The sequence below is a fragment of the Paraburkholderia caffeinilytica genome, from assembly GCF_046030355.1.
In the GTDB taxonomy this organism is placed as follows: Bacteria; Pseudomonadota; Gammaproteobacteria; order Burkholderiales; family Burkholderiaceae; genus Paraburkholderia; species Paraburkholderia caffeinilytica_B.
This window is the reverse complement of record NZ_JAQQCQ010000001.1, coordinates 287212-344882: the sequence shown is the minus strand read 5'-3', so window position 1 is coordinate 344882 and position 57671 is coordinate 287212. Positions and strand designations below refer to the sequence as shown.

The following is a 57671-nucleotide window of genomic DNA, read 5'->3' as shown; positions in this document are numbered from 1 at the left end:
CTGCTTCGCCTTTTTTCATCGGGTTGCCTTTCTATTACGGCTCGCAAGTCAGTCTGCATTCCAATCGGATATGGAAAGACCACGGCCTTTCCGTTTTGCAGAACGCGCTCGTGTGAGCTTGGTTTTAAGTCATTCCAGAGCTTGATGCCAAAACGCAATGTCTTCTGGACGACAAGGAGCAAGCCGTTGTCGTCAAGGCTGAGAAGCCTAGGTGCTTCCTCGAGGTCAAAGACGATATAGTTGAGGCACTTTGATTGCGGCGCAAGGATGTATGCGCCCTCTCCAGCGGTCACCGCGGCTATTTTCGTGCTGAGCGCCATCGACTTCACCTGCGAGCGGATAAAGCTGGCGAAGATTTTACCCGTCTCGAACTCAGCAGATTGGAGCATCCGCTCCGCGACAAGCTCCTGAGCGGCATCTTGGCAAATGTATAAGTATTTCACGCACTAAGCTCCAATCCCGATGGTCTGCAATGACTTCCTGACATCCGCCACATCGTTGTCGCGCACGCCGATGCGTGAGAACAGCAAAGCGAAGTTTTGCATCAGATGCTCTATCCAAGGGGAAGTTAATTTCGCCACTGGGAGAGCATAGTCATCAGTTCCGGTGAATCTTGGACAAACGACGTTCTTATTCTGCGCTACGTCCCACTGGTCCTTCGAGATGCCATTAGTGATGCTTTTAGCGACGCTACTTGGAATGTGATGGACCTCGCGCAGCAACGCTACAAAGTCCTGCGCCTCACCAGAGTCGAGCGCTTCCAACCCTCTGAGAAGGTAATAGCCTGAGAGCCTATGTCCTGCCAATTCTTTTACCACCGAGTCGACATGTGACTTGCAAACTGTCAAATGCGCCCTTAGTCGCTCTCGACTAGTTTTGTCTGTCTGAAGTGCCCGCGTTTCTGCAACTTGAGCGATGACATTTCTAAGCTTTTCGCACTGAGCCTTTCTGGCCTTCTCGTTCTCAATTTTTTTGTAGTGTGCATCGTAGATTGCGGCTAGCGAGTGGGTCGAGAGCAGCGATTCTGATAGACCATCCTTCTCTAGTCGGTCAGAGATTGTGTTCATGTAGTCGGCTTCGGCGCGGTCAAGAACCGTAGAAGCGCCGTCAACATAAATCCAGGAACTTAACGGAATCACAGGTACGTATGTGAACGCCGATACTTTCGCCTGCGCGGCGTCGCAGCGCGCCGTAATAATCAGGCCGTAGACCGATTCATCCTGGTAATTTTCCGCGTAGGCGCAAGAAAACACTGTTCCCTGCGTAAATTCATTCGCACGAGGTGCGTCGAACATCTTGTTCCCCGGAAGTCTCTTATATTTTGTGCCAAATTATCATACAGCACTCGAAGTACAGTGCGGCTGGTCCGCAAATAATTTTGATGCTACCACCCGCTTCGCCAACCGCGGACGGCGCGAGTGAGTGCGCTGCGATTGCGAAAAACTAAAGGTTTTCAACAAATGGCCGTTATGCCCTTTATCGTGGGGAGCACCTACCGAAAATGAATGCGAGACAACTAATGCTGGCATCCGCGCTTGTCGCGGCCGCAATGACCGCTGCTTGCAGCGACAAACAGGACACAGCAAGCGACAACGCGGCGTCCATGCCCGCTACACAAGCTGCCGCGCTGACCAGCACGCCGGAGACTCAGGCTGCGTCGCCTGCCCCTTACGCTCCTGCTCAAGCCGAGCAGGCGAACCAGCAACAGTCGGTAGCCGCGCAGAGCCCCACGCCGGACCCAGATGGCCTGACGCGTGTACATTTTGACGATGTATTTGCGGTGACCGCTGACGGTAACCTCTCGCCCAAGGTGCCTGTGGACATCAACGGCGTCAAGATGACTCCTGGCGTCGTCTTCGGTGGCGGCGTTCAGTTCGGCGGATTCGCCATGAGCCAGGCAGCCGGCCACGACCTTGGCGTTCGTCGACTCCCGAATGGCTTCGTGCAACTGGTCAAGTACTACAGCTGATAGCCCGCGACAGCGGCATTGAGCGAGCGCGAGTCGAAAGTCAAAGCACTGAATACAGACTCGCCTCCGAGCACTCGACCGCAGCAGCTATAGCCCCTTTGTCATGCAAACGGCGCTTGCTGGACATAGCTCCGCAAACTGCGTACTGGCCTGCACTTCTGCGGACGCCGCACCTCGTTCAGCGTCCGCGTATCCCGCGCGTCTGAAGAACCCGGCCGCCGTCGTTGTAAGCAGCCACAAATCGAAAACGTCGGATGCTCGCGCCATTAGCTCGACATGGGCCAGCAGTCTCTTGCCGAGCCCGTTCTTTCGGACCGTCCCGGCGCTAACCAGTGACCGCAGCAACGCGCTGCGACCAAAACGCTCAAGACCCACACTGCCAACAATCTTACCGTCCACGTCTTCCGCGACCAGGAAGTCCACGAGCAAAGCTAAATTGATATCGGCAACCGGCAGTTCATTTTCTGCGAGCAATGCTTTGATGGCATCAAGGTCTTCGCTTCGTGCGGCACGTATGTTCATAGGAGGTTTTCTCTCTGACGATTTCGGAAGCTATGTCAGGCGGCCGTAGGTGCCGTATGACGGCTAACCCGAACCGCCGCAAAGAACGCGATTGCTGACAGAATCGAGACGAGAAACACGGTCCATTCAACAGCTGCGTAACCGTGCGTGACGCTCCAGATGCTGGCCGCGGCAATCGGTGCTATTCCCTTGGCGATATTCGAAGGGAACGAAAGCATGCCGCTGACTGCACCGTAGCCTTCGGTCCACATCAGGTCCTGCACGATGGTGCCGCGGAGGATGGTCATCATGCCATTCGCAGCCCCGTAGCAAAGCGCGAATAGCCAAAGCATTGCAGCCGAATGACCTGCGCCTATCAGAATAACGGTCGAGAGCGGGAATAGCGTCACGATGATGATGCCCACGGTACTAACATGAACCGTGCGACCGAAGGTGAACCAGACGGCCCGTGCGGCTACCTGCGCGGGTCCGATGAGCGCCATGGTCGTTACCAGCACGGCGTTCGACACGCCGCGCTCGACCATGAGCGGCACCAGATGAAATGTGAGTGCCGCGAACGTCGCGTAGTAGGCAGTGAAGCAGACAGCGAGCGCCCAGAAAATTGGCGAACGAAGCGCGTGTCGGGTAGCGGCATCGTTCGCCAATTTGACCTCGCCACTTGTCGGCCGTACTCCCGCGTCAGCCTTCGACGAACGGATTGCAAGCACGTGGATAGGAAGGCAGACGAGGAGGTTCAGTGCAGCCAGAACAACAAGCGACGTGCGCCACCCGACTGAGCCGACGAGGAACTGGGTCAACGGAATGAAGACCGTGCTGGCGAACCCGGCCACCAGCGTGATGAGCGTGATTTTGCTTCGGAAGCTTCGTGGATACCGGTGCGTCACAACGGCGAAGACAGGGTCGTAGAAGGTGGCTGCCATCGAAATCCCGAGGCCTATCCATACAACGAAGAGGACCGTCAGCGAATGCGCGCCTGCCCAGAGCAGCAGCATGGCCGCGGCGATGACCGACCCGACGGCCATGATGCGGCGCCCCAGTCCATGGTCAATCCAGCGCCCGATGGGATAGGCCGCGAACCCTGAAACCAGTAACCCTGCGGAGAGCGCGGCGTTCATCGCCGTCCGACTCCAGCCCATGGTTTGCTCCATGGGAACGACCAGCAGGGAAAAGGAATAATAGACGGAGCCCCAGGACACCAGTTGTGCCAGCGCCAAGGCCCAAGTCACAAGCCTGTCCTGACTGTCCGTTGGTGCGGTCTCACCACTCGCGCTCTCGTCCCGATTCGACATTGTGCTCAATTTCTTCAGCCTCTCATCTGGCTGAGTGTGTTAGCGGCGGCTGCGCCGGTGCGAAAGGCATCGCAGCAAAAGAATGTGGTCGAAGCTAGTCTGTGGGCGATGACGGTGCCGACCCGCTCATGGAGGAAGCAACTATTGCGCGTCTTCGCCATCGGCGGGGCTGTTTGTACAGCGCCGAGAAAGCCGATTCCCTCCCGTTCGCAATACCGCCGAACGCGTAGCGCGACGAGTCGTTCTTTCAGGCGTGCGGACGCCCCAATGACACCACTTCTCCCATGCTGCGTGCTCAAGGCGACAAAAAACTTCGCCCCTTCGTCGGCGAGGCGATTGCGGGCGCGCAGCAACGGAGTCTTCCAGTCACACCGCGGCCAGAAACGGCTCAGGACTTTCGCATCCATTACCAGCACAGCAGCCGACGAGCCGCCTGCAGCGAGGAATCGCGCAAGCTCGAGCTTCTCGTCGACCGCCGCTGTCAGTGCCATCGCCGAGGTCTCGTATCCGGTTCGCGACTCAAACGCCCCTGCTACGACTGTTGGAAGCGACTCCCACCATGACCCCGTCGTCGCGCGACCGTCGGCACAACGTATCGCCACGTTGGCGGTTCGCCGGCCTGCCTTCAGCACGATGAATCCCTGCATGGAGCCGCAATTCCACCCTCCCGACATGGGCAGGGGTAGTCCAGTCGATACGAGGTTTTCGCGGTCCATAGCCGCCTCCAAAGATTTCACATTTCCAGAATACCGGAAATGTCGTAGAATGCAAGTAACGAAGTGATGAAGGTCGTGTTCCGCAGGCGCAGCAAAGCGCCTTGAATCGACTGAACGCCTCCATATAATTGGAAATGTCAAATGGCAGGGTAATGAGATGACCGTTCATGCAATCAATGGCGACCAAGGCTTCCCGGCCGCCAGGACAGATTTTTTCGACACGGATATTGCAGCGCGCCTTGGCATGGAGGGGCAGCCGCCGGTCAGGTTTCTGCTGCTCTACGGCTCGCTGCGTGAGCGGTCGTATTCGCGGTTGCTTGTCGAAGAAGCCGCTCGCCTGTTGCAGACGTTCGGCGCGGAAACGCGGATTTTCGACCCGCGCGGTCTGCCGCACGCAGACGACGTCGACGTGAAGAACCACCCGAAAGTGAAGGAACTGCTTGAGCTGTCGCTGTGGTCCGAGGGACACGTCTGGTGCAGCCCGGAGCGGCACGGCACCATCACCGGTCTGATAAAGACGCAGATTGACCACCTGCCGCTGGTCAGCGGCGGCATCCGGCCGACGCAGGGACGCACGCTGGCCGTCATGCAAGTCAGTGGCGGTTCGCAGTCGTTCAACTCCGTCAATCAGCTTCGTCAGCTCGGACGATGGATGCGTATGTTCACCATCCCCAACCAGTCGTCTGTTGCCAAGGCCTTTGAAGAATTCGAAGACGACGGCCGGATGAAATCGTCCTCGTACTACGACCGGCTGGTCGACGTGATGGAGGAACTCGTCAAATTCACGCTGCTACTTCGCGGTCGTGCCGACTATCTCGTCGACCGCTACAGCGAGCGCGTGAAGGAAGAACGGCCGTTAGACCCCGCCGCAGACCTGGCCTCCCAGGCAATCGCCGACCATTCCCGCAAGGAAGCGCAGGCGAGTAACCAATAAAGGACAGTGATGGCAACCCTGGATTCGAAGTTAGCGGTCAAGGCGCTCGCAGCGCTCGCGCACGAGACGCGTCTTGCGGTGTTCCGCCTTCTGGTGACAGCCGGACGCTCGGGTATGAGTCCTGGCGCCATCGCTGAAAAGCTGGGGCTCCCGGCGCCCACGCTGTCATTCCACCTGAAAGAGCTTGCACACGCAGAGCTCATCGAAGGCAAGAGTCAGGGCCGGTTCATCATCTACTGCGCCAGCTATGACCACATGAGGACGCTTATGGATTTCCTGATGGAAAACTGCTGCGCAGCGGAGCAAGCAGAACAATGCAACTGCGCGCCCAACGAAACGGAGGCGTAAATGAAGCGATTTCACGTGCACGTTGTTGTCCCAAAGCTTGACGAAAGCGTGCGTTTCTATAGCAGCATGTTCGGAGCGGAACCTTCGGTCCTCAAAGACGATTACGCGAAATGGATGCTGGAAGACCCGCGCATGAACTTCGCCATTTCGGCGCGTGGCGGTGAGGCAGGTGTAAACCACTTAGGCTTTCAGGTCGATAGCGACGAGGAGCTGACAGCTCTTCGCGAGCAGGTCGTCGCCGGCAGCGTCTCAGTACAGGACCAACCCGGTGCGCAGTGCTGCTACGCAAGTTCGAACAAATACTGGACGCAGGACCCGGCCGGCGTGCCGTGGGAAACCTATCACACGCTCGGCGGCATCCCGATGTTCGGAGCGGACAGCCGAGGAGAGGCTGCGCTCGAAGCGGGCGGGGCCTGCTGTGCACCCGCGACCTCGATTCCGGCTGTGATTGAGAAAAAAGTCGGCTGCTGCTGAATGCGTGGTGTCCAACACGGCGGCCGCCCATAGGCGGCCGTTCCGTTTGATGCTGATACAGTTAGCGGTTCCCGGACCTGGAGTTATGCGCTCTAGCGCATGTTCATGCGGCCACAGGCTTGCACTTCACCTTCTTGGCGGGCTTACACGCAGCGGAGTCCACTCCCTGACAGCAGTTCTCGGTCAGAAACGCGACCAGCTCGTTCATGTGGTCAATTTCGGGCCCGTAATAAACGAAGCGACCTTCCTGGCGTGACGTCACCAAGCCTGCATGCGTCAGTTCCTTAAGATGGAAGGAGAGCGTCGCGCTGGCTAGTTCCAGATGCTCCTGAATGACGCCGACGTTCAGGCCATCCGGCCCAGCCGTAACGAGCAGGCGAAAAATAGCCAGGCGCGTCGGCTGTGCGAGCGCGGCCAAAGCTTTTATGGCGTCTTTTTCCTTCATACCCGTCTGTCTTCCAAGTTATTGACCAATTCTAACGCGACGTCACCAATGGCGGGTAGAACCCCGGCTACCTGATATCGCGGCTGTACGGGGCGGACGAGCCACGGCACCCCTCGCTTGCCGCTCCACAACATTTCCATTATATTGGAGATATAGAGCTATAAATTCAATCGCGTCGAAACGTCGTCAGGAGAAGCCCATGACTGAACACCGAAAATACAACGTGTTATTCCTTTGCACGCACAATTCTGCGCGCTCAATTCTCGCGGAAGCGGCGCTTAATGAGCTCGCGGGCGACCGTTTCATCGGCTACAGCGCTGGCAGTCACCCGGGAACAGCACCGAACCCTTTCGCACTAGACCTCCTGCGCTCGCAAGGCATTTCGACCGACGGTCTGCGCAGCAAGAGCTGGGACGAATTCGCCGAAGAAGGTGCGCCGCAAATTGATTTCATTTTCACCGTCTGCGACAACGCTGCCGGGGAAGTTTGTCCAATATGGCCGGGGCACCCCGCAAAAGCACACTGGGGCGTGCCTGACCCGTCGACGGCCGAAGGCTCGGACGAAGAAAAGCGCAAGGCTTTTCTGCAGGCGTATGTGCAAATGAAGAAGCGCATTGAGCTTTTCACTAACCTGCCGTTCGAAAAGCTTGACCGGGTTGCGGTACAGCGGGAAACGCAGAACATCGGCACGTCGTTGCGCGAACAGGAACAGCGATAGGGTGCGGCATCAACCGCACGAAAAGCCCTCGGCATGGACTTCGTCGTGCCTTTGATGTCGCTTCGGCGATACACGCACGCGTCGATTTAGCCCGCTGACTGGCCGGGCGGCCGCGACTAAAAAAAGGAAGCTGTTAATGCTCATCGCTGTACTGATATTTATCGCCACCATCGTGTTTGTCATCTGGCAACCAAAGGGTCTCGGCATCGGTTGGAGCGCTGCCGCTGGCGCCGTCATAGCGCTGCTGGCCGGAGTGATTCACGTATCAGACATTCCCGTGGTCTGGCACATCGTCTGGAACGCGACCCTTACGTTTATCGCTGTGATTATCATCAGCTTGCTCCTTGATGAAGCAGGCTTTTTCGAGTGGGCCGCACTGCATGTAGCGCGCTGGGGAAATGGCAGCGGCCGCAAGCTGTTCGCGTTTCTTGTCTTGCTTGGCGCAGCTGTTGCGGCGTTGTTTGCAAATGACGGTGCCGCACTTATTTTGACGCCTATCGTCATGGCGATGCTGCTCGCACTCCGGTTCAGTCCAGCTGCGACGCTCGCGTTCGTCATGGCTGCGGGGTTCATCGCAGATACGGCAAGTTTGCCGTTGGTCGTTTCGAACCTCGTCAACATTGTGTCGGCCGACTTCTTCAAGATTGGGTTTGCCGAGTATGCAAGCGTCATGATTCCGGTCGACATCGTCGCTGTCGCGATGACCCTCGCCATGCTGCTGTTCTACTTTCGACGCGACATCCCCGCAGCGTATAACGTGGCGGAGTTGAAGCAGCCCGGCGAGGCCATCCGCGACGCCTCGACTTTCAAGGCAGGCTGGTGGGTTCTGGCGTTGCTGCTGATTGGATTTTTTGGTCTCGACCGCGTTGGCGTCCCCATCAGCGCGGTCGCCGCTTTCGGCGCCGTTGTTTTGCTAATTGTTGCAGGACGAGGCCACATTATTTCCACAAGGAAAGTACTGAAGGAAGCCCCGTGGCAAGTCGTCATCTTTTCGCTCGGCATGTACCTCGTCGTGTACGGGTTGCGTAACCAGGGACTCACAGGCTATGTCGCGCAGATTCTTAACTACCTGGCATCTCACGGTGTCTGGGCGGCAGCGCTTGGCACCGGACTTCTTACGGCGTTTCTGTCGTCGGTCATGAACAATATGCCGACTGTGCTTGTTGGCGCGTTGTCTATCGATGCAAGCAACGCCAGTGGAATCGTCAGGGAGGCAATGGTCTTCGCCAACGTGATTGGGAGCGACCTCGGCCCGAAGATTACGCCCATCGGGTCTCTTGCAACCTTGCTCTGGTTGCACGTGCTGGCTCGCAAGAACGTAACCGTCACCTGGGGTTACTACTTCAGGACGGGTATCGTGCTAACGCTTCCCATCCTGGTTGTCACGCTGGCTGCGCTTGCTGTGCGACTGCAGGGGTGATAAAAAACACCGCGCGCGGTCCTAGGTGCGCTCAGGACAAGTCGTGTTCTCCCGGATGAGCGCCTCGGGTACTGTTCGATTGTGCAAAACACAGCGACCGTCTTTCTCCAACGACGGCCGCTTTGTTTTACGGGTTCGATGATTCCTGCCCGGCAATCCGATGACGCCGCATGCGTTCCCATAAACTCTTGCGTGAGATGCCGAGCGCGGAAGCCGTTTCCGCAATGCGCCCGTGGTGCTGAACTAGCGCATTGTTGATGTACAGCGTCTCGCACCGTTCCATGTAGGCAGACAGGCTCGGCGTGTCCGTTGACTCGACGTCTCCGTAAGCGGCGTGGTCGCTGAAGACATCCGCCGGCATCAGGAGCTTGCCCGCTGACATCAGACACGCCCTCTCCAGGCGGTTGCGCAGCTCCCGCACGTTTCCTGGCCAGCCGAACCCGACGAGCGCTGCCTCAGCGGCCGGATGAAGCGACTTCACCGGTTCGTCGTTCGATTCAGCATAGGAAGACAGAAATCGGCGTGCAATCCACAAGACATCATCGTTGCGCTCACGCAAAGGCGGCACGCGCAGCGTGACGACGTTCAGGCGATAGAACAGGTCTTCCCGAAACTGCCCTCCTGAAACTAGCGACTGCAGGTCCCTGTGCGTCGCGCACACGAGGCGGAAATTGCATTCCACGTCCCGCTCGGCGCCTACTCGGCGAACACGCTTTTCTTGAACGACGCGCAGCAGCTTTACCTGCATTGCAAGCGGCAGTTCACCAATCTCGTCGAGAAACAGAGTGCCGGCGTGGGCGAGTTCAAAGAAGCCCTTTTTCTGTCGGTCTGCGCCAGTGAACGCGCCCCGTTCGTAGCCGAAGAACTCTGACTCCATCAGCGTCTCGGGCACGGCACCACAATTCACGGCAATGAATGGCTCAGTCTGCCCACAGGCGGCGACATCGTGGATATATCTTGCAAGCACTTCCTTGCCTGAACCGGACTCGCCATTGATGAGGATGGAGGATGCGCGTCTTGCGATTTTTGGGACCATGTCCGCGAGCTTTCGCATCGCCATGGATACACCGAGCGGGCTATGCGCAGGCATTGCCTCTTCGGGAATGTCTGACGTCGCGAGCGCGCGAATTTTCTGTATCAGTTCCGCGATGTCGAAGGGTTTCGTCACGTAGTCGGCCACACCTGCCTTCAGCATGGACACGGCCTTATCAATCGAAGCGTACGCAGTCACGAGCATGAATGGTGGAACCTTCGCCATCGTTGAACTCAGTCGTGTGTACAACTCGTCGCCGGGAAAGTCCGGTAGGCGCACGTCGCTCACAACGACTGCATAGCTTTTACGCAAAATCGCTTCGAACGCCGCAGCCGCGCCGGTGTGCCAGTCGACTCCGAACCCCTCGAGCCGGAAGCGCTCCACCATGGATTCACCCATGATAGGGTCGTCTTCGACCAGGCATATCAATGATTCACTCATGACAGGTCTCCATACTTTTGATTGGTAGTACGGCTTCGAATGTCGTCTCGCCGGGCACGCTGCTGACCGAGATTGTCCCCCCGAGCTGTGTGGCAATCTGATAACTCACCCAGAGTCCGAGCCCGTAACTACGTAGGCCGAGCGTTTTCTGGCTCGGCCAGTAAGGCTCAAATAGTTGACCCACGAGGTCGGCTGGTATGTGCTCGCCCGAGTTCACCACGGTCACCCGCAACTCGGATGCATTCATCGTGGCACGACATCCAACGCTCCCGCCGGATTCGGCTGCCTTGATGGCATTAAGCAGCAGGTTCAGTACGAGCTGACGAACCAGATGGGACGGAATCGGGACTTCGTCAGTTGGCATCGACCACTCAAGAGCTATCTGCCTGGTGGCCAATTGCGGCTGTATCAGAATGTTCAGGTCGTCCCAGTCTGCCGGCCGCATCGCGGGCGAATCCAGCCTGGCCTCAAAGAGAAGCGCTCCGACTGTCGCTCGAATCTGGGCAAGCCCGCGCTTAAGCAGTGCGAGCGTACGGGTGGTCAGTCCATCGGGGTTGCCGTGCGTGACAAGCGTGTCAACAGCGTTAATCATGCCGCCAAGCGGATTATTGATTTCGTGCACGATGCCCGCAGCCACACGCCCAACTGCAGCAAGCCGCTCGGACACAACCATGTCGCGCTCCAGTTGCTGTTTCTCCGCCAGGTCGTCCAGCATTTCACGGAAGCTCGTGGACAAACGGCCGATTTCGTCACTGCCCTTGGCCGAGACCTCCTGCTTGAGCGCCTCAGGGTCTTCCTTGTGCACACGTGCCATCGCATTGCTGAGCGTATGCAACGGATTCGCCATCCGATTGCCCCACCACCAGCCAATAGGCAAAAGTATCAGAAGGCTCGCGAGGTTAATCAGGACCATGCGCTCAACGAGCGTGTTCACGCTGTCGCGAAGTTTCTGCGGGTCGTATGTGATGGTGACATAGCCGAGCGGGCTTCCGTCTTCGGCCGTCACAGCTTGCGCAGCAACTATGTCGTCCGCTCCCAGCAAGCTCGGAAAACTGAAATAGAAATTGCGTGGCTGCGCCTTCACGGAGCTAATTGCATGACTGATGGCGTAGCCCAATCTGGTCGCTTCCGTCAGCGTCGCGTAGTACCTGGGGTCGGTCGCTGCGTACACGCGTCCATTCGCGTCGAAGACAATCAGCTCTTTCAACGGGTTTGCAGGCTCCTTCGCGGCGACAGGCGCACGAAGGACCTCGAATACGTGAAACAGGTCATCTCGTACGATTGAATCCCGGACCGAGAGTGCCGTTACATTGGCAAGGTTGCGAGCCCCACTCTCCACGTTGCGGCGGGCGTCTGAAAGCATGAAAGAAATCAGCACCGCTGTGACAGCGACCTCCGTGAGCACGATGGCCAACGTCAGCGCGGCTGGAATCTTGTATCGGTAGCTGACGTTCTCCAGCATAGTCGTCTCACACAGGCATGGTGTCGGACAGCTTGACCAGATTGCGGATGTCGTCAAAAAGCGCATCTGGCCCGATAACAAACCGGTCGAGGTTCAGGCGATTTAACAGGTCGCGCCCCACCGTGTCTTCTGTCATGCCAAGCAGTGCCGCTTGCAACGGCGCGAACGTGTCAACGCTGAGGCTTCGCCGTGCAACGATAGGAGGAAATCCATAGAGCGGTGACTTCCACGCTACCCGTACTCCGGTCACCGCATCCGGTACCTGTTTGGCGAGCGTGTCAAATACGTAGCCGTCAATTTCGCCGGCGGAAGCGAGACCGCTGCTAACGGCCTCTACGACCTTGCGATGAGCGAACGTGAAGAATGTCTTGCTGAAGAAGCGTCGCGGGTCAATCCCATCCCGGATAAGTTCTGTCCGAGGCACCAGGTAACCCGAGTTCGACTGCGGGTCGCTGTATGCGAAAACCCGGTTTCCGAGCGACACAATGTTCGTCGTAGATGTATCCGAAGCGGGGACCAGCAAATAGGACCGGTATAGAGGCTTTCCCTGGTATTGCGGCACAACCAGCAGCTTCATCCGGTCGGCGTGTGTGACGTACGGGTATCCGCACACCCACGCAACGTCCAACTGGTCCGCAAGTAGCATCTCGGTGATTTCACCATAGCTACCGCGCTGGACGAAATGAACCTCCATGCCCAGTTGCTCTTCGAGACGCGCGCGCCACTTGCCGAGCAGGCGCACCTGGTTGTCGAGGAAAACCGCAGTGGTTCCAAACAGGATTTTTCGCGGCGATGCAGCATCGCTAGCACGCGCAGGTCTCCACGCCGCAACCAGCCCTGCGCCAGCGGCGCAAAGCACCTTGCGTCTCCCGTTACTGAACGGTAACCCTGACATGACCCCGTCCCCTCCAGCCGTTACCGGTCCGAAACTCATTCCGACGTCTCTAGCGACGTCGAATCGTCGGTTGCCGCACCAGACGGCGTTCTGGTCGTTTTGGCATAGAGCTTGCCCTTGTCATCAAATAGTAACGGTTGCCCATATGGGTATCAAGGAGCAGGCATGTCCAAAGAAACACTTAGTCGGCGCACCTTTCTTAAGGTGAGCGGGACGAGCGTCGCAGCGACAGCTGCGGTGATAGTCAAGCCTGCTTGCGCCGCCGCTGCGGCGCCGGCCGCTGCGCCGCAAACGAGTCACACGTTGCTGCCGTACGTACCGAAGTCGGTAGCCAGCGCTAGCCAAATGACGCAGGGTCAGCCGCTAGTTTTCAGCTATCCGGACGCCGCCTCTCCGTGCGTCGCGGTAAAGCTTGGTGTCGCAGCGCCGGGAGGCGTTGGCCCCAATCAGGACATCGTTGCGTACAGCATGATGTGCACGCACATGGGTTGCCCCGTTGCGTTCGACTCGGGGACCAACACGTTCAAGTGCGGTTGCCACTACAGCATGTTTGACGCGGAGAAGTCTGGCCAGATGATTGCCGGACAAGCCACCGAGAATCTGCCGCGCATCAGGCTTAGCTACGACGAGAAGACGGGGCGGATATCGGCTACAGGCATCGATGGCATGTTGTATGGCCGTCAGGCCAACGTACTCTAACTAGGGGAGCGACATGGACAACCAGAGCGACCGCATCACGTTGCCGCCGGTGAACGCACAACGCACGAACATGACGTGCCACTTCTGCATCGTCGGTTGCGGATACAACGTGTTCAAGTGGCCAGAGAACGTTGAAGGCGGGCGTGCACCTTCCCAGAACGCGCTCGGGCTCGACTACAACAAACAGCTCCCGCCATTGGCGGTGACGTTAACGCCGGCAATGACAAACGTCGTGACAGACCGCGACGGAAGCCGACACCGCATCATGATTGTTCCCGACCGTCAGTGCGTCGTGAACAGCGGCCTCAGTTCGACGCGCGGCGGCAAGATGGCGACTTACATGTACAACGCCGATGGCCTCACGCGTGAACGGCTGAAAAATCCGCGTCTCTATGCCGGCGACCAGTGGGTCGATACCGACTGGGACCATGCGATGGCCATCTACGCCGGCCTGCTCAAACGCACACTGGATAAAGATGGTCCGAGCGGTATTGTCTTCTCGGCCTTTGACCATGGCGGAGCCGGCGGCGGATTCGAAAACACGTGGGCCACCGGCAAGCTGATGTTTACCGCGCTGCAGACGCCGATGGTCCGCATTCACAACCGTCCTGCGTACAACTCTGAGTGCCACGCCACGCGCGAGATGGGTATCGGCGAGTTGAACAACTCCTACGAGGACGCTGAACTGGCCGACGTCATCATGGCTATCGGCAACAACGCCTACGAAACTCAGACCAATTATTTCCTGAATCACTGGGTGCCCAATTTGCAGGGCGGGACCGCCGACAAGAAAAAACAACGGTTTTCCGGCGAGGCCACGCCAGCAACACGGATTATCTTCGTAGACCCACGACGCACTCCCACGATAGCCATCGCCGAGCAGGTCGCCGGTGCCAGCAACCTTCTACATCTCGACATCCTGCCAGGCACCGACGTCGCTCTGTTCAATGGTCTCTTCACTCATGTCGTCGAACAGGGATGGATTGACCGTGACTTCATCAATCAGCATACGAACGGCTTCGACGACGCGGTGAAGACCAACAGGATGTCGCTGGAAGATGCTAGCAAGGCCACGGGCATTCCTGTGGAAAAACTGCGCACCGCGGCCGAATGGGCTTACAAGCCTAAGGCGTCCGGTCAAATGCCCCGCACGATGCATGCGTACGAGAAAGGAATCATCTGGGGCAACGACAACTATCTGATTCAGTCGTCGCTGGTCGACCTCGTACTGGCGACCCATAACGTAGGGCGCAGAGGTACGGGCGTCGTGCGCATGGGCGGTCACCAGGAGGGCTATACGCGCCCACCTTATCCGGGCGACTCAAAAATCTATATCGACCAGCAGCTCATCCAGGGAAAGGGGCGGATGATGACCTGGTGGGGCAGCAATAACTTCCAGACGAGCAACAACGCCGAGGCCCTCCGCGAAGCCGTGTTGCGTCGGTCGCAAATCGTCAAGGAAGCCATGCAGAAGGCAAAGGGCGCGACCGACGCCCAGTTGGTCGATGTCATTTTTGACGCGACCAGTAAAGGCGGCCTGTTCGTTACATCCGTGAATCTTTATCCGACGAAGCTCGCGGAGGCCGCCCACCTGATGCTGCCAGCGGCTCATCCAGGCGAGGCGAACCTGACCTCGATGAACGGTGAGCGGCGTATGCGGCTGTCGCAGAAATTCATGGATGCGCCCGGGAGCGCGATGCCGGATTCACTCATTGCTGCTCGCATCGCCAACTCATTGAAGGCGATGTACCAAGCCGACGGTAACGCGACCATGGCCGCGCGCTTCAATGGCTTCGACTGGAAGACAGAGGAAGACGCTTTCAATGATGGCTTCCGGCAGGTTGGTCAGCCTGGCGTCGCGAAGATTGATAGTCAGGGTGGTCCTACGGGCAATCTCGTCACATATGAGCGGCTCCGGGCCGCTGGCAACAACGGTGTGCAACTTCCTGTGCAGTCGTATACAGGTGGGAACCTGGTCGGCACCGAGATGCTTTACACCGATTCAAAGTTCGACACCCCAGACGGCAAGGCTCAGTTTAAGCCGGCGCCGTGGAACGGCTTGCCGAAAACTGTCGCCCAGCAGAAGGAGAAGTACCGTTTCTGGATTAACAACGGGCGGAACAATGAGGTCTGGCAAACGGCTTATCACGACCAGTACAACGAGTTCATACGTGCACGCTACCCGATGGCATACATCGAGGTAAATCCGGAGGACGCGAAAGAATTGAATCTCGCGGCTGGGGACATCGTAGAGGTGTTCAACGATTTTGGCTCGACCTACGCGATGGCCTACCCGACCAAGGAAATCAAACCGAACCAGACCTTCATGATGTTTGGCTACGTCAATGGCATTCAGGGCGATGTGACCACTGACTGGACCGACCGCAACATCATTCCTTACTACAAGGGCACCTGGGCGAACCTTCGCCGCGTCGGCAGCATGGATGACTATAAGCGAACCGTGAGTTTCAAGAGCCGGCGCTTCGCCTGATTTCCATCGACCGCGAGACAGCGACTCGTGGTCTCTTTTATTTGCATAGGACGGGAAGATGAATCGACTGCTCATCGCCAGCCTGACGATGTTTGCCGCCACCCACGCTTTCGCCGATGTCGATGCGGCCAAGGCGCAGGGAATTGCCAGCAAGAATATGTGCTTCAGCTGTCATGCCGTCGACCACAAGGTCGTCGGGCCCGCATATCACGATGTCGGGGAAAAATACAAAGGAGATGCCGCAGCCATGGCCACGCTCATGAAGAAGGTTAAGGGCGGTGGGTCGGGCGTGTGGGGTGCGGTCCCGATGCCGCCCAATCCGAGCATCAGCGACGCCGACCTGAAGGTGGTCCTGACGTGGGTGCTGGCCGGTGCCCCGAAACAGTAATAAGGGAACAACCGCCATGTCACTGAAAGCACGTCGGGTCATCCCCATTCACGTGACACCGCGACTGCCCGTCGCGGTTCGGCGAGCATTGGACGAAGGGAAGACGCTCGACAGGCTTGGACGACCTTTACGCGACCTACGCATTTCGCTAACCGACCGGTGCAATTTCCGCTGCACTTACTGCATGCCGAAGGACGTGTTCAACAGGGATTATCAGTACCTTGCCCGAGAGCAGATTCTGTCGTTCGAAGAAATCGAGCGGCTGGCACGTGCCGCGGTATCACTCGGTGTTGAAAAGATACGTCTTACGGGTGGCGAGCCGCTCCTGCGCAAGGGCATTGAGGTGCTCGTCGGCCAACTGTCGCAGCTTCGTACGCCGGATGGCGGCCCGGTGGATGTGACGATGACGACGAACGGCTCGTTGCTCGCCAGAAAAGCAGCCGCCCTGCGCGATGCCGGGATGACCCGAATCACCGTGAGCCTTGACGCTCTCGACCAGCACACGTTCAGCGCAATGAGCGGCAGTGATAGCAAGATAGAGGCGGTGCTTGATGGAATCGAAACGGCGCGACAACTCGGCTTCTCGCCGGTCAAGGTGAACACGGTTGTCAGGCGGGGCGTCAACGAGGACCAGATTATCCCGATTGTCCAACGATTCAAAGGCACGGGAGTAACGCCGCGCTTCATCGAGTTCATGGACGTAGGAAGCACCAATCATTGGGAACTGCGTGAAGTTATTCCTTCAGCAGAGCTGGTCCGGCGGATTGGCCAGGTGTTTCCTTTGGCGCCATCGGGCGCGCGTCCCGGGCGGTCGACCTCGCGAACGTTCGATTTTCTCGACGGCTCTGGCCGCATTGGCTTCATCTCGAGCGTGACCGAACCGTTTTGCGCCGATTGCAGCCGGCTAAGACTCACCGCTGATGGGAGGCTCTTCACGTGCCTTTTTGGCACGGAAGCCCTCGACGTACGCACGGCGCTTCGTAACGGTGGCGATGACATCGCCGGGATATTACGCAGCGTCTGGCACGAGAGGACAGACCGCTATTCCGAGTTACGCGGCGAATCTGGCGCACCGGGTACGGAGCGCCATGCCGAAATGTCATTGCTCGGCGGTTAAGCGCGCCCTATCGCACGCGTTTGCCAGTCTCGTCGACGACAACCTCACCATCTTCTTTCACGAATGGCACTGTGCTGGCTTCGGGCAGAATGTCGAGAATCACCTCAGACGGACGACATAGCCGCACGCCGTGGTCGGTCACCACAAGCGGTCGATTGATGAGAATGGGGTGCTCCAGCATTGCGTCAATGAGCTGGTCGTCGCTGACCAGTGGGTCATCGAGCCCCAAGTCCACATACGGGGTGCCCTTCTGGCGCACTACATCACGCACGCTAAGTCCCGACCGCTCGATAAGGTCTACAAGCGTCTCGCGCGATGGAGGCGTTATCAGATACTCAATAACTGTCGGCTCGATGCCGGCGTTGCGAATCATCGCAAGGGTGTTGCGCGAGGTTCCGCAATCAGGGTTGTGGTAAATCGTCACAGTCATGCCGTTTGCTCCTCAAATGAAGATAGGTATTCTTTAATCTGTGCCGCAGCGGACCGGGCGCTGCGCATCACCCCGATGAGCGTGGCTGACGCGAAGCCGCACCATTCACCGTAGCCAACAAGCCACAATCCGGGCTGCGCCACCGAACGGCCCTCCATCACGTCGACTCGGCCCGCGGCGTTGATGACGTTCAGGGGCCGCAAATGCTCAAGCGCCGGCCGGAACCCGGTGCACCAGACGACTGCGTCGGCCTGCGAGCGCGTCCCGTCCGCCCAGACAACGCCGTCGTTGACGAAGTGGACGAAAGGTCGAACCGACTTAAGCACACCACGTTCACGTGCCTCCCGAACGGGCGGCACCATGACGACGTCACCGAGACCACCCGCGGGTGCGGGGTCCGGGCGGCCCTCAACCTGAGCTTTCCAACGTTCTGTTGCGCGCTCAAACAGCACGCGACCGTCTACGTCATCTGGAAGAAACGTTGGCGCTTCCAACGTAACCCATGTCACATGACAAACCTGCGACAGTTCGGCAAGTATCTGCGCACCGGAGTTGCCGCCTCCGACGACGAGTACGCGCTTCCCACGGAACGCTTCCGGATTCTTGTAATGCGCGGAGTGCACCTGCTCACCACCGAAATCCGCCTGCCCCGGGTATTCAGGGATGTACGGGTGGCCCCATGTGCCTGTCGCACTGACGACTGCTTTTGCGAGCCATTCACCGTGGTCCGTCGATAGCAGTAGCCCGTTCGCACGTTGCGAGATAGACGTAACCTGCACTGGACGCTGCACCGGAATCTCGTAGCGCTTTTCATATTCAGTGAGATAGCGGATGACATGCTCGCGCGACGGGTATGCCTCTGAGGTCGCCGGCATGAGCCATCCCGGTAGCGAACTCCACTGCGCTGGGGAGAAAGGGTGGAATGAATCCCATGCGTGCTGCCATGCCGCACCCGGGGCTGGCTGGTTATCAAACACGACATAGCCGATACAGGCGCGGCGCAGGAAATAGGCAACCGCCAAGGCGGACTGACCACCGCCAATAACGGCGACATCGATTTCGTTGACTGCCGAAACAGTGTTGTTAGACATACACGCTCGTCCAGGTGATACTTCGATAATACCGGATATGTCGCGCTCAACACGATTAAGCGAGGTGCGCAGTGATTTCTGACTTGCGGAAGATTGCCAGCGGCCTCGGACCATCCGCCGCACGCCTGCAGCTACTCATAGACCGGGGGCTAGAGCTTTATGCCGGCATGGCTGGCATGTCATGCGCCGAGCGGCACATCGCGCTGCGGGAACTCAAGGAGTTGTTGCCCCAGATATCGCATGCCTCACGTGTAACAGCTTTTGGGTTTGAGGTATCTGCCGAGCGCTGCCAATGAGCTCTCCCGACGCTGTAGAGGCACTACGAGGTAGGTGTGAGGGTGAGTACCGCCCGAAAGCCGCCCGGTGTAGGCTGCGATGACTTTACGGATATCGGAAAAGTTGACGCATGACGAATAGATGATTGCTCACGGCACGGTAATGCAGTACTCGCTGCGAGCTGGTATGTGGACCGGCAGAGCAATCCTCACGGTCGGCCATCCTTTCAGCTGTTGGAAATTGCTACGAAGTGCCCACTGCCCAACTGCAGCCCCCGTGAAAAAGAGCGCCGTCCATTTTATGGCTTTATATGTCGAAGAGACTTTTGAGATTGAAGAAGAGGTTAAAGACATATCTAGCGAATGACCTTAGCCGGCGCGGCATCTAAAAATTTAGCAGCGCCCGAGCAGACAGGTAATATTGTCGATAGATATTGGCTCCGCCGATGGCGCACCATCAGCACGGAACCACAGCGGCTTGCAGGGCAACAGTCCCATTGGGACATCTTTCCTGCAAAGCCGAAGACCAATACACCAAGCTGTCCGGGGAATAAAAATGCTCGACCCGCTCATTTCGCTCGCCTTTTCGATGCAGTCGAACAAAGGCGCCTACGCGCTTCTGCTCGGCTCAGGCGTATCGCGTTCATCGCGCATCCCTACTGGCTGGGAGATAGTTCTCGAACTGATACGTAAGGTGGCCGCGCTTTCCGAGGAACAATGTGAGCCGGACCCGGCTGCGTGGTATGCCGCGAAGTTTGGCGAACAGCCCGACTACGGCAAGTTGCTCGATATGGTTGCGAAAACGCCAAGCGAACGGCAGCAGCTCTTGCGGGCATATTTTGAACCCTCGGCGGACGAGCAAGGTCAGGGCGTAAAGATGCCCACGAAGGCGCACCGCGCCATCGCCAAACTGACCTTTGCCGGCTACGTGCGGGTCATTATCACGACCAACTTCGACAGGCTCATGGAGCGCGCGCTTGAAGATGAAGGAATCGCGCCGGTTGTGTTGAGCGCGCCGGACTATATCGAGGGGGCCGTGCCGCTCGCGCACATGAAATGCTGTGTCGTGAAGGTCCACGGTGACTATCTCGACACACGTATTCGCAACACGCCCACTGAGCTCGCCGAATATGACGAGCGGATGAACGCATTCCTTGCGCAAGTGTTCGACGAATTTGGGCTTGTCACGTGCGGATGGTCAGCCGAGTGGGATACGGCTCTGAGAGCAAACATTGAGCGTGCGCCGTCACGTCGATACTCTATGTTTTGGGCTTCTCGAGGGGAGCCGGGTCAGGCTGCGAAGGACCTGATTGCGCGACGGGGAGGACTAACTTTGCCCATCAACGACGCAGACAGTTTTTTCGACGACCTGCAAACGAAAATCGAGTCCATTGAAGAGTTCAGCAGACCGCACCCCCTTTCAAAAGACATAGCGATTGCCTCCGCGAAGCGATTCCTAAGTGACACCCAGCATCGCATTCGGCTGGCCGACCTGATTGAAAATCTTGGCCGAGAGTTGTCGACCCAACTGCGAGCAGGGCCGTTCGCCGATGTTTCCACTAGTCCGAGCAGGGAATCCATCACGCAAAAGGTGCGAACGTATGAGTCGATGGCGACCACGCTGGCTGCGGTCGCCTTGACGTGTGGAAGATGGGGCGACGCGTCAGTGGCAAAAATTTTGGGGCGTGCACTCGACCGCGTTTATGCGGCTCGTCAGAACAGCGGACTTAGTCTGTGGCTCAACTACCAGAACTACCCCGCGACGTTAGTTGCCTACGCTGCGTTGCTAGGGGCGTCTCTCGGGGACAATTTGCTCGCGATGTCCAAACTCTTCGAGGGCAAGGTCCGCCAGCACAATACAGACGTTCCCCTGTCCATTGCACTCCCTCCCGCCTGCTTCTTGGAGGACGGGCGCTGGGGACAACTTCTCGAGGGCATGGACCGTCGCTACGTCCCCGTGAGCGACTGGATGCAAAAGACGCTGTGGAACGCACTGGGAGATGAGTTTATCTCTGAAGAAGAATTCCACATGCATTTCGACTGGGTCGAAATAATTGTCGCGTTGGCCTGCCATCAAAGCAGAGGGCCGAACAGCTACGGGGACTGGTTTCCCCCGGGAAGTTATGGGCATCGACCTGCAAGCAGGGAGAAGGTCAGTGCCCTCATTTCGTCGTCGTTGGATGAGTTCGGCGCAAAGTCCGATTACGTTTTAGCTGGGCTATTCGGGAAGACGGCGGATGAGTGCCGAGCCTCCCTAACCACCCTAAATGCCTTTACCAACAAGCTCGGATGGGGCTGGTAGTGAACGACCTGTACGCGGTTCATTCCGGGGCCGTCCGCAACGGCAACAGTCAAACACAGTCCCAACATTTAAAGAAGCTGCGCATGATGCCGTAATTGCCATCAGCGGGTCGCTCGACTCGTCGAAATCAAACAATCAAAATCGAGGAAGCAGATGGCAGTGGGTCAACGCGTACCGCCCGCAACCGTCCCAACTGATGTTCGAGACCGAGGAGGGACAAAAAGTGGCCGCCGCCTGTGTCGAGTTCGGTGGCTGGCATCATCGCGAAAAAACACTGACTCCAATCCAGCTGTCGGCTCTGCTGACAATGCCGGGCAATCCCGGCTTGTCTTGGGCGATGGATAGCCTCGCTGCAGCGGCCGAAGCAGGCATGCTTGACGGTGACCGGTACATCGCGCAGCTGTTTGCGAGCAAAGAAGATGTGCGGGCGTTTCGGCTTATTTTGCGTGACGCCGGTGCCGACAGGTGGCTGAACGACCGTCATTTCACTGCGTTGAAGAAGTTGGGGTGTGCAGAGCTGGACGCTGTCACCTACGCCGGCATCACAAGCTTCTTCGACCCGACCCAGTAATTCTTTTGGAGGGTGCATGCGCAACGCCAAGTGGCCGCTTCGACTGGCAATCGTGTTATCCGCAATCTGGGCAATTATTGCCTATTCGATTTCCTACGAAAATGGCAGACTGTCCGGCGGTACATTCGCCGTGGTCGGGCTAATTCCCCTCGGTGTTCTATGGGGCATGGGCTGGGTATTTGCAGGCGTGTTCAGTCAACGCGCAGAGCGAACGAAAATCGCAATGCCTACTGCGCCTGCTGAGCCTTCGTTTTCAATTCCGGTGAGCGCGATACCCGCGAGCGCATCACCCGCTACCCTGCCAGCACATGACGCAACTGAATCGACAAGGGACTGGGAACCGTCTGTGGCCGTAGATGCGCTTGCCGGCCCGTGGCGCCGCTTCTGTGCTCGGACACTGGACCTATATGTGTGGACGATAGTCGTGGGATTCGTGGTCGGCCTCCTGAATCTGAAGTTCGGATGGTCCCTGCTTGATTTTGGGAATATGCCGGCTTCCTCGCAAAACACGCTGAGCGGCATCCTTATGATTCCGTTCGCGTTGGTTCTCGACTCGCTCGTCTATGCCGCATTCGGCAGCACCATTGGCAAAGGTTTGCTGGGCGTCAAGGTGGAAACACTTTCCGGCGAACCATTACCTGCTAGCTCGTACGCCGCCCGCAATGCTTACGTCTGGGTCTTCGGGCTGGGGCTAGGTATCCCCATCGTGGCGCTCTTCACCGAGATAGCCAGCTATCGCACGGTCGCGAAAGGTGAACGTACACGTTGGGACCTACGGTATGGATGCCGTGTTCCGAAGGCGCCTCGGAGATTCGGCCACTATCTTGTTGCGTTAACGCTCGCCGTGGCGTTTATTGCAGTATTGGGCTACGGCAAGATGATGGAGCAAAGCCAGGTCATGGCTCAGAACCAGCCGCCCGTCACTTGGCAAAATCCCATTACGCAAAAAAACGCGGTTATCCTGCCGGCGGAATGGCGGTTGCTGCCCACTAGTACCAAATTGCCGCCGAACACGTACCTGTACGTCGACTCTACCAACCAGTTTGTTCTTGGGATAGGTTTCGAAGAGACAGACGCTTCGCTGGAGGACTATGCCCAAGCGCTGCTGGTAGGCAACCCGACGCTCGCCCTCATCCGCGATGGAGCAGTGACCACGGACGGCTCTCGACAGGTGTGGACAGGTAGCGGCTCTGGCGTGGCCTCCGGTATGAAGGACGCCATGACGGTCCGCGCACATGTTTTTGCTGGCAACCGGGGTTACTGGCGCGTTTTTGAAGCCGGCCCTGAAGGCAGGGAGGAGTCAGGCGCACAGGAAGCGGCGGTCTATCAGAACGTGCTGCAGACCTTGATACCTTAGCGAGGCTTGCACGCGAATCCTGTCGGCTGTCGCGTCTTTAACCCGCGCGTTGGCGCAACTGTCCGATTACTCGAGCGGCTATCCACGACATGTAGGTGTGGCATTTCCGAGTTGGTCGGTGTCGTTGACGTGTTTGGGTCAGCACGATGTCGAACGGTTACCAAGGCGCATTGCGCGTGTGTGAGAACGCAACCGCACAACTATTGCTCAACTCTTGCAAAGGTGAGTGATGACCCGCTTCGCCACGTCAATAATTGTCTCGCGCTCACGGGCCTGCACCGTTTCCGACCGAAGCGCAGTTCCTGGTGCCGCGACGATTCGGACTCGGATGTATTCGCCATCTACGAGGATTTGCACGCAGGCTTCAGGTGTCGCTATGGCATCTCCAACCGCTTGACGTTCAACGAGAAGGCTAAATCTACGAGCGTCTGGGTATGGACCGAGCGGCCATTGGTTGCCATGCGTACGCAGTGCCACAGACGCGCGGTCCCACAATGCCCCCCTGGGGTCAACGTTCACAGCCGCGGTGTAAAGCGGTTCAACATCGGCCGGTTCGGTCTCGTGAGTACCCTCGTAAATTTTGACAGCAGTGCGCGACCACTCCGCAGCCCACGCCGCGGCCATTCGACTGACCGTTTTGAACCCATTCTCATCCTTCAGCACTTCAAGTGGACTGCGGTCGCCGAGCCTTCCCCGGCGAGAGGATAGAAAGTCCAGTCTTGCGTCCGAGGGCGCGGTCGCAATGACTCGGCAAATTTCGTATACGCTCCTTCGCTGATTTGCCGGAGCTGCCAGCAAAGCGGGGAAATACTCCACGCCGTCTACTTTAATCGTAAAAACGCTGTCGTCCGTCAGGAGCACAGAAAGCCGTCGCGCTGTCAGGTTGCAGCGCCTGCGAAATTCCGCTTCTGAAATCAAGTCGCCGTTCGCAATCATCTCGCGCCGGGAAGTCAAAGCTTGCTGCCAAAGGTCCTCGCGGAGGATGTCTTCAGATATCTGTTCGCCTGCTTCTAAGTAAGCCTCTCGGACAATATGCAGGATGCGGTCAATCACCTCGTCAGGTAGCCGCTGAAACTTAGCGCGCTCGGCCGCCGGCAGACGAAAGCCGTTCCCAGCAATTTTACGCACTAGCGAGGACGCTTCGAACTGGGCAAGGTCGAATTCGCTATCGATACGGCGCATTGCTATTTCCCAACCGCTTCTGGCCATACCACTCCCCTTGAGTTGAAGGAAGATGACCGCGCGTTAGAGGAGTGCGCGCGGATGTCACCGTCGCTGGTCACGTTCGCCAACTGTGAGAAAAATGACGGAGACTGGCTGTTAAGTGATTTGCTCGCAGTCGCTACGGCAGTGCTTGGGATGCCCGCCAGGTTTATAGAATTCGAATGGCCGCTGTGTCGACACCTGATTCGCGAGTCCACCCGATGTCACTCGCGCAGATATCTCAGACCTCCTGGGCATCCTGTTCCTCTGCGCCACGACGCATAAACATCACGCGCGCCTCAGGGTCTGCGCGACGCAGCAATTCCAATAATTCGAACACTTTCATTATTCACTTCTTGCTTGTTTTCATCGCGGCCAGCAGTGTCGCAGTTTGACCGTGAACGAGTTCTGCAAGGTGGCAAGCCTCTTCAGGGGAGCGAGGCTCTGGGAACAGCGGCTGAAGGTATGACGACCACCGGAAAAGTGCTTCAACCAGGTTCCGCTCGTCTGGAGACAGCGAGAGTTCCCGTAGTAGTTGTTCCACGACGTTGGCGTCCGGATGTTCGAGGCTATCGATGCAACTACCTTTGTTAGCAAAGTATTCGCAGCAGCAGAAGTAAATTGCTTCCCAAGCGCATTTAAACCGTGTCGAACGCGATAACTCCTCACGCCGCGCGTCGTTCAGATAGTCGCGACTAATTGCCATCCGTCTGCTGTCAGTTTTTTCCACAATTCCCTCCATTCCACGCCGCGTTTCTCAAGTTGGTCGTGGATTAGAAAGCCGACCGATTGCTCCTCGAAGAATTGTCACTAATCACGGCTTAAACGCGGCTTCGAGCCACTCTCGTAGCTGTTTAAGTGCTTCCGGCGAGCCGAGTGCCGTTGCCGGGTCTGTATGCAAAAAATGCTGTTCGAACCCGGGAGGTACGCCCCATGCCTCGTCGTCAACCACGAGCCACGTCGTCAGGCCATGCTTCGCCGCGTGACGAATGGCAGTCATCGTCTTCGCCGTCCCGTCTCTGATTTCGCCAAAGCGGGGCGGTGTGCCAAGTGTTGTGCCTACAACTCTTAGACGCAGCTGGTCTGGTAGCGCGGCGATGGTCCGTTCAGCGCCGAGCGTATGCAGCCAAGAGCTGGTAACAACTAGCTGTACCCGTGGCCACGGTGCAAGGACTTCCAGAAGATAGGGGGCGAACTCAAGCAGGGGGCGACCTGAATCCAACGTTATAACGCCGTTGTGGTCGACCAAACCGTGTCCCACGCTCAACACGCCGCCATAGTTGAGAAAGAGCGTCGGTTCGTCAGCGAGCAATTGTTGCGGCTGTTCGAGTGGTTTTGTCATCGTCTGCTCCGCTTGCGAGCCCGACGTATTTCCGTTGGTATGCCCGGCATAGCTAGAGCGGCAGGGATATCGGCGGCGGCTAGCACGAATGCCAGCGCACTTCGTTGTTTGGCCACCCGCGCTACGTCACCGCGCGGATTCAGCATTGCTCTTGAGAATGCCGCGCACAGAAGGCGAAAGACGTCGCGCTTTGATATCCCAGTTTCGCCTCGCCGCGTCGGAGCTTTCCGGCGCCGAGTCAGATGTCTCCTTAGCAGACGTGCCAATTCCCTGATGACCCCGCTGAACGCGTAATCAAGAACGCGCGATGTCTCGGGACCGATGCCGGGCAAACGTCTCTGTCGCTTACACTTCATGTCGGCCTCTCTGAGCCGCCCCGAGCTGCGGGGGTAGCGGGCGGACCGAACTTTAGCTCGAGGCGGCGGAAGGTATGGTCAAAGTCGCAGTACAAAACCGCAGCATCGGGCCGAAGGCGTCCCGACAGCCACTCTGGCTGCCTTCGTCCCGCCTTGTTCATCGCGGCCTCCGGACTGGCTCGGCCCAAACTTCCGGCGCCATCGTGGCCGAAACCGAAATATCAATCTCAAGTGGATAGTGCCGGAGGAGCGCTATGGCAACGCTGCGGACAAGACCGGGAATCGTAATCTCGTCGCCAGCAGCTAGGGTAGATAAAAGCTCGCGGGCATCCAGTACCGCGCGAGTCCGCTGGTTAGGCGTCGTCATAAGGCACCTCCGGCTCGTAGTACTCCGTCATGTCGATGTAGCGCTCGACCTCATTGACTGCACACCACTCGGCCCAAACGTATTCGGCGATGCCTGTGAACCCACTGCCACCGACCAGTCGATAGATGCGACCGGAATGCGTGCGCCCTTCACCAGTGACAGTATCGAGCTCCTCGAGCGCCGAGCTCACGCGGCCCCGATGTGTGGCGGCGTTTAGCCCAACAAAGTGGACGGTGCCGTCTGGCACTATCATCATCACCCGCCATTGCAAGAGGGTAATTCTTGGCGCGACGGATAACGGCTCGACTTTCCATATAGGCATAACATCACCCGGGCGGCTGGGGCGACGACGACAATCCGGTTCTAAGCCACACTGGCAGAGGGCTAGAGGACTGCGACGTTACCTGGGCAATGGTCGCGAGGCCGTTATTATTTTGCTTTTTGCCCGCAAGTTTGCGTGTGTTTCTACACGCGAAATCCACTATAGTCGCCGGTGGCACATTTGCAAGAGTTTTTGCTAGCTCTATTCAGCCAGCAGGCTTGCCCGCGAGCGCAGCGCTGTTCAACGACGAGGTGTCGAGGAAGAGATGGATGCCTTCAAACCGGCAGACCGCCGCGCATTGAAAGAAAAAGGCAGCGGAAAAAGTACCGTCGGCAACATGACCTTCGACGACTTCCGGCTGCACTTCAACACCAATCTCCGCCAGTCGGTGCGCGAGCTGGCGCCAACTTAACCATGGTTGTAGGGCCAATGCGTCCTGAAAGACTGCTGTCGCGCGCTCTTCCCACGTGCCCCGTCTAGCCATAACGCGTGCCCAGGCAACCGGACAGTCCGCGCCGGACGCCGTCAATGCCTGCAGGAAGAAAACGAAGCGGAAGGTGCCTCTTTGAACCTTTCCTTCAACCGAGCGTGCGGACTCGGGCACACCTAGCCGCGTAAGCTCAGCTGCAAGCTGCGCATAGCTCACGTCCTGTCGAGTTAGCGCGACGCGAACCGCGCGAGACACGAGTTGCGCCCACGTGGCATCCACGCTTTCCACAAGTTTTCCTTGCATTTGCGTTTGCATGAACTATTTTGGTGTGTGTAAACGCACACAATCTCTCGACAAGTCAAATCCCAACGTTGAGAGCATCGTTCGCGCCTCCGCTCATTCTAAAGCGGCAAGCCGACTTATCTTCGGGCGCGTGCTGCCACGGCGGCAAAATTTCAGCGAAGCCGGTCATGACCTCCATCCTATATCTAGGCGTCGAAGGCGTTTTATTTCCTCGACGTTCGCAACGCATTCCACATTACCAACTTGAGAACCCGGGAGCCGCATACGAGTTTGGCCTTTCAAGGAACATTGCTCAAATCGTCATGACCAGACCCGAACTGGCAATTGTTCTCAACAGCTGGTGGGTCGCCGATTTTGGCTACCGCCGTCTAGTTCAGATGCTGCCAGATGAGATTGCCTCAAGGACCATCGGTGCCACAACCCCTGGCAACCGTATGCACAGGAGAGAGCCAGGGCAGCAAACTCGCCTCGATTTCCTTCGTGCCGACATCCATCGTCGTTGTCCTGAAAGCTTGACCATCGTAGACGCATCGCGGACCGCAATTCCTTTCGAATATGCGTCAAGAACAGTGCTTGTAGATTATCTGCGGCCAGACCTCTTCGGAAATTTTTGCAACGATATTTTGAGGCTACTTTCTTCCGTAACCACGTTACAGACCGTGACCAACGTCTCAACGTAGGACTCCAAATGACATTATATTTGAACTTCGACGGCGTACTGCATCCAGACCAAGTGGTGTATAGAGAGGGGCTCACTCCCTCGCTTGTTGCTACGGGTCACAGCGCATTCGAGCATGCAGGTTTGCTGTCAGAGATACTCGAACAACACGACGAAGTAGAACTCGTTCTCAACACGTGGTGGACGTTCTTCGTGTGTATTGACTCGGTCCTCGAGCTGCTTCCGACGGCACTTGCCAGCAGAGTCGTCGACACCACGCTCGAATGCTCATCAAGATATGATTCGCTCCCAAGCCGCTCCAAAGAGGCGGAGAGACACATTGCCTCCAAAAACAAGCGGCAGGTCCTGGTACTGGATAACTCCAACTCACGCTATTCGCGGGACCTTATTCCTCATATGCTTCTCGTAGACCCGACGGTAGGACTAGCGTCAATAGCAGCTCGGAGGGCCCTTGCGCGCAGAATCTCCTTGACACCACTACTGCCTAATTAGTTAGGCATACTATATGTATAACGTCTTATTTGCATTGCATGCAACTGTCTTGACTGCGTCAAACGGCCCGGTCCGCAGCACCGCCATATATACAGTTGCTGTCAAAACATCAACAGTGTGTAAATGCGCATTTTGACGATTATTTAGTTGTTACTGCCCAAATTACGTTGAAAGTGCCGCACGAAATCTCAAAAAAATGCTTTTCTTGGTGAGAACAGCATGCGAGAATTTGCTCACCGACAAGCCAACGGCCCCAACCTAAAGGAGGTGAGACACGGTTTGGCAAACTGACAACTGAGATGTACGAGCCCAAGGGCAAACCATCCTGTCTCGTTTTTGCGGCGCACAAATGAGAAGGGGTCGGAAAGCCCGAGCAAGCTCGAACCACCGACCCCTAGCGCGTTTCCATGAGAAGAAACACGGTTTGGCAACCAAATTCTCTCATGGTGGTCGCTAGGCGTCAAAGGACTTCGCTCGCTTCAACGAACGTGGAGCTATTTACGCAAATGCGACCAAATTGCAGCCAATTTCGCCCAATTGGGCGTCATCTTCAGGTCAACCTTGACCGGCAACGAAGCTTCCGGCTAACTTCCGCCGAGTCAGTCACCTGCCCCCCATTTTTTTGGCCTCATCCCCTCGGACTCTTCTCCCCGCCTCCCCGCTCTCCCAGTAGGTTTCCCCACCCGTCGCTGCCTCTTCAGGCGCCTGGAAATCCCGCCTCTCTCAGCCCGCTCTGGGCCAAGCCAACTGCCTTCGAGCCGCAGGCTACGTACGAGATTACTTGTCGACAGTTTCGCTTTCGGTTTTCGCTGCACGCCATTTAGCGAAACCTGAGCAAGTGGGTTCGCGGGCTTGCGCTCTCGCAAGTCCGCGGGGACTCTTGCGCGCCTTGGGACAACATTTGAGGAGCGGCATGATGCAACGGACAGCCGAGTATTTCGTGAAGGAATTGGAGCAGTTCGCGATTGGGGTGCAAAGTTTTAGCCGGCTCGCGACCGAGGTCCGCGGGGAACTGCATAGGCCTCCCCATCAACCACAGCCGTCAGGGCATGGCATGCCGCGTGAGACTGCCAGTATTCCGAACGTGCAGGTCATTAAGCGCCGGCGTCGGCAAATTGAAATCCCAAATAGCATCCGGCACCTTTGCACAAGTACCGTCGTGCGCGCTCAGTTGGATGCGCGGACAGCGGAAACCGCTTTCGCATGGGAGCCATGCTGGGAAATCAAAGAGCGCCCCCTCGAGCCTTTGCTCGTCAAGCATATTGAGACGGGCGCGGTATTCGAGGCCGTCGTCGCTACGACGCCCTCGATAGCAAGCGAATTCATCCTCCGCCGGCCCCAAGACGACGTCAAACTATGGACGGCCATCTTCCGTCCCAACAGTGACTATCAGGTCGCGAGCTCGACTGAGAGCTTTGAGCGCGTAGTCGGTCATGTCAGAGCGCTATCCCGCGAGCAGTTGAAAGGCATCCTGGACACGTGGCTCCACTCCCTGTTGTGGCAGCGCCTTCAGCCTTGGGACGAACAACGTGCGACGGACCTAAAAGCGCTTATCTGTTACCGATATGCCGTCGGCGAACTGCCGGTGTTCCTACGCGGGAAACACGCGCCGCCTCGCATGGGCAGGCCCATCCTCCGGGCGCGTTAAGCGCATCGTTAAGCGCATCCATAAGGGCGAAGGGCTCCATCGGCGACGGCTTTCAGAGCATCAAAGAACTTCGAGCGATGGATTTGGGCAACTCGATGAGGTGCAGATGGAAAATCAAAATCCCCCCGCCGTACGGCTTCCCACACAGGTCCCCTCGCTTACAAGATGGGAACGTCTTGAACGACATTGGGCAGAGGACGCGCCCCTTGGGACTTCTATCGGTCCATTGAGTGACGAGGAACTGATTCTCTGCTTCGTCAAATGGGGCACGCCGCTCTCGGGGCAATCCTATGTATATGACGCGCGTGCCAACTCGCCCACGCGCAAAGTGCAGTCGAAGGTCGGCAACGTCGTCACGCGCTATACCTCACGGAAGATGGGGCGGCGCCTCGCCACTGAGAGCCGCGGCCCCGAGTTTGGCGCGGTCCTTCGCTATGATTTTGACGGGGCGACCCACGAAATTTACTGCCAACCACCCCAAATCCGCTTGACGGTTCCGATGGAGCGCAAGTTGGCCAACGGCACCGTCTCTGTCTACGCCGCGCCGTACAAGTACACACCCGACATCCTTCGGATAACCGCGTACGGGCTATATCTAGACGAGTGGAAGACCCCCCATGACCTTGAGCTTCTGCAGTCAAAGTATCCCTCGCGCTTCTTCCAAGAGGAAGACGGAACGTGGCGATGTCCGGAGCGCGAACTTCACTTCGGCAACCTCGGAATCACCTATTGCTTACGGTCCAGCGATGAGAACAATCCGACGTTTGTATCAAACATCGATTTCCTGAGCGACTTCCTCAACGGTAGAGCCGCGCCCCTCACCGAGTCAGCATGGCAAGCGATTGAGAAGATTACCAGCAGTACCTGCCCCATGACCTTGGGGCTTCTTCTGAGTCATGCCTACCCGGACCGCACACCTTGGAACGAAGACCTCATTGTCGAGACACCTCAAGACGCATTCCTTGTAGACGATGTTTATAAGGCCATAGCCGCGCAGCGGCTCTTCGTTGACCTCGATTTCGATGAACTCTCCGAGCCCGATGATGTACTCGTCTGCGCGTCGCGCGCGCAATTGGACGCAGTCGTTTTTAGCCGTCCGGTGCCAAGGGCGACAAACGACGAAGTCCTGTTCAATGTCGACATCGGCACTGCGTTCATGTATCGCGACCGGCCAGAGGTCTTCGAGGTCTCGATGGTCAACAGCGAGACGGTCTCTTACTTCGACCAGCAATCGCGTGTCGGCACACTGATGCCAATCGCCATGTTCGAGCAGGCGCTGTACCGGCGCGACATCAATTTAATAGCAACAACGCGCTCTATCGACGACGCCCTATCGCGAATCGATGGACTCACAGACGAACAAATTATTGAGGGCAAGAATCGCCTCCTGATGGTCAAGGCTATCGAGGAGGGCAAGCAGGTCCGCACGAACTTAAGCAAACGTCAAATCCAACGCATCTTGAAGAAGGTACGGGAGGCCGGTGACTCTGTTACAGCCAGACGCTGGGCGGCCACGCGCAAGCGCCGCAGTGGTGGGCGCTCCCAGATTTCACAGAAGCAGTTGGACCTCATTCGTCGGGTTATAGAAGAAGGGAATAACCCGACCAACCCAGGCGGGAGCGCGAACTACAAGCGTTATGTGCGGCTTAGTGCTGAAGAAGGCATCGATGTCGTATCCCGCAAGACACTCACTCTGCACGCAAAAAAGTTTGTCGACAAGAAAGCGCGTCGTGGCAGCAGAGTGGTCTATGCCGAGGAACCCGCAGTTTGGTATCTGTACCTGACCGATAAGATACACGGCGGACGGCCTTTTCATCGCGTGCACATCGACCACACACAGCTGGACATATTCATCGTAATTCGAGGAAGGGGTGGTCGGATTTTTCGCCGTCGGCCATGGCTGACGCTCGCAATCGACGCAGAATCGCGCGCCGTCCTAGGCTTCTATCTTTCTTTGCACGCGCCGAGCACGGTCAGTTGCATGATGGTCCTAAGAGCGATAGTAAAGGTGCACAGGCGAGTCCCCGCCTTTATCGTCGTCGATAACGGCAAGGAATTTCACTCGGATGCGTTCGATGCATTATGCGATTGGCTCGATATCACGTTACAGTTCCGGCCAGCGCATCAGGCGCGGTTTGGGAACGTCATCGAACGGCTTTTCGGAACCGTCAACACGGAGTTTATCCACAATTTACTCGGCACTTCCAAAGCGCTTGCCAACGTGAGAACGGTCACAAAGTCAATCAATCCACTGAGCGGCGAACTTCTAACTTTTGCACAGCTTCATGGCCTGTTAGACCATTATTTATTCCAGGACTATAACCTGTGCGTTCACCCCGCCCATGACCACGCGCCCGTCGAGTATATGCATTTGCGCTTGGGCAAAACTGGCCGACGCCTCGCTCGAAGAATCGATTTCGAAGGGCAGTTCTACATCCGAACCTGTGTGCCACCTTCGACCCATGGTTCCACGCGATTGCTCGATAAACAACGGGGCATCAAGATTGGACATATCTGGTATACGTGCAAAGAGTTTTCAGATAGTTCACTTCGTAACGGTCAGAAGCTCGATGTGCTGGTCGACATGTGGGACGTAAGCATCGCCTATGCGAAGGTAAAAGGCGACTGGGTCCGCTGCGCCTCGCAGTTGCTTATGAAGTATCGAAAGCTGACGGCTATCGAATGGCGTTACGTCATCTACGAGGTGCGCCTTCGTAGCCGGGGTGTGAGCGAAGAAGACATGGAGTTCGTGCTCCAATCTGTCCTCCTAGACTATCGTCCGCCAGATGCAGCCGCAGCAACTGAAGCAACCCGGCAGGTATATGGGAATGCACGACTTATCGAAGACCAGTCTCAGCTGACTACCGACCAAATCATTTCAATGCCCGTCGCGCTCACTGTGCCCGAACGCACGGAAGAGGCGGCCACGTCCGTTTTCCGCAACCCTCGGCTACCAACAACCCAAGAACCCATCCTGCCGGGACAAGATATTTTCAAGATTGACTTCGACAAACTGCACACACAAGGGCCCATCTGAATCGGAGGAAAGAATGGAACAGCGCCTTACTTTGGAGCAAGCATCTCGTTTGGCACAAGCAATCAATGGGAGTCCTAATGACAAATTCGGTTATCTGCGCTCGCTGCGATTCACCCACCCGAACCTCGAGGTCGTGCGCAAGCGAGTTCGTGAGAATACGACGCCGCACGGCGAGCTTTCGATAACAATCGTGTCTGGTCCAGCCGGTGTTGGAAAATCGACCTTCGCACAGCTTTTGATGGAAGAGTTATTAAAGAGGCACGAGGTTGAAATACAGGAAGACCTCGGTTCGATACCGGTCGTTCTGAGCGTAATTGATGCTGCGGACGGCAAACAGATTAACTGGCAGTTGTTCTATCAAAACATGCTTCAGGACCTCGTTACGATAACACCTGCTTTTTTGTCGAGTCAGGCGAATACGCCTGAAAGTATGAACGCTGCAATCAAGAGCAGCCGAATGATGTTGGACCATGCACTTCGTCAACGCAAGGTCCGGTACATAATACTTGATGAGGCAGTGCACCTGACTGATAGTGCGACACCGCCTCTCCAGTATGGCAATTTGCTGAAATCTCTGGCGAACCGCGCCGGCCTCAATCTCATTCTCGTGGGCGCCTACGGCTCGGAAAGGCTTATGGAGGCAAGTGGCCAATTGACCCGTCGCCTAGAAGTGGTGGAGTTCCCTCGATATCGGTGCAAAGAGGAGGGCTTCAGGGAGTTCGCAACCTTCCTAATGGAGTTCCAGAGATTCATACCGCTACCTTTCGAGATACCCCTTAGCAAATACATTGAACCGCTCTTCCTCGCTCACATGGGACTGTGTGGTTACGCATCGCAAACCTTGGCCAAAGTTGTACGTGCGTGTGCATATGACGGCCTGAAGCGATGGGAAGACGACTACCTGTGGAATGCCTGCCCAGTCCCAGCCGCTTACGAGAAAATTTCGATGGAGACCCTGGCAGGAGAGATGGCCATCAAACGGTATTTGAAGTCGCCGAAAGCGAGAACCTATCCAAGCGAAAAAGAAATGTTGGCACGACTCGCGGCACAAAAAACGACGGGGAAAAGGAAAGACAGTCGGCAGGAGACGGCAAAATGAGCGTCCTTTCGGCCACAACTCCTGGAGGCTGGCCCGATGATATGCCCCAACGGTCGGCTCTATTCAATATCCCACCTTACGGCTGCTGCGGGGAAAACCGGGAACACCTAGGTAGCTACGTTGCGAGATTGAGTGCTGCTCACGGAATTACACGAGGGACGCTCACCAGTCGCGTTGTGGGACCAGGGGCACGAGAGCTATTTCATGTAACCGATGACCGCATGGCTCGCGACATTGGTCGTTCTGACTACTCGATTCTCCTAGCTGGGTGTAGACAGCAAGCGCAAATTTGGTCCACCACACTCAACCGCCTCACAATGCGTGAGGATTTGCAGCTATGCTCGCTTCTGCCGCTGAAGAATCTTGTCCCGCTGCTCAAGTTACAGAATCAAAACAGAAGAGTTTGCATTGAGTGTCACCGAGAAGACGAAATGGCCGGTCGCGACAAATACGACCGATTGCTTTGGCGTCTCTCAGCCGTTAAAGCTTGTCCGTTGCACGCCCTCCAACTTTCAGAACTGCCCACCCCTGCAAAGTACTACTCCCGCGCCCAGCTGGCAGAGAACGACCTCGAATTTGCCGCACGCGCAGCAAACGCTTCAATGAAGCCCGTCCCCGCATCAGATTTTGAGATTGAGATTGCTCGTCTGATTGCAGAGTTGTTGGACGATTCCACTCGTTGCCCAGAACTGCGATTCTCGGCCTCGGCGCAATCCCGGTTTCTTCAACATGCGGCAGACGACTTTTTCAATGGAAAAGCGGCAGTCCTTGGGAGGCACTTCCGCGTAGACAAAGGGCAGATTTTCGGCTGGATGCGGAAGGGAGTGCGGATTAGCCTGCCCCGTCTGGCCGTAATTGCCTACAGTTGCAGGTGCCGTATCGCGGATGTGATTTCCGGTACATGGGTCGCTCCGTCATCGTTGCGTCAACAGCCAGATGACCATCAGACGAAGGTTCTCGAACGAAAACGCAACCTGTATAAGGCCCCAAGCGAGAGAAAGCGGGCAGAGGTTCGACGACTTCTCGATAGTGGCGAAGCGACTGACGCCGCTGACGCGGCGAGGCGATTGAATTTATCTTACAAAACGCTGCGAGAGCACTTCCCAACTGAACACGCGCAGTTTGTCCATGACGGACAAGAACTTCGAAAGGCGGTCAGTCAGCGGAGACGCAATCTCGTCAATCAGACCTATCTAGAGGAGCATCTAGCAATTTTGAAGACGGGCTTTTACCCGTCGCGCAGGCTCGTTGCAGAAAGGATGAAAGCGCGGGGGCTACCACTCACTGAGTTTCGAGCGGCAGAGCGGGCCCAAGTGAACGCACACGCCATAAGCGGAGTGCCAATAGCGTCGAGGGGAGGCGCAGCGCCATTGCCGCGTTCAAGAAGAGCAACAAATCGCGCTGGAGTCTAACTATGGACTTTCTGTAACACTGACGGTTACCTACATCTGTCGTTTGCGACATCTGTAGAGTAAAGCCACACTGGCTAGGTAGCGCTAAGTACTTGATTTTCTTGGTGCGCCCGGCTGGGATCGAACCAGCAACCCCTGCCTTCGGAGGGCAGTACTCTATCCATTGAGCTACGGGCGCTTCAACACGAAAGCGCGGCAACCTGAACAGGAGCGACGCCAAAGCGAGACCGAAAGGATACCCGGTTTCGGCCAAACCGTCCACCGGACGGCCTATATGGCGGGATGGAGCGCCACCCGCCCACCATCCAGACGGCCCCAGCCGCGCCCCGCGATGCGGGTAAACGCCTGCTGAACACCTCGCCACGCCCCTCGCCGCCGCCGAAATGTTGCGTCTATAATCGTCCGTGCCTGATTAAAGAACAAGAAGTTGCCGTCACGCTGTACCGCTCACATACCCACGGAGACGAGACAAGCATGAGCGAAGCACCACACGGAGCCCCAATCAAAACCCCCGGGCAGCTCATCGCCGCGATCATTGCCAGTTTTGCGGTACCGATCGTCATCATCGTTCTGCTCGTGATCTACGTCGATAATTCGACGCGCACCGGCGCCGGCACCGACAGTCTTTCCGACGCCGAGGTCAGCGCGCGCATCAAGCCGTTCGCGCAAGTCGACATTCGCGATGCCAACGCGCCGCGCGTCTACAAAACCGGCGAAGAGGTCTACAAAGCCGTTTGCTCGGCGTGTCACGCGTCGGGTGCAGCAGGCGCGCCGAAATTCACCAATACCGCCGACTGGGCCCCGCGCATCGCGCAGGGCTTCGACACGCTGTTGCACACGGCCCTCACCGGCAAGGGCGCGATGCCCGCGCGCGGCGGCACCAGCCCAGACGACTACAGCGATTTCGAAATCGCCCGCGCAGTGGCCTACATGGCGAACAATTCCGGCGCCAGCTTCCCTGAACCGGCGCAACCGGCAGCAGGTGCGGCAGCCGCCGCGTCTGGCGCGGCCGCCGCAGCGCCGGCGGGTGCTTCGGACGCTGGAGCCGCACAGGCCGCTGCCGCGATCGCAGCCATGGCCAGCGTGCCGCAAGCCGCTGCACCGGCGGCAGGCGCGGCGCAAAGCGCCGACGCCTCGCAAGCCGGTAAGGCGCTGTATCAGCAGGTTTGCCAGGCGTGTCACGCGGCGGGCGTGCTGAATGCACCGAAGTTCGGCGACAAGGAAGCGTGGGCGCCGCGCCTGAAAGACCCGATCGACACGGTCTACAACTACGCACTGCACGGCAAGGGCGCGATGCCGCCCAAAGGCGGCTCGACTGCTTCCGACGCGGACGTGAAGGCCGCCGTCGACTACATGGTCAGCGCGGTGAAATAAGACACGTCCGGGACCGTTTTCCGCGCTTGTCGCGGAACAAAAAATCCCTGCACCGTGGCGACACGGGCAGGGATTTGTCATTCAAGGCTTCTGCAACAGCGCCTTCAAACTCGCGAGCCGGTCTTTCGGCGACATCGGCGCCTCTTCGGGCGTCGGCGGCGGCGCATCGTCGAGCAGCATTTCGGGGATGAAGCGCGACGGCTCGCACACCACGGTTTCGCGCGCACGCTTGCGCTTCTTGCACCAGTTCAGATGCAAGCTGCGCTGCGCGCGCGTAATCGCGACGTACATCAGACGCCGCTCTTCCTCGATGCGCGCGTCGTCGATCGGCTCGTCGTCGGGGCCGCCGCGGTGCGGCATGATGCCTTCTTCGACGCCCACCAGAAACACGTGCGGATACTCCAGCCCCTTCGACGCGTGCACCGTCGAAAGCCGCACCGCGTCCGGATCTTCTTCGCGGCCTTCCAGCATCGACATCAGCGCGACGGTCTGGATCAGGCCGAGCAGACTCTTACCGGTATCGCCGAAGCCATCGGCAGTGTCATAGCCGGTTGCTTCGCTATTCTCCGAGCCCTTCTCTGAGCCCGCAGGCTCGGCCTTGGTGCCTTTGCGCTTCAACCACTCCATGAACTCGAGCACGTTCTGCCACTTGGACTGCGCCTGACGTTCGTCGAACGCGTCGTACAGATACGCTTCGTAGTGAATTGCATCCATCAGTTCGTCGAGCAAGGTCCCCGCGGCATCCTTCTCGGCGCGATCGGTGAGACGCTGCATGAAATCGCAAAACACGCGCATCGGTTCGATCTGACGCGGCGACAGGCGCGCCTCGATGCCGCCCATGTACACCGCTTCGAATAGCGACACCTTGGCCTGACCCGCGAACGAGCCGAGCGCTTCGAGCGTCGTATTGCCGACGCCGCGGCGCGGCGTGGTGATCGCGCGAATGAACGCGGGGTCGTCGTTCGCGTTGGCGATCAGGCGAAGATACGCGCAGATATCCTTGATTTCGGCTTTGTCGAAGAACGACTGCCCACCCGACAGCACATACGGAATCCGCTCACGCCGCAGCACCTGTTCGAAGATGCGGGCCTGAAAGTTGCCGCGATACAGAATCGCGTAGTCGCGGAAATTCGTGCGCCGCTCGAACTTGTGCGCGGACAGGCGGAACACGACGGACTCGGCCTCGTGCTCTTCGTCGTTGCACGGTGTGACGGTGATCGTGTCGCCCATGCCGTGCTCGGACCAGAGTTTCTTTTCGAACAGCTTTGGGTTGTTCGCGATCACGTTGTTCGCGGCGGTCAGAATGCGCACCGTCGAACGGTAGTTCTGCTCGAGCTTGATCAGATGCAGCTTCGGAAAATCCTTGCTGAGCTGCCCGAGATTCTCGAGCGTCGCGCCGCGCCAGCCGTAGATTGCCTGATCGTCGTCGCCGACCGCCGTGAACGCCGCGCGCTTGCCGGCCAGCAGTTTCACCAGTTCGTACTGGCACGCGTTGGTGTCCTGATACTCGTCGATCAGCAGATAGCGCAGCTTGTTTTGCCAGCGGTCGCGCACCTGCTCATTTTTCTCGAAGAGTTCGGCGGGCAAGCGGATCAGATCGTCGAAGTCGACCGCCTGATACGCGTGCAGCGTCGCCACATAGTTGCGGTAGACGATCGCGGCCTGATGCTCGTCCTCGTTCGCGGCGATCGCGATCGCCTCTTCCGGCATGATCATGCCGTTCTTCCACAGCGAGATGATCGACTGGATCTTGCGGATGAAACCCTTGTCCGTCGAGCCGACCTGCTCCTGGATCATGCCGAAGCAGTCGTCCGAATCCATGATCGAGAACTGCGGTTTCAGGCCGACGTGCTCCGCTTCCTGCCGCAGAATCTGCACGCCGAGCGAGTGGAAGGTGCAGACCGTCAACTGGTTGACGGGTACTTTGCGGCCTTCCTTGCCGGGCGTGGTGAGCGTCCTGCCTTCGAGCAGCTTACCGACGCGCTCGCGCATTTCCAGCGCGGCCTTGTTCGTGAACGTGACGGCGGCAATGTGGCGCGGCTCGAAGCCTTTGGCCTCGATCAGGTGGGCGATTTTCTGCGTGATCACGCGCGTCTTGCCGCTGCCTGCGCCGGCGAGCACGAGACACGGACCGTCAAGATAACGGACCGCTTCATTTTGAGCGGGATTCAGGCCTGCGGACATCGTCTGTGGATGGGTAATGCGGTTGAGGGCGCTTGGGTGCGGAATCGCGAGACCGAAGGCCCGGGGGCATGCTGCACGGGGCGGGCGGCCGGCGCGCGTGCCTCGGTGCGAGGGGCGTTCCGGCTCGCTGCGATCCGCGCGAGAGGAGCGATGTTAACACGGATGACCGGAGCGGATACCGTGACAGATGCGCTGACGGCCGGCCAGGAATGATGTCCGCGATGGTAGCTCGCCCGACTGCAAAAACGGATGCCCGATCGGGCTGCCCCTACTGCTGCCGCAACTGTCATCCGGGCGCCGCCAAACAGACACCGCCGACAACCGCCTGCGATGACGCTGACAGTCCGCCTTCAGGACATGCCACAATTACGCTGTTGCGCGCCGTCGCCGCGGTGGCAAAGCGGCGCGCCGTTTTTGCAGGAAGACACGCATGTCCGCATCGCTGAAGATTGGATTGATGGGTTACGGTTTTGCCGGCGCGACCTTTCACGCGCCGGTGATCGAGCATTGCGGGCGAGCCAGCCTCGCGGCCATCGCGACGAGTCAGTCCGACCACGCGCTGGCCGATTATCCGCACGCGAAGGTGGTGGCCGATCTCGACGCCCTGCTGGCGCTCGAAGAAATCGACTGCGTCGTCATCGCGACGCCCAACGACACGCATTTCGACCTGGCGCGCCGCACGCTGGAAGCGGGCAAGCACGTGGTGGTCGACAAGCCGGTCACGCTCACCGCCGCCGACGCCCACACGCTCGCCAACATTGCGCTCGCTCGCAGCAAGCGGTTCGTGCCCTTTCACAACCGCCGCTGGGACGGTGATTTTCTGACCGTGCGGGATCTGCTTGCCGGCAGAGAGTTGGGGCGCATCACGCAATATGAATCGCATTTCGACCGGTTCCGGCCGGAAGTCCGGCAGCGTTGGCGTGAAGAGGCTTCACGCGGCGGCGGTCTGCTATTCGATCTTGGGCCGCACCTGATCGACCAGACGTTGGCCTTGTTCGGCGCTCCGCAGACCGTGTCCGCGACGGTTCGGACCCACCGCGACCAGGCCAGCGCACCGGACTACGTGCACATCCAATTGGGTTACGGGGAGTTCGAAGTGGTGCTGCATGCAAGCGCGTTGACTGCGCTCGTCGCGCCGAGGTTTACGATCCACGGCACGCGGGGAAGCTATGTGAAATACGGGCTCGATACACAGGAAGATCAGCTGAAAGCCGGCCTGCGGCCAGGCGACGAGGGATTTGGCGCCGGTAACACGGCGGGAGTACTGCGTGTGCTCGAAGGCGATCAGGAAGTCGAGCGGACGGTGCCTACGCGCAACGGGGACTACGCCGGTTTTTATATCGCCCTGGCGGATGCCATTCAGAACGGCGTGAAGTTCCCCGTCAGCGCTCAGGACGCGGTCGACGTCATGACGATCATCGAGCTTGCGGCCCGGAGCTCCGAGGAAGGTGTCCGGCTGCCGTTTGAACGTATTCGCTGAGTTTTCTCCCGGCTACGGGACGTTTTCTCGCCATTTGGCGGCAGCATGCGCACCATGCCGCCGCCAACAGCAAACGCCTGACAACCCCGAAAGGAACATAACGTTACAAATAAGCGCGCCGCTACGGTCAGCGCGAATCCCCGGCAATCCGTTGCTACCCCTGTAGCACCACAAAACGACAACGACTTCCGGAGAGTCCATGCCCCGTATCGTCCGCGCACTAGCAGCATGCGCATTGCTCAGCTCCCTCGCCGCCTGCGTGGTGGCGCCCCAGCAACCCGCGCCGGCGCCGCGCCCGAATCCGCAGCAAATCGCGGATCAGCGCTTCAACCAGGTCAACGGCCGTATCGACAACCTGAGCCGCCGCATCGACGCGCGCGTCAATCAAGGCTATTACCCGCCCCCGCAAGGCGGCGCCTTGCATCACCGTCTGGACGTGATCCGTCAGGAAGCGCACGACATGGCGGCGCAACACGGCGGCGGCCTGTCCGGCGACGAACAGCGCGTGCTGAACCAGGAACTGGACAACGCAGCGCACGCCATCGGTGAATAATCGCGCCGGCTGACGGCGATTGAGGCACTGAAGCAGGCAAGCGCGGGCATCACGTCCCGCGCTTTTTTTGACTTTCGCGAACCCGCAGCGCCAACCCCCACACCCCTTTCGGGCCTTTATTTGACAAGCCCCCGGCCCTCGCGTACATTCGCCGCACGCGTCGGGAGAGCGTGCTGGCCGCAGATAATCGCAGGCCGCGCCGCCGAAGGGGCACACCCGCAAACTCTCAGGCAAAAGGACCGACTGCGTCGAAGAACCCGCGCCCAGGCAACATCAGGGCACTCGTTTTTCGCACTCTGGAGAGCGGCAGTAGCCGTCCGCATCGTTTATATATCGAGCGGACTTTGGCAAGCTGCCCACCGAAGGGGCGCGCGTTTCACCGTAGCGATCATGGCTTCACCATCGTACGGCAGCGCAATCTCTCAGGTATCGAGGACAGAGGGGCCATGCAACGCAATCGCTCGCAGCCAGCCGGCCGCGAGGCGTAGCGCCGCGTGGCCTTTTTTGTTTCGCGAGACGCCCGAGGCCCCATGACCGAACTCAAACACACCCCGCTCAACGCCACTCATCGTGCGCTCAACGCTCGCATGGTCGATTTCGGCGGCTGGGACATGCCCGTCAACTACGGCTCGCAGATCGACGAACATCGCGCCGTGCGCACCGACGCCGGCATGTTCGACGTCTCGCACATGTGCGTCGTCGATTTCACCGGCGAACGCGTGCGCGCCTTCTTCGAATATGCGCTGGCCAATAACGTCGCCAAGCTGCAAACGCCGGGCCGCGCGCTCTACTCCTGTCTGCTGAACCCGGATGGCGGTGTGATCGACGATCTGATCGTCTATTACTTCAGCGAAACGCACTTCCGCCTGGTGGTCAACGCCGGCACCGCCGAGAAAGACGTCGCCTGGTTCGGCAAGCTCAACGCCGAAGGCAACTACGGCCTGACCATCACGCCGCGCCGCGATCTGGCGATCGTCGCCGTGCAGGGCCCGAACGCCCGCAACAAGGTCTGGCAAGTCGCGCCGTCCACCCGCACCTCGACCGAACTCCTTAAGCCGTTTAACGCCGCGATCGTCGACAACACGCCGTTTGGCGAATTGATGATTGCCCGCACCGGCTACACCGGCGAAGACGGCTTCGAAATCGTGCTGCCTGCAACGTTCGTCTGCGAGTTCTGGGACGCCTTGGTGCGTCAAGGCGTGCGCCCTGCCGGTCTCGGCGCGCGCGACACGCTGCGTCTCGAAGCCGGCATGAACCTGTACGGCCAGGATATGGACGACAACGTCTCGCCGCTCGACGCCGGCCTCGCCTGGACTGTCGATCTGACTTCGCCACGCGACTTCGTCGGCAAGGGCAAGCTCGAAGCCGACGGCGCGCAGACCGCGTTCGTCGGTCTGATCCTGCTGAAGGAAAACGGCAAGGCGGCAGGCGTGCTGCGTGCTCACCAGAAAGTCGTCACGCCGCAGGGCGAAGGCGAAATCACCAGTGGCACGTTCTCACCCACGATGCAGGAATCGATCGCCTTCGCGCGTGTGCCGAAGGGCGTGCAGCCGGGCGACACCGTTCACGTCCAGATTCGTGACAAAAACGTACCCGCAAGCGTGGTAAAACTGCCGTTCGTGCGCAACGGCAAAGTGCTCGCAGTTTAAGCAGCCGGCGCGTGCGAAACCTCCTCAAGAAAACGCCGGGCCGCCCCAGGTTTTCCGCCCCGGCAGGAAGTCCCCTTGGGGGATTGCCCCCCTCGGGGAGCCTGGCGCGAAGCGACAGGTTTGTGGGGGCCCCTTTTATTAAGTTCATACCGAATCACACCGCATAGGAGCATCCGATGAGCATCCCGGCCGATCTGAAATACACCGAATCGCACGAGTGGGTCCGCACCGAAGCAGACGGCACGCTGACGGTCGGCATCACCGACCACGCGCAGGAAGCGCTCGGCGATATCGTCTTCTTCGAAGTCCAGGAACTGGGCAAGACCGTCAACGCCGGCGACACCGTCGCCGTCATCGAGTCGGTGAAAGCCGCTTCCGATATCTACGCGCCGGTTTCGGGCGAAATCATCGAAGCGAACCCGGCCGTCGCCGACACGCCGGATGGCGTCAACAGCGCACCGTACGAGAACTGGCTCTTCAAGATCAAGCCGGCGGCGGACACTTCGCAAGACCGCCTGATCGACGCGGACGCCTATTCGAAGTCAATCGGCGCCTGATTCATCGCACGTTGCACCATTACGTTTAAACCCGACAGGTACGACGCGTCCAATTCGACAGCCAGATAGTCGATTGGACGCCCGCACCGCCAGGAACACCTCATGAAGCTCGAACACCCGGATCGCCTGATGAACCGCACTCCTCTCTCGCTCGCCGCGCTCGAAGTGCACGATGCCTTCGCTGAACGGCACATCGGCCCGGATTCGGCCGACCAGCAAGCGATGCTCGAAGCCCTCGGCTTCGCGTCGCGCGCCGCGCTGATCGACGCCGTCATTCCGCAGACGATCCGCCGCACCGAAACGCTGCCGCTCGGCCCCTTCGCCCAGCCGAAGAGCGAAGCGGAAGCGCTCGCCGCGCTGCGTGAACTGGCGGACAAGAACCAGGTGTTCCGCTCGTACATCGGGCAGGGCTATTACAACGCGCACACGCCGACGGTGATTCTGCGTAACGTGCTCGAAAATCCGGCGTGGTACACCGCGTACACGCCGTATCAGCCGGAAATCTCGCAGGGCCGACTGGAAGCGCTGCTGAACTTCCAGCAGATGGTCGTCGACCTGACGGGTCTGGCGATCTCGAATGCCTCGCTGCTCGACGAAGCGACCGCCGCCGCCGAGGCGATGACGCTGCTGCAACGCGTCGGCAAGCCGAAGTCGAACGTGTTCTACGTCGCCGACGACGTGCTGCCGCAAACCATCGAAGTGGTGAAGACGCGCGCCACGCCGGTCGGCATCGAAGTGAAAGTCGGTCCGGCCGCGGAAGCGGCGAACGCGAATGCGTTCGGCGTGCTCCTGCAATACCCGGGCGTGAACGGCGACGTGCGCGACTACCGCGCACTTGCCGATGCGATCCATGCAGCCGGCGGCCACGTGGTGGTCGCGGCCGACCTGCTCGCGCTGACCGTTTTGACGCCGCCGGGCGAATGGGGCGCGGACGTGGCCGTCGGCAACACGCAGCGTTTCGGCGTGCCGGTTGGTTTCGGCGGCCCGCACGCGGCTTACCTCGCCGTACGCGATGAATTCAAGCGTCAGATGCCGGGCCGCCTCGTCGGCGTGACCATCGACGCGCAAGGCAACCCCGCGCTGCGTCTCGCGCTGCAAACGCGCGAACAACATATCCGCCGCGAGAAGGCGACCTCGAACGTGTGTACCGCGCAAGCGCTGCTCGCGATCATGGCCAGCATGTACGCGGTCTATCACGGCCCGCACGGCCTGAAGACGATTGCGCTGCGCGTGAACCGTATCGCGGCGCTGCTCGCGGCCGGCGCGAAGAAGCTCGGTTACGCGCTCGTCAACGACACATTCTTCGACACGCTCACGTTCGAAACCGGCGCGCGCACCCAGGCACTGCATGACGCGGCGACAGCGCGGCGCATCAATCTGCGCCGCGTGAGCGACACGCGCGTCGGCATCTCGATCGACGAAACCACCACGCGCAGCGATCTGGCCGATCTGCTCGCGGCATTTGCGCAAGCGGCGTTCGTCGACGAAGTCCCGCAAATCGATACGCTCGACGCAGAACTGCCCGCGGAAAACACCATGCCCGCCGCGCTCGAACGCACCAGCGCGTACCTTACGCACCACGTGTTCAACCGCCACCATTCGGAAACGGAAATGCTGCGCTACCTGCGCAGCCTCTCCGACAAGGATCTGGCACTCGACCGCTCGATGATCCCGCTCGGCTCCTGCACGATGAAGCTGAACGCGACCTCCGAAATGCTGCCGGTCACGTGGCCCGAATTCGGTCAGATCCACCCGTTCGCTCCGGCTGAGCAAACGGTCGGCTACCGCGAAATGATCGATCAGCTCGAGCAGATGCTGGTCGCGGCCACCGGCTACGCAGCCGTGTCGCTGCAGCCGAATGCCGGTTCGCAAGGGGAATACGCGGGTCTTCTGATCATTCACGCTTACCACGCTTCGCGCGGCGAAGGCCACCGCAACGTCTGCCTGATTCCCGCTTCGGCGCACGGCACCAACCCGGCTTCGGCACAAATGGCCGGCATGCAGGTGATCGTGGTGGCTTGCGACGCGCAAGGCAACGTCGATATCGAAGACCTGAAAAAGAAAGCCGGGCAACACGCCGACAAGCTCGCGGCGATCATGATCACGTATCCGTCCACGCACGGCGTGTTCGAAGCGAACGTCCGCGAAATCTGCGAGATCGTGCATGCGCACGGCGGTCAGGTCTATGTGGACGGCGCGAACATGAACGCAATGGTCGGTCTGTGCGCGCCGGGTCAGTTCGGCGGCGACGTCTCGCACCTGAATCTGCACAAGACCTTCTGTATTCCGCACGGCGGCGGCGGACCGGGCGTCGGTCCGGTTGCGGTCGGCGCGCATCTCGCGCAATTTTTGCCGAATCAGATTTCGTCGGGCTATGAGCGTGCTGCGAACGGTATCGGCGCCGTGTCTGGCGCGCCGTACGGCTCCGCGTCGATTCTGCCGATCTCGTGGATGTACATCGCGATGATGGGCGCGAAGAACCTCACGGCTGCCACCGAAACCGCGATCCTCAACGCCAACTACGTCGCGAACAAACTCGCGCCGCATTATCCGGTGCTGTACTCCGGCCCGGGCGGACTGGTCGCGCACGAATGCATTCTCGATCTGCGTCCGCTCAAGGAAACCAGCGGCATTACCGTCGACGACGTCGCCAAGCGTCTCGCCGACTACGGCTTCCACGCACCGACCATGAGCTTCCCGGTGCCGGGCACGCTGATGGTCGAGCCGACCGAATCGGAATCGAAGGAAGAACTCGATCGCTTCATCGAAGCCATGATCGCGATCCGCGACGAAATTCGCGCGGTGGAAGAAGGCCGCTCGGACCGCGAAGACAATCCGCTCAAGCATGCGCCGCATACGGCAGCGGTGGTCATCGCCAACGACTGGCAGCATGCGTATGCGCGCGAAACCGCCGCGTATCCGCTGCCCACGCTGATCGCGAAGAAGTACTGGCCACCGGTCGGCCGTGCGGACAACGTGTACGGCGACCGCAATCTGTTCTGCTCCTGCGTGCCGATCGCCGACTACGAGTAAGCGAGGCCGCCAACCGCGCATCGTCTGAAGGTTGTAAGCAGGCGTTGCGCGGTTCTGTCGCTTGTGTCCGCAAACGGCTAACATCACACACCGAATCAGCCTAACGAGGAGTTTCGCATGGCGCGAAAGGTGCGATTGATGCAAAGCCGAACCGGAATCAGGCGAACCCAAACATGGCAGCAGGCTTGCACGCTATTGCTGGCTGGCGCAGCGGTGCTGCTGCCGCTACAGCGGGCGCAGGCCGCAATGAATTTTTGCGCGGCACCCGCGCTGCAAACCAGCGAACGCACGAATGCCGATCCAGGCGTCAAGGCATTGGTGAGCAATGTGCTGGCACATCTGAACGACCCGCCGCATGCGCTGGCAAAACTGCATACCGAAGGCACGCTGCCGCACGAGGGCATCTACGATCAAAGCGTCGAGGCCGAGAAGGATCTCGATCTGCTGCGCGACGCCGCGCTCGCCTGGCGCGCGACCAGTGACGACCGTTATCTGAAACTGGTCGACCGCTTGCTGTATGCGTGGGTCACGACCTATCAACCCAGTTTCAATCCAATCGACGAGACCCATTTCGAAGGCCTGATCCTCGCCTACGACATGACCGCGAGCGCGTTGCCGGTGAAAACGCGCAATGCATCGATGGCGTTCCTGACGAAGCTCGCGAGCGGCTATATCGCGCAGATCGACGCGCAGCCGCGGCCGCTCACGGGTACGTTCAAGAACAACTGGCAAAGCCACCGGATCAAGCTGATCTCGATGGCCGCATTCACGCTGGATAACCGCAAGATGATCAACGCGGCGCAGCGCCTGTTCGACGAGCATATCGGCGACAACATTGCGCCGGACGGCGCGACGGTGGACTTTGCCGAGCGCGACGCGCTGCACTACGTCACCTACGATCTGCAGCCGCTCGTGACCGCCGCGCTCGCCGCGCGCCGCCACAACCGCAACTGGTTGCCGGAGAAGGGGACGAACGGCGCATCGTTACAAGCTGCGCTGAACTGGCTCACGCCGTACGCGGACGGCAGCAAGACGCATGAAGAATTCGTGCATTCGAACGTTCCGTTCGATGCCAAACGTCGCGAGGCGGGTTTGCCTGGCTACTCGGGTCAATGGGACCCGAAAAACGCGACGGAACTGTTTCACCTGGCGGCGCGTCTCGACGGACGTTATACGCCGATCGCGCTGCAGCTCGCACCGACGCCGCCCGCGTGGCTCGCCGTGTGCTTGCCGCTGCCGGCGCGCTAAACTTACTTTTATCAGCAGGAGCAGTAAATGGCAGTCAGCGTGTTCGACCTCTTCAAAATCGGCATTGGTCCGTCCAGTTCGCATACGGTCGGGCCGATGCGTGCGGCGCTGATGTTCGCGCAAGGGCTCGAACGCGACGGGCTGCTTGGGGCGACGGCATCGGTGAAAGTGGATCTGTATGGATCGCTCGGCGCAACCGGCAAGGGTCACGGCACCGATCGCGGCGTGATGCTCGGCTTGATGGGCGATGCGCCTGACACAGTCGATCCCGACACCATCGCGCAACGGCTGGAAGCGGTGAAGCGTTCGCGCCAGCTCGCCTTGCTTGGCACGCACAACGTGCCGTTCATCCAGAAAGATCACATCTCGTTTTATCGCCAGGCGCTGCCCGAGCACCCGAACGGCCTGAAGCTGCGCGCGTTCGATGCGCAAGGCGAAACGCTGCGTGAGTCGACGTATCTGTCGGTGGGTGGCGGTTTCGTGGTGACTGCGGGCGCGCCGAATACGAAGGTGCTAAGCGCTGTCGAACAATTGCCGCATTCGTTTCGCAGCGGCGGCGAATTGCTGGCGCTGTGCAAATCGACCGGCAAGAGCATCGCGCAACTGATGTGGGAAAACGAACGCGTCTGGCATACGGAAGAAGAGACGCGTGCGGGCCTGCTGAAGATCTGGAACGTGATGCAGTCGTGCGTATCGCGCGGTTGCGGCATCAACAATCCGGATGCCGACGGTCACTTGCCCGGCCCGTTCCAGGTGAAACGCCGCGCGCCGCAGTTGTATCGCGCGTTGTCGGGTAATCCTGAGCTGGCGCTGCGCGATCCGCTTTCGATGGTCGACTGGATCAATCTCTACGCCATCGCCGTGAATGAAGAAAACGCCGCGGGCGGCCGCGTGGTCACGGCGCCGACCAATGGCGCGGCCGGCATCATTCCCGCCGTGCTGCATTACTACACGCGCTTCATGCCGGGCTCGAACGAGCAGGGCGTGATCGATTTCCTGATGACGGCTGCGGCCATCGGCATTCTGTACAAGCTGAACGCATCGATTTCAGGCGCGGAAGTGGGGTGCCAGGGTGAAGTGGGTGTGGCCTGCTCGATGGCCGCAGGTGGACTCGCCGCAGTGATGGGCGGCACGCCTGAGCAAGTCGAGAACGCCGCAGAAATCGGCATGGAGCATAACCTCGGGCTGACGTGCGATCCGGTCGGCGGAATGGTGCAGATTCCGTGTATCGAGCGGAATGCGATGGGCTCGGTGAAAGCCGTGAATGCCGCGCGAATGGCGCTGCGCGGTGACGGCACCCATTACGTGTCGCTGGACTCTGTGATCAAAACAATGATGCAGACCGGCGCCGATATGAAGACGAAGTACAAGGAAACATCGCGCGGCGGGTTGGCTGTGAATATTGTGGAGTGTTGAGAACACCGCAATCCGGTCGCGCCCATCGCAACGCCTGGAGGTTTCATCGCAATGCCGCTCGCTTCTGGATCTTCTTCGATTGCCCAAACTACCGGCGCGCGTCTCGTCGTCGACGCCTTGCTGACGCATGGTGTCGAGCGTGTCTTCTGTGTGCCCGGCGAGAGCTTTCTCGCTGTTTTAGATTCGCTGCATGACGAAGCCGACCGCATCCAGACCATCGTCTGCCGGCACGAAGCAGCGGCCGCGAACATGGCTGAAGCCGTCGGCAAATTGACCGGTCGGCCGGGCGTCGCGATCGTCACGCGCGGACCCGGCGCGACGCATGCGTCGATCGGCGTGCATACCGCGTTTCAGGACTCCACGCCGATGATCCTGCTGATCGGTCAATGCGCGCGCGAACATCTCGATCGCGAGGCCTTCCAGGAAATCGACTACCGGCGCATGTTTGGGCAGATGGCGAAATGGGTCGCGCAAATCGATGACCCGAAACGCATCCCCGAATATTTGAGTCATGCGTTTCACACGGCGACGGCGGGGCGGCCGGGGCCGGTCGTGTTGTCGTTGCCGGAAGATGTGTTGAGCGACGCGTGCGATCTTGTTGCCGGCGCGCCCGCCTATAAGCGTGTCGCGGCGTCGCCCTCCACGGCTCAGATGGACGAGTTGCGTCGATTGCTGGAAGGCGCGCAACGGCCGATAGTGATTGCCGGCGGCAGCGGTTGGACACCGGCAGCCTGTGCCGACCTGCAACGCTTCGTCGAGAATTGGCAATTGCCGATCGGCCTCGCGTTCCGCTTCCAGGACACGCTCGACAACGAGCATCCGAACTACGCGGGCGACGTCGGACTCGGTATCAACCCCGCGCTTGCTCAACGTATCCGCGACGCGGACCTGCTGCTTACGCTCGGTCCACGGTTAGGCGAAGCGACGACCAACGGCTACACGCTGCTCGACATCCCGAAGACGAAGCAAACCCTGGTGCACGTGCACCAAGGCGCTGAAGAACTCGGGCGCGTCTACGCAGCGGATCTGCCAATCGTCTCCGGCATGCCGGAGCTGGCAGCACAACTCGCCGCGTTGAAGCCGTCTTCTGACAAGCTCGCGTGGAGCGGCGCCGCGGAAGACGCTCATCGCGCGTATCTCGACTGGCGCAAACCTCGCCCGATTCCCGGCGACGTGCAAATGGGCGAAGTCATCCAGCAATTGCGCGCGCATCTACCGGAAGACGCGATCCTCACCAACGGTGCGGGCAATTACGCGACGTGGCTGCATCGGCATTTTTCGTATCGGCATTTCCGCTCGCAACTCGCGCCGACCAGTGGCGCGATGGGCTACGGCGTACCGGCGGCGATTGCGGCGAAGTCGATGTACCCGCAACGCGCAGTAGTCGCATTAGCCGGCGACGGCTGCTTCATGATGTCCGCGCAGGAACTCGCGACGGCAATGCAGTACGACCTGCATGTGATTTTCATCGTGGTGAATAACGGTCACTTCGGCACGATCCGGATGCATCAGGAACGGCATTATCCGAATCGCGTGCATGGTACGGGTCTCACGAATCCGGATTTTGCGGCATTCGCGCGATCGTTCGGCGCGCATGGGGAGACTGTGGAACGGACTGAAGATTTTCTGCCTGCGTTGCAGCGTTCTTTGGAAGCGAAGCGCGCAGCGGTGATCGAGATTCGCATGCCGCAGGAGGCGAGTACGCCGGGTGCGACGTTGGAGCAGATTCGGGAACAGGGGAGGAAGCTGCGAGGGGAGTGATGACACATGCGAGTCCGAGCCTTTACGGCTTGCTCGCGTCTGTCTTGCTCATGTTGAACCCGGGCGCCGACTGCGCCGGAATCGCCACCACATCAAGGCACAAATCGCAGACTGCGGCGAGGACGTTTCTGACGTCTTTTGTTCCGTCGCCGAAATCCACGTCTCGCATTGCAAACGTTGTACTGACAACGTCGTTGCAGCGAGTGCATATTGCTGCGCTCTTCCCACCCTCGCTATACGGCAGTTTCTTCATGGCTCAATTCCCGAAGATATAAAACGGTACCGCCTATTTTCGATGAAATTTTTTTCGGGAGAAGGCTAATCAGGTTTGCGCCCAGATACGACCAGCCATAAAAAAACCCCGCCGAAGCGGGGTTTCCGTGATGCTAAAGCAAGCCGCTAGATCAGCTTACTTCCCGCCCACGCTTTGTAGCGTCGTCCACTTGCCATCGACAACCTTGTACAGCGTGATGCCGCCGTTCTTCAGGTCGCCCTTGCTGTCGTACGCGAGGTTCGCGGCCGTCACTGCCGGCATCGAGGTCTTCGCGAGCAGCGGCAGGTACTTGGCCGGATCGGTCGAGTTAGCCTTCTTCATGGCGTCGAACATGGCCATTGCGCCGTCGTAAGCGTACGGCGAGTACGTTTGCACGTCTTCGTTGAAGCGCTTCTTGTACTTTGCGACGTAGTCCTTGCCACCCGGCATTTCTTCCAGCGGCAGGCCGGCGAGCGATGCCACCGTACCGTTCGCTGCGTCACCCGCGATCTGGATGAACGTCGGCGTGTGGACCATTTCGCCGCCCATCAGCGGTGCCTTGATGCCCAGTGCCTTCATCTGCTTGACCATCGGTGCCGCTTGCGAATCCGCGCCGCCGTAATAGATCAGGTCCGGCTGGACCGACTTCAGCTTGGTCAGGATCGACTTGAAGTCGACAGCCTTGTCGTTCGTGTATTCACGGTCGACGATCGAGCCGCCCGCTGCCTTCGCTGCCTTTTCGAACTGATCAGCCAGACCCTGGCCGTACGCCGTGCGGTCGTCGACGATCGCGATCTTCTTCACGCCCAGCGTCTTCACCGCGAACGTGCCGGCGACCGAACCTTGCTGCGTGTCGGACGTCATCATGCGGAACGTGGTCTTGAAGCCTTGTTGCGTGTACTCAGGCGCCGTCGCCATGGCGATTTCGGGGATGCCCGCGTTCGCGTAGATGCGCGAAGCCGGAATCGTCGTGCCCGAGTTGAAGTGGCCGAGCATGCCCTTGATGCCGTCATCCACCAGCTTTTGTGCAACGGTCGTGCCGGTGCGCGGGTCAGCCTGGTCGTCGGCCGAATCCAGCACGAAGCGAACCGGCTTGCCGCCGATCACCGGCTTGGTTGCGTTCATGTCTTCCACAGCCAGCGTGATGCCGTTCTGGAAGTCCTTACCGTAGTGCGCCTGTGCGCCCGTCATCGGACCGGCAAAGCCGATCTTCACGTCTTCGGTCGATTGAGCGTTGGCCGTCCCCGCCAGCGACATTGCTGCAACCAGCGCTGCGCCTGCCAGCTGTTTCATTTTGTGTTGCATAGCTTCTCCTTGGTACCAGGTGTGGATGGAGCGGTTTTTCGGGGTCGCCGTACCGCTTCCGTTTTTTTGAAAAGATCGATAAGGTTCGCTCAACCGATCGTCATCAAATTCGCATTACCGCCTGCTGCTGCCGTATTCACACTGACCGAGCGTTCCGTCAACAGACGCTCGAGCGCGTAGTCCTCATCGCCGCTTTCCAGCGCGCGAGCCGCGACGCCCTGCACCGAGACGATCGGTCCCGCACGTTTCGCGACTTCCTTCACCAGCGCCAGCAGTTCGTCGCTATCGCCTTCGAACAGCACCGCGTCGAAAGGCGTATCGGCGCTCTTCTTCACGCTCGCGTAAGACTTCAATGCGGCGGGCAGCTGCGCCACCAATTGTTCACCAGCCGCGCCTTCGAACAAGGCGCGATTTCCCGTAGCCAGCGCCGCGGCGAACTGCACGCGCGCACCGCTCGCCGTCGAGGCGATACACAGCACCGTGCCGCGCGCGCCCAGCGTGTACGTGTTGCGCTCGCCGGTCGGCCCAGACAATACCGCAGTTGCGCCCGCCGGCACATGCGACAGATAACCGTCGCAGCGTGCGGCCAGCACCGGCTGCTGTTCGCTGATCAGCCAGTCGCGCAGCGCCGTCAGGGCAGCGGACGGATTGTCGCCGCGATTATCCCCGTTGGGACCTGCTTGCGGCACATCCGCGATCAACGACTGCGCCAGCGACTTCGGCAAACCCGCCGGACGCGTAGCCAGCAGACGTTGCAGATACAGCGCGCCGCCCGCTTTCGGACCCGTGCCCGACAAACCTTCGCCGCCGAACGGCTGAACTCCCACCACCGCGCCGATCACGTTGCGGTTCACATAAATATTGCCGACATGCGCGCGGCTGATCACGTGAGCGATCGTTTCGTCGATCCGCGTGTGAATGCCGAGCGTCAGGCCGTAGCCGGTCGTGCGAATCTGTTCGAGCAATTTGTCCAGCTGGCTGCGGCGGTAACGCACCACATGCAGCACCGGCCCGAACACTTCACGCTTCAGTTCGTCGATGCTGTCGAGTTCGATCAGCGTCGGCGGGACAAACGTGCCTTGTGAACCGCCTTCCGGCATCGGCAGTTGCTCGACCTTGCGGCCTTTCTCGCGCATCGCCGCGACGTGCGCGTCGATGCCGCGCTTCGCGTCGAGGTCGATCACCGGGCCGACGTCGATCGACAGGCGGTCCGGATTGCCCACCGACAATTCGCGCATCGCGCCCGTCAGCATTTCGAGCGTGCGATCCGCCACGTCCTCTTGCAGACAAAGAACGCGCAACGCGGAACACCGTTGACCGGCGGAATCGAAGGACGACTGCAGCACGTCCGCGACCACCTGCTCAGCGAGCGCCGACGAATCGACGATCATCGCGTTCTGGCCGCCGGTTTCGGCGATCAGCGGAATCGGCTTGCCTTCCGGATCGAGACGGTTCGACAGCGTCTTGTTGATCAGACGCGCGACTTCGGTCGAACCGGTGAACATCACCGCACGGGTGCGCGGATCGGCCACCAGCGCAGCGCCGACCGTTTCGCCGTCGCCCGGCAGCAGTTGCACCGCGCCCGCCGGCACGCCGGCTTCGCGCAGGATACGCACGGCTTGCGCGGCGATCAGCGGCGTCTGTTCGGCCGGCTTCGCGAGCACGGTGTTACCTGCCGCCAACGCCGCGGCCACCTGGCCCATGAAAATCGCCAGCGGGAAATTCCACGGGCTGATACAGACCACTGGACCGAGCGGGCGGTGCGTGTCGTTGGAGAATTCGTTGCGGATCTGCGTCGAGTAGTAGCGCAGGAAGTCGATCGCTTCGCGGATTTCCGCGACCGCGTTCGCCAGCGACTTGCCCGCTTCACGCACCACGAGCCCCATCAGCGTGTGCATCTGCGCTTCGAGCAGGTCGGCGGCACGTGCGAGGCAATCGGCGCGGGCATCGACCGGCGTGGCTTGCCAGATCGGCGCGGCGGCGACCGCGTGGGCCAATGCCGCGCTCACGTGTTCCGAGGTCGCTTCCACAACGGTGCCGACGAGGTCACGATGGTCGGCCGGGTTCCGCACGTCGCGTGCAACGCCGACGGCGATCTCATTGTCTTCGAGCATCGGCGCGGCGCGCCACGGATGATGCGCACTCGCCAGCAATGCCGACGACAGCGACGCCAGACGATGTTCGTTCGACAGATCGAGGCCCATCGAATTGAGACGCTCGTTGCCAAACAGATTGCGCGGCAGCGGAATTTTCGCGTGCGGCGCGCCGAGCGGGACGATCTTCGAGGCTTCGTCGACCGGGTCGGCGATCAGGTCCTTGATGGCGACGTTTTCGTCGGCGATGCGGTTCACGAACGAGGTGTTCGCGCCGTTTTCGAGCAGGCGGCGCACGAGGTACGCGAGCAGCGTTTCATGCGTGCCGACCGGCGCATACACGCGGCACGGACGGTTCAACTTGTCGCGGCCGGTGACTTCCTCATACAGCGGTTCACCCATGCCGTGCAGGCACTGGAACTCGTATTGGCCAGGGTAGTAGTTATTGCCCGCGAGGTGATAGATCGCCGACAGCGTGTGCGCGTTGTGCGTGGCGAACTGCGGATAGACCGCATCCGGCGCGCTGAGCAGTTTCTTTGCGCAGGCAATGTACGACACATCCGTGTAGATCTTGCGCGTGTAGACCGGATAGCCTTCGAGGCCGTCCACTTGTGCGCGCTTGATTTCGGTATCCCAGTACGCGCCTTTGACGAGGCGGACCATGATGCGGTGACGGCTGCGGCGCGCCAGATCGATGATGTATTCGATCACGAACGGGCAGCGCTTCTGATAGGCCTGCACCACGAAACCAATGCCGTTCCAGCCGGCCAGTTCCGGATCGAAGCACAGCGCTTCGAGCAGATCGAGCGAGATTTCGAGGCGGTCGGCTTCTTCGGCGTCGATGTTCAGGCCGATGTCGTAGCGGCGCGCGAGGATCGCCAGCGAGCGCACACGCGGCAGCAGCTCGCTCATCGTGCGTTCCTGCTGCGAACGCGAATAGCGTGCGTGCAGTGCCGACAGCTTGATCGAGATGCCCGGACCTTCGTAAATGCCACGGCCGCCGGCCGCCTTGCCGATCGCGTGGATCGCCTGTTCGTACGATGCGTAGTAGCGTTGCGCGTCGGCTTCGGTGGTGGCCGCTTCGCCGAGCATGTCGTACGAATAGCGGAAGCCGCGTGCTTCGTACTTGCGGCTGTTGGCGAGCGCCTCGGAGATGTTCTCGCCGGTGACGAACTGCTCGCCCATCAGCCGCATCGCCATATCGACGCCCTTACGGATCAACGGCTCGCCGCCCTTGCCGATCAGGCGCGTGAGCGCCGAGGAAAGGCTCGCTTCGCTATTGGTTCCCACCAGTTTGCCGGTAATCATCAAGCCCCATGTCGCGGCGTTGACGAACAGCGACGGCGCCTGGCCAACGTGCGATTTCCAGTCACCCTTGCTGATCTTGTCGCGGATCAGCGCGTCGCGCGTGGCGCGATCGGGAATGCGCAGCAGCGCTTCGGCAAGGCACATCAGCGCCACACCTTCCTGGCTCGACAGCGAGAATTCGTGGATCAGCCCTTCGACGCCACCGCCCTTGCTCTTGGTGCGCAGCGTTTCGACCAGCTTGCCGGCCATGGCCTGCACGTCGCCCGCGAGATTGGCCGGCAGACGCGCCTGGCCGAGCAGGAACGGCACGCATTCCGGTTCGGGACGGCGATACGCGGCGGTGATCGCCGCGCGCAACACCGATTGCGGTTGCACGTTCTGCGCGAATTCGAGGAACGGATGCGACGCACCGTCTTCCTCGTGCTCCACCGCAGCGCCGTCAGCCAGATCAGCCGAGCCGGTGTGGCCCGACAATTCAGGCGGCAATTGGCCGTGCTCGATTTTTTCGAGGTACGCGAAGATCGCCTGCTTGATCAGCCAGTGCGGAGTGCGTTCGAGGCGGGTGGCGGCATCTTTCAGCCGGGAACGCAGGAGGTCGTCGACCTTGACGCCAAGGGTGGTGCTAGCCATGTTTCCTTCTTCGGATACCAGACGAATGCGCTGGAGAAAGACTAAAAGTTGGGCGAATCGTACGCCTCCAAATAAAAAGGTGCAACCATGCACAACGCATGGTTGCACCTTCGTGGAAGCCTTTTGCAGCGGGGGTTTGCGCCGGATGCCGCTGTGCGCGGCGACGGCGGTTGCGATCAGTACTTTCCCTGGCGTGATTCTTTTTGCTTTTACCCTTATCAGATTGCTCGACGCGCCGTTATACAGAACATGGATGGCCGCGGCCGCAAGGCACGCACATAAAAACGGTACGGGGTTCTAGAGGACGGGCGAAATGGAAAAGTGGTTGGTGATACTGGGCATCTGGGCCATGTGCGCGACTTGCGCCATCCTGTTCATTCGTGGCGCGACGGGCGGTTCGAGCAAACGCGCGGCGGTCGAAGGACGCGCGCGTCCGGCATCGCGTGCATCGGCTGGCGATACACGGACCGCGTTGAACGATTGAATGGCTGAGCCTGGCAAGGCTTGATCGAGCGCTGGGCACAGCTGCGCCGATCTCGGTTGACACAGCGAGCAGTGAGCGTTCGCCATCCGGCTCAACCGGCGGCGACGCAAATGCACGTGTCAGTGATGGGGGATCGGCTCGAAACGCGCGCACGCGTCGTCGGACGACACGAGCTGGTCGTGCAGACGGCAAAGCCGGCTGTCCGCCACGCTCGCGCCGAACCCGGAACTGAATACGGCGAGGCCCGGAATGCTCTGCTCCAGTGA

At 59.4% G+C, this 57671-nt stretch carries 51 protein-coding genes, 1 tRNA gene and 2 riboswitches (2 of these 54 only partly in view); of the genes, 29 read left to right on the top strand and 23 right to left on the bottom strand.

Features of this window, described 5'->3' with window-relative positions; genetic code table 11:
* Both PQQ95_RS01495 and PQQ95_RS01490 read right to left on the bottom strand, forming a co-directional pair.
* Positions 1-443 carry the start of a UvrD-helicase domain-containing protein gene (locus tag PQQ95_RS01495; protein WP_408434072.1) on the bottom strand. It extends 1870 nt beyond the left edge of the window, so 443 of the gene's 2313 nt are visible here — the first part of the coding sequence; its start codon is at positions 441-443; the stop codon falls past the left edge of the window.
* A 3-nt stretch (positions 444-446) separates the two neighbouring features.
* Entirely contained in the window at positions 447-1295 is an 849-nt protein-coding gene (locus tag PQQ95_RS01490) for a hypothetical protein (protein ID WP_408434070.1), read from the bottom strand.
* Positions 1296-1519: 224 nt separating this feature from the next.
* On the opposite strand from PQQ95_RS01490, the gene PQQ95_RS01485 reads away from it, so the two are divergent.
* The gene (locus tag PQQ95_RS01485; protein WP_408434068.1) at positions 1520-1969 is read left to right on the top strand and encodes a hypothetical protein; all 450 of its coding nucleotides are present in this window, start codon (positions 1520-1522) and stop codon (positions 1967-1969) included.
* Between the two features lie 87 nt (positions 1970-2056).
* On the opposite strand, the gene arsN2 is transcribed toward PQQ95_RS01485, so the two are convergent.
* From arsN2 to PQQ95_RS01470, 3 genes are read right to left on the bottom strand one after another with little or no spacing between them, the layout of a single operon-like run.
* Entirely contained in the window at positions 2057-2491 is a 435-nt protein-coding gene (gene arsN2 / locus PQQ95_RS01480) for an arsenic resistance N-acetyltransferase ArsN2 (protein ID WP_408434066.1), read from the bottom strand.
* Between the two features lie 35 nt (positions 2492-2526).
* On the bottom strand, positions 2527-3780 hold the full coding sequence (locus tag PQQ95_RS01475; RefSeq protein WP_408434064.1) for an MFS transporter: 1254 nt from the start codon (positions 3778-3780) through the stop codon (positions 2527-2529).
* Between the two features lie 14 nt (positions 3781-3794).
* Positions 3795-4496: a hypothetical protein gene (locus PQQ95_RS01470; protein ID WP_408434062.1), complete on the bottom strand. Its 702-nt coding sequence runs from the start codon at positions 4494-4496 to the stop codon at positions 3795-3797.
* 244 nt (positions 4497-4740) lie between these two features.
* Between PQQ95_RS01470 and arsH the strand changes: the two genes are divergently transcribed.
* Genes arsH through PQQ95_RS01455 form a run of 3 tightly spaced genes read left to right on the top strand, consistent with a single transcriptional unit; the run spans position 4741 to position 6252 of the window.
* Positions 4741-5430: an arsenical resistance protein ArsH gene (arsH, locus tag PQQ95_RS01465; protein WP_459251989.1), complete on the top strand. Its 690-nt coding sequence runs from the start codon at positions 4741-4743 to the stop codon at positions 5428-5430.
* Between the two features lie 9 nt (positions 5431-5439).
* The gene (locus tag PQQ95_RS01460) at positions 5440-5778 is read left to right on the top strand and encodes an ArsR/SmtB family transcription factor (RefSeq protein ID WP_408434056.1); all 339 of its coding nucleotides are present in this window, start codon (positions 5440-5442) and stop codon (positions 5776-5778) included.
* Entirely contained in the window at positions 5779-6252 is a 474-nt protein-coding gene (locus PQQ95_RS01455; protein WP_408434054.1) for an ArsI/CadI family heavy metal resistance metalloenzyme, read from the top strand. It abuts the gene before it with no gap.
* Between the two features lie 103 nt (positions 6253-6355).
* On the opposite strand, the gene PQQ95_RS01450 is transcribed toward PQQ95_RS01455, so the two are convergent.
* A complete protein-coding gene (locus PQQ95_RS01450; RefSeq protein WP_408434051.1) occupies positions 6356-6697 on the bottom strand; it encodes an ArsR/SmtB family transcription factor in 342 nt (113 codons plus the stop codon).
* 199 nt (positions 6698-6896) lie between these two features.
* Between PQQ95_RS01450 and PQQ95_RS01445 the strand changes: the two genes are divergently transcribed.
* Together PQQ95_RS01445 and PQQ95_RS01440 are read left to right on the top strand one after the other, a co-directional pair.
* On the top strand, positions 6897-7415 hold the full coding sequence (locus PQQ95_RS01445) for an arsenate reductase ArsC (RefSeq protein ID WP_408434048.1): 519 nt from the start codon (positions 6897-6899) through the stop codon (positions 7413-7415).
* A 136-nt stretch (positions 7416-7551) separates the two neighbouring features.
* The gene (locus tag PQQ95_RS01440) at positions 7552-8835 is read left to right on the top strand and encodes an arsenic transporter (protein WP_408434045.1); all 1284 of its coding nucleotides are present in this window, start codon (positions 7552-7554) and stop codon (positions 8833-8835) included.
* A 127-nt stretch (positions 8836-8962) separates the two neighbouring features.
* On the opposite strand, the gene PQQ95_RS01435 is transcribed toward PQQ95_RS01440, so the two are convergent.
* Genes PQQ95_RS01435 through PQQ95_RS01425 form a run of 3 tightly spaced genes read right to left on the bottom strand, consistent with a single transcriptional unit; the run spans position 8963 to position 12666 of the window.
* Complete coding sequence (locus PQQ95_RS01435) at positions 8963-10309, bottom strand: sigma-54-dependent transcriptional regulator (protein WP_408434042.1); 1347 nt, start codon at positions 10307-10309, stop codon at positions 8963-8965.
* Positions 10302-11771 (bottom strand): sensor histidine kinase, encoded by a 1470-nt coding sequence (locus PQQ95_RS01430; RefSeq protein ID WP_408434039.1) that lies wholly within the window; start codon positions 11769-11771, stop codon positions 10302-10304. Before PQQ95_RS01430 ends, PQQ95_RS01435 begins: the two co-directional genes overlap by 8 nt.
* 7 nt (positions 11772-11778) lie before the next feature.
* A complete protein-coding gene (locus tag PQQ95_RS01425) occupies positions 11779-12666 on the bottom strand; it encodes a substrate-binding domain-containing protein (RefSeq protein ID WP_408408211.1) in 888 nt (295 codons plus the stop codon).
* Positions 12667-12831: 165 nt separating this feature from the next.
* Between PQQ95_RS01425 and PQQ95_RS01420 the strand changes: the two genes are divergently transcribed.
* The 4 genes from PQQ95_RS01420 to moaA are packed head-to-tail and all read left to right on the top strand — an operon-like array spanning position 12832 to position 17361.
* The gene (locus PQQ95_RS01420) at positions 12832-13365 is read left to right on the top strand and encodes an arsenate reductase (azurin) small subunit (RefSeq protein WP_133647952.1); all 534 of its coding nucleotides are present in this window, start codon (positions 12832-12834) and stop codon (positions 13363-13365) included.
* Between the two features lie 13 nt (positions 13366-13378).
* Positions 13379-15856, top strand: coding sequence for an arsenate reductase (azurin) large subunit (locus PQQ95_RS01415; protein ID WP_408434035.1), 2478 nt, complete (start codon positions 13379-13381; stop codon positions 15854-15856).
* A 58-nt stretch (positions 15857-15914) separates the two neighbouring features.
* A complete protein-coding gene (locus PQQ95_RS01410) occupies positions 15915-16244 on the top strand; it encodes a c-type cytochrome (protein ID WP_408434032.1) in 330 nt (109 codons plus the stop codon).
* Positions 16245-16260: 16 nt separating this feature from the next.
* Positions 16261-17361 carry a GTP 3',8-cyclase MoaA gene (gene moaA, locus PQQ95_RS01405; protein ID WP_408434029.1) on the top strand — a complete coding sequence of 367 codons (1101 nt, stop codon included), beginning with the start codon at positions 16261-16263 and terminating at the stop codon, positions 17359-17361.
* A 7-nt stretch (positions 17362-17368) separates the two neighbouring features.
* Here the strand turns inward: moaA and arsC are convergent, their stop codons facing one another.
* Positions 17369-17791 (bottom strand): arsenate reductase (glutaredoxin), encoded by a 423-nt coding sequence (arsC, locus tag PQQ95_RS01400; RefSeq protein WP_408434026.1) that lies wholly within the window; start codon positions 17789-17791, stop codon positions 17369-17371.
* Positions 17788-18882, bottom strand: coding sequence for an ArsO family NAD(P)H-dependent flavin-containing monooxygenase (locus tag PQQ95_RS01395; RefSeq protein WP_408434023.1), 1095 nt, complete (start codon positions 18880-18882; stop codon positions 17788-17790). The genes arsC and PQQ95_RS01395 overlap by 4 nt, the downstream gene beginning before the upstream one ends.
* 831 nt (positions 18883-19713) lie before the next feature.
* On the opposite strand from PQQ95_RS01395, the gene PQQ95_RS01390 reads away from it, so the two are divergent.
* The 3 genes from PQQ95_RS01390 to PQQ95_RS01380 all read left to right on the top strand — a co-directional run bounded on the left by PQQ95_RS01390 (position 19714) and on the right by PQQ95_RS01380 (position 23387).
* Positions 19714-21459 (top strand): SIR2 family protein, encoded by a 1746-nt coding sequence (locus PQQ95_RS01390; RefSeq protein ID WP_408434020.1) that lies wholly within the window; start codon positions 19714-19716, stop codon positions 21457-21459.
* Positions 21460-21655: 196 nt separating this feature from the next.
* Entirely contained in the window at positions 21656-22030 is a 375-nt protein-coding gene (locus tag PQQ95_RS01385) for a hypothetical protein (RefSeq protein WP_408434017.1), read from the top strand.
* A 16-nt stretch (positions 22031-22046) separates the two neighbouring features.
* The gene (locus PQQ95_RS01380) at positions 22047-23387 is read left to right on the top strand and encodes an RDD family protein (RefSeq protein WP_408434014.1); all 1341 of its coding nucleotides are present in this window, start codon (positions 22047-22049) and stop codon (positions 23385-23387) included.
* Between the two features lie 207 nt (positions 23388-23594).
* Here PQQ95_RS01380 and PQQ95_RS01375 read toward each other — a convergent pair whose 3' ends face one another.
* The 6 genes from PQQ95_RS01375 to PQQ95_RS01350 all read right to left on the bottom strand — a co-directional run bounded on the left by PQQ95_RS01375 (position 23595) and on the right by PQQ95_RS01350 (position 27710).
* The gene (locus tag PQQ95_RS01375) at positions 23595-24569 is read right to left on the bottom strand and encodes a hypothetical protein (protein ID WP_408434011.1); all 975 of its coding nucleotides are present in this window, start codon (positions 24567-24569) and stop codon (positions 23595-23597) included.
* Positions 24570-24939: 370 nt separating this feature from the next.
* Complete coding sequence (locus PQQ95_RS01370; protein ID WP_408434008.1) at positions 24940-25320, bottom strand: protein Asterix; 381 nt, start codon at positions 25318-25320, stop codon at positions 24940-24942.
* An 84-nt stretch (positions 25321-25404) separates the two neighbouring features.
* The gene (locus tag PQQ95_RS01365) at positions 25405-25932 is read right to left on the bottom strand and encodes an HAD domain-containing protein (protein WP_408434005.1); all 528 of its coding nucleotides are present in this window, start codon (positions 25930-25932) and stop codon (positions 25405-25407) included.
* Positions 25933-26445: 513 nt separating this feature from the next.
* Complete coding sequence (locus PQQ95_RS01360) at positions 26446-26655, bottom strand: BPSL0761 family protein (RefSeq protein WP_408434002.1); 210 nt, start codon at positions 26653-26655, stop codon at positions 26446-26448.
* Positions 26642-26911, bottom strand: coding sequence for a hypothetical protein (locus tag PQQ95_RS01355; protein WP_408433999.1), 270 nt, complete (start codon positions 26909-26911; stop codon positions 26642-26644). The genes PQQ95_RS01360 and PQQ95_RS01355 overlap by 14 nt, the downstream gene beginning before the upstream one ends.
* Before the next feature lie 271 nt (positions 26912-27182).
* Positions 27183-27710 (bottom strand): DUF6471 domain-containing protein, encoded by a 528-nt coding sequence (locus PQQ95_RS01350; RefSeq protein WP_408433996.1) that lies wholly within the window; start codon positions 27708-27710, stop codon positions 27183-27185.
* A 167-nt stretch (positions 27711-27877) separates the two neighbouring features.
* On the opposite strand from PQQ95_RS01350, the gene PQQ95_RS01345 reads away from it, so the two are divergent.
* The 6 genes from PQQ95_RS01345 to PQQ95_RS01320 all read left to right on the top strand — a co-directional run bounded on the left by PQQ95_RS01345 (position 27878) and on the right by PQQ95_RS01320 (position 36077).
* Complete coding sequence (locus PQQ95_RS01345) at positions 27878-28390, top strand: HAD domain-containing protein (protein WP_408433993.1); 513 nt, start codon at positions 27878-27880, stop codon at positions 28388-28390.
* Positions 28391-28398: 8 nt separating this feature from the next.
* Positions 28399-28881, top strand: coding sequence for an HAD domain-containing protein (locus tag PQQ95_RS01340; RefSeq protein ID WP_408433990.1), 483 nt, complete (start codon positions 28399-28401; stop codon positions 28879-28881).
* Between the two features lie 913 nt (positions 28882-29794).
* Positions 29795-30529, top strand: a complete 735-nt coding sequence (locus PQQ95_RS01335; RefSeq protein ID WP_408433987.1) for a hypothetical protein — start codon at positions 29795-29797, stop codon at positions 30527-30529.
* A 106-nt stretch (positions 30530-30635) separates the two neighbouring features.
* Complete coding sequence (locus tag PQQ95_RS01330) at positions 30636-33566, top strand: TnsB C-terminal domain-containing protein (RefSeq protein WP_408433984.1); 2931 nt, start codon at positions 30636-30638, stop codon at positions 33564-33566.
* Positions 33567-33579: 13 nt separating this feature from the next.
* Entirely contained in the window at positions 33580-34665 is a 1086-nt protein-coding gene (locus PQQ95_RS01325; RefSeq protein ID WP_408433981.1) for an ATP-binding protein, read from the top strand.
* The gene (locus PQQ95_RS01320; RefSeq protein WP_408433978.1) at positions 34662-36077 is read left to right on the top strand and encodes a TniQ family protein; all 1416 of its coding nucleotides are present in this window, start codon (positions 34662-34664) and stop codon (positions 36075-36077) included. Before PQQ95_RS01325 ends, PQQ95_RS01320 begins: the two co-directional genes overlap by 4 nt.
* A 102-nt stretch (positions 36078-36179) precedes the next feature.
* On the opposite strand, the gene PQQ95_RS01315 is transcribed toward PQQ95_RS01320, so the two are convergent.
* Positions 36180-36255, bottom strand: a tRNA-Arg gene (locus PQQ95_RS01315).
* Between the two features lie 296 nt (positions 36256-36551).
* Here PQQ95_RS01315 and PQQ95_RS01310 point away from each other — a divergent pair.
* Positions 36552-37451, top strand: a complete 900-nt coding sequence (locus tag PQQ95_RS01310; RefSeq protein ID WP_408433975.1) for a c-type cytochrome — start codon at positions 36552-36554, stop codon at positions 37449-37451.
* 81 nt (positions 37452-37532) lie between these two features.
* Here PQQ95_RS01310 and PQQ95_RS01305 read toward each other — a convergent pair whose 3' ends face one another.
* Positions 37533-39635: a UvrD-helicase domain-containing protein gene (locus PQQ95_RS01305; protein ID WP_408433973.1), complete on the bottom strand. Its 2103-nt coding sequence runs from the start codon at positions 39633-39635 to the stop codon at positions 37533-37535.
* 430 nt (positions 39636-40065) lie between these two features.
* On the opposite strand from PQQ95_RS01305, the gene PQQ95_RS01300 reads away from it, so the two are divergent.
* The 8 genes from PQQ95_RS01300 (at position 40066) to PQQ95_RS01265 (ending at position 51332) form a co-directional block, all read left to right on the top strand.
* Positions 40066-41115, top strand: a complete 1050-nt coding sequence (locus PQQ95_RS01300; protein ID WP_408433970.1) for an oxidoreductase — start codon at positions 40066-40068, stop codon at positions 41113-41115.
* 199 nt (positions 41116-41314) lie between these two features.
* Positions 41315-41668 (top strand): hypothetical protein, encoded by a 354-nt coding sequence (locus PQQ95_RS01295; RefSeq protein ID WP_175054049.1) that lies wholly within the window; start codon positions 41315-41317, stop codon positions 41666-41668.
* A 151-nt stretch (positions 41669-41819) separates the two neighbouring features.
* A riboswitch (glycine riboswitch) is annotated at positions 41820-41920 on the top strand.
* Positions 41921-41954: 34 nt separating this feature from the next.
* Positions 41955-42117: riboswitch (glycine riboswitch) on the top strand.
* Positions 42118-42198: 81 nt separating this feature from the next.
* On the top strand, positions 42199-43317 hold the full coding sequence (gene gcvT, locus PQQ95_RS01290) for a glycine cleavage system aminomethyltransferase GcvT (protein WP_408433967.1): 1119 nt from the start codon (positions 42199-42201) through the stop codon (positions 43315-43317).
* A 176-nt stretch (positions 43318-43493) separates the two neighbouring features.
* Positions 43494-43874, top strand: a complete 381-nt coding sequence (gene gcvH, locus PQQ95_RS01285) for a glycine cleavage system protein GcvH (protein WP_408433964.1) — start codon at positions 43494-43496, stop codon at positions 43872-43874.
* A gap of 102 nt (positions 43875-43976) precedes the next feature.
* Positions 43977-46907, top strand: a complete 2931-nt coding sequence (gene gcvP / locus PQQ95_RS01280) for an aminomethyl-transferring glycine dehydrogenase (RefSeq protein ID WP_408433961.1) — start codon at positions 43977-43979, stop codon at positions 46905-46907.
* Between the two features lie 117 nt (positions 46908-47024).
* The gene (locus PQQ95_RS01275; protein WP_408433959.1) at positions 47025-48155 is read left to right on the top strand and encodes an alginate lyase family protein; all 1131 of its coding nucleotides are present in this window, start codon (positions 47025-47027) and stop codon (positions 48153-48155) included.
* 27 nt (positions 48156-48182) lie between these two features.
* The gene (locus tag PQQ95_RS01270; protein WP_408433956.1) at positions 48183-49571 is read left to right on the top strand and encodes an L-serine ammonia-lyase; all 1389 of its coding nucleotides are present in this window, start codon (positions 48183-48185) and stop codon (positions 49569-49571) included.
* Positions 49572-49622: 51 nt separating this feature from the next.
* Positions 49623-51332: a thiamine pyrophosphate-binding protein gene (locus PQQ95_RS01265; protein ID WP_408433953.1), complete on the top strand. Its 1710-nt coding sequence runs from the start codon at positions 49623-49625 to the stop codon at positions 51330-51332.
* Positions 51333-51354: 22 nt separating this feature from the next.
* On the opposite strand, the gene PQQ95_RS01260 is transcribed toward PQQ95_RS01265, so the two are convergent.
* The 3 genes from PQQ95_RS01260 to putA form a co-directional block, all read right to left on the bottom strand.
* Positions 51355-51585, bottom strand: a complete 231-nt coding sequence (locus PQQ95_RS01260) for a hypothetical protein (protein ID WP_408433950.1) — start codon at positions 51583-51585, stop codon at positions 51355-51357.
* 156 nt (positions 51586-51741) lie between these two features.
* Positions 51742-52890 carry a branched-chain amino acid ABC transporter substrate-binding protein gene (locus PQQ95_RS01255; protein ID WP_408433947.1) on the bottom strand — a complete coding sequence of 383 codons (1149 nt, stop codon included), beginning with the start codon at positions 52888-52890 and terminating at the stop codon, positions 51742-51744.
* 89 nt (positions 52891-52979) lie between these two features.
* A complete protein-coding gene (gene putA / locus PQQ95_RS01250; RefSeq protein WP_408433944.1) occupies positions 52980-56921 on the bottom strand; it encodes a trifunctional transcriptional regulator/proline dehydrogenase/L-glutamate gamma-semialdehyde dehydrogenase in 3942 nt (1313 codons plus the stop codon).
* Between the two features lie 313 nt (positions 56922-57234).
* On the opposite strand from putA, the gene PQQ95_RS01245 reads away from it, so the two are divergent.
* Positions 57235-57405: a hypothetical protein gene (locus tag PQQ95_RS01245; protein WP_408433941.1), complete on the top strand. Its 171-nt coding sequence runs from the start codon at positions 57235-57237 to the stop codon at positions 57403-57405.
* A gap of 119 nt (positions 57406-57524) precedes the next feature.
* Here PQQ95_RS01245 and PQQ95_RS01240 read toward each other — a convergent pair whose 3' ends face one another.
* Positions 57525-57671, bottom strand: partial view of a hypothetical protein gene (locus tag PQQ95_RS01240; protein WP_408433938.1) — the 3' portion only. It continues 99 nt past the right edge of the window; the window shows 147 of its 246 coding nt (coding positions 100-246); the start codon falls outside the window, past its right edge; it ends in the stop codon at positions 57525-57527.

Coding starts and splice junctions, on each gene's coding strand:
- PQQ95_RS01490 (WP_408434070.1), bottom strand. CDS start 1,295: ATGTTCGACGCACCTCGTGCGAATGAATTTACGCAGGGAACAGTGTTT.
- PQQ95_RS01485 (WP_408434068.1), top strand. CDS start 1,520: ATGCTGGCATCCGCGCTTGTCGCGGCCGCAATGACCGCTGCTTGCAGC.
- arsN2 (WP_408434066.1), bottom strand. CDS start 2,491: ATGAACATACGTGCCGCACGAAGCGAAGACCTTGATGCCATCAAAGCA.
- PQQ95_RS01475 (WP_408434064.1), bottom strand. CDS start 3,780: ATGTCGAATCGGGACGAGAGCGCGAGTGGTGAGACCGCACCAACGGAC.
- PQQ95_RS01470 (WP_408434062.1), bottom strand. CDS start 4,496: ATGGACCGCGAAAACCTCGTATCGACTGGACTACCCCTGCCCATGTCG.
- arsH (WP_459251989.1), top strand. CDS start 4,741: ATGGAGGGGCAGCCGCCGGTCAGGTTTCTGCTGCTCTACGGCTCGCTG.
- PQQ95_RS01460 (WP_408434056.1), top strand. CDS start 5,440: ATGGCAACCCTGGATTCGAAGTTAGCGGTCAAGGCGCTCGCAGCGCTC.
- PQQ95_RS01455 (WP_408434054.1), top strand. CDS start 5,779: ATGAAGCGATTTCACGTGCACGTTGTTGTCCCAAAGCTTGACGAAAGC.
- PQQ95_RS01450 (WP_408434051.1), bottom strand. CDS start 6,697: ATGAAGGAAAAAGACGCCATAAAAGCTTTGGCCGCGCTCGCACAGCCG.
- PQQ95_RS01445 (WP_408434048.1), top strand. CDS start 6,897: ATGACTGAACACCGAAAATACAACGTGTTATTCCTTTGCACGCACAAT.
- PQQ95_RS01440 (WP_408434045.1), top strand. CDS start 7,552: ATGCTCATCGCTGTACTGATATTTATCGCCACCATCGTGTTTGTCATC.
- PQQ95_RS01435 (WP_408434042.1), bottom strand. CDS start 10,309: ATGAGTGAATCATTGATATGCCTGGTCGAAGACGACCCTATCATGGGT.
- PQQ95_RS01430 (WP_408434039.1), bottom strand. CDS start 11,771: ATGCTGGAGAACGTCAGCTACCGATACAAGATTCCAGCCGCGCTGACG.
- PQQ95_RS01425 (WP_408408211.1), bottom strand. CDS start 12,666: ATGTCAGGGTTACCGTTCAGTAACGGGAGACGCAAGGTGCTTTGCGCC.
- PQQ95_RS01420 (WP_133647952.1), top strand. CDS start 12,832: ATGTCCAAAGAAACACTTAGTCGGCGCACCTTTCTTAAGGTGAGCGGG.
- PQQ95_RS01415 (WP_408434035.1), top strand. CDS start 13,379: ATGGACAACCAGAGCGACCGCATCACGTTGCCGCCGGTGAACGCACAA.
- PQQ95_RS01410 (WP_408434032.1), top strand. CDS start 15,915: ATGAATCGACTGCTCATCGCCAGCCTGACGATGTTTGCCGCCACCCAC.
- moaA (WP_408434029.1), top strand. CDS start 16,261: ATGTCACTGAAAGCACGTCGGGTCATCCCCATTCACGTGACACCGCGA.
- arsC (WP_408434026.1), bottom strand. CDS start 17,791: ATGACTGTGACGATTTACCACAACCCTGATTGCGGAACCTCGCGCAAC.
- PQQ95_RS01395 (WP_408434023.1), bottom strand. CDS start 18,882: ATGTCTAACAACACTGTTTCGGCAGTCAACGAAATCGATGTCGCCGTT.
- PQQ95_RS01390 (WP_408434020.1), top strand. CDS start 19,714: ATGCTCGACCCGCTCATTTCGCTCGCCTTTTCGATGCAGTCGAACAAA.
- PQQ95_RS01385 (WP_408434017.1), top strand. CDS start 21,656: ATGTTCGAGACCGAGGAGGGACAAAAAGTGGCCGCCGCCTGTGTCGAG.
- PQQ95_RS01380 (WP_408434014.1), top strand. CDS start 22,047: ATGCGCAACGCCAAGTGGCCGCTTCGACTGGCAATCGTGTTATCCGCA.
- PQQ95_RS01375 (WP_408434011.1), bottom strand. CDS start 24,569: ATGCGCCGTATCGATAGCGAATTCGACCTTGCCCAGTTCGAAGCGTCC.
- PQQ95_RS01365 (WP_408434005.1), bottom strand. CDS start 25,932: ATGACAAAACCACTCGAACAGCCGCAACAATTGCTCGCTGACGAACCG.
- PQQ95_RS01360 (WP_408434002.1), bottom strand. CDS start 26,655: ATGACGACGCCTAACCAGCGGACTCGCGCGGTACTGGATGCCCGCGAG.
- PQQ95_RS01355 (WP_408433999.1), bottom strand. CDS start 26,911: ATGATGATAGTGCCAGACGGCACCGTCCACTTTGTTGGGCTAAACGCC.
- PQQ95_RS01350 (WP_408433996.1), bottom strand. CDS start 27,710: ATGCAAGGAAAACTTGTGGAAAGCGTGGATGCCACGTGGGCGCAACTC.
- PQQ95_RS01345 (WP_408433993.1), top strand. CDS start 27,878: ATGACCTCCATCCTATATCTAGGCGTCGAAGGCGTTTTATTTCCTCGA.
- PQQ95_RS01340 (WP_408433990.1), top strand. CDS start 28,399: ATGACATTATATTTGAACTTCGACGGCGTACTGCATCCAGACCAAGTG.
- PQQ95_RS01335 (WP_408433987.1), top strand. CDS start 29,795: ATGATGCAACGGACAGCCGAGTATTTCGTGAAGGAATTGGAGCAGTTC.
- PQQ95_RS01330 (WP_408433984.1), top strand. CDS start 30,636: ATGGAAAATCAAAATCCCCCCGCCGTACGGCTTCCCACACAGGTCCCC.
- PQQ95_RS01325 (WP_408433981.1), top strand. CDS start 33,580: ATGGAACAGCGCCTTACTTTGGAGCAAGCATCTCGTTTGGCACAAGCA.
- PQQ95_RS01320 (WP_408433978.1), top strand. CDS start 34,662: ATGAGCGTCCTTTCGGCCACAACTCCTGGAGGCTGGCCCGATGATATG.
- PQQ95_RS01310 (WP_408433975.1), top strand. CDS start 36,552: ATGAGCGAAGCACCACACGGAGCCCCAATCAAAACCCCCGGGCAGCTC.
- PQQ95_RS01305 (WP_408433973.1), bottom strand. CDS start 39,635: ATGTCCGCAGGCCTGAATCCCGCTCAAAATGAAGCGGTCCGTTATCTT.
- PQQ95_RS01300 (WP_408433970.1), top strand. CDS start 40,066: ATGTCCGCATCGCTGAAGATTGGATTGATGGGTTACGGTTTTGCCGGC.
- PQQ95_RS01295 (WP_175054049.1), top strand. CDS start 41,315: ATGCCCCGTATCGTCCGCGCACTAGCAGCATGCGCATTGCTCAGCTCC.
- gcvT (WP_408433967.1), top strand. CDS start 42,199: ATGACCGAACTCAAACACACCCCGCTCAACGCCACTCATCGTGCGCTC.
- gcvH (WP_408433964.1), top strand. CDS start 43,494: ATGAGCATCCCGGCCGATCTGAAATACACCGAATCGCACGAGTGGGTC.
- gcvP (WP_408433961.1), top strand. CDS start 43,977: ATGAAGCTCGAACACCCGGATCGCCTGATGAACCGCACTCCTCTCTCG.
- PQQ95_RS01275 (WP_408433959.1), top strand. CDS start 47,025: ATGGCGCGAAAGGTGCGATTGATGCAAAGCCGAACCGGAATCAGGCGA.
- PQQ95_RS01270 (WP_408433956.1), top strand. CDS start 48,183: ATGGCAGTCAGCGTGTTCGACCTCTTCAAAATCGGCATTGGTCCGTCC.
- PQQ95_RS01265 (WP_408433953.1), top strand. CDS start 49,623: ATGCCGCTCGCTTCTGGATCTTCTTCGATTGCCCAAACTACCGGCGCG.
- PQQ95_RS01260 (WP_408433950.1), bottom strand. CDS start 51,585: ATGAAGAAACTGCCGTATAGCGAGGGTGGGAAGAGCGCAGCAATATGC.
- PQQ95_RS01255 (WP_408433947.1), bottom strand. CDS start 52,890: ATGCAACACAAAATGAAACAGCTGGCAGGCGCAGCGCTGGTTGCAGCA.
- putA (WP_408433944.1), bottom strand. CDS start 56,921: ATGGCTAGCACCACCCTTGGCGTCAAGGTCGACGACCTCCTGCGTTCC.
- PQQ95_RS01245 (WP_408433941.1), top strand. CDS start 57,235: ATGGAAAAGTGGTTGGTGATACTGGGCATCTGGGCCATGTGCGCGACT.